This is a genomic window from Bradyrhizobium sp. Leo114, assembly GCF_055229415.2.
Genome location: NZ_JBUYEN020000024.1, coordinates 1 through 57,671, shown reverse-complemented (window position 1 = coordinate 57,671; position 57,671 = coordinate 1). Strand labels below are relative to the sequence as shown.

The 57,671-nt window shown below is 63.4% G+C and carries 50 protein-coding genes (1 of these 50 running past the window's edge); 31 read left to right on the top strand and 19 right to left on the bottom strand.

Annotated elements, in window-relative coordinates:
* Positions 1-378, bottom strand: partial view of a globin gene (locus tag ACZIRK_RS26770; protein WP_463328390.1) — the 5' portion only. It extends 33 nt beyond the left edge of the window; 378 of the gene's 411 nt are visible here — the first part of the coding sequence; it begins with the start codon at positions 376-378; the stop codon falls past the left edge of the window.
* Between the two features lie 451 nt (positions 379-829).
* Between ACZIRK_RS26770 and ACZIRK_RS26765 the strand changes: the two genes are divergently transcribed.
* The 8 genes from ACZIRK_RS26765 (at position 830) to ACZIRK_RS26730 (ending at position 9,559) form a co-directional block, all read left to right on the top strand.
* Positions 830-1,198, top strand: a complete 369-nt coding sequence (locus ACZIRK_RS26765) for a DUF2946 domain-containing protein (protein WP_130226890.1) — start codon at positions 830-832, stop codon at positions 1,196-1,198.
* 87 nt (positions 1,199-1,285) lie between these two features.
* A complete protein-coding gene (locus ACZIRK_RS26760) occupies positions 1,286-3,685 on the top strand; it encodes a TonB-dependent receptor family protein (protein WP_463328389.1) in 2,400 nt (799 codons plus the stop codon).
* Between the two features lie 32 nt (positions 3,686-3,717).
* Entirely contained in the window at positions 3,718-4,908 is a 1,191-nt protein-coding gene (locus ACZIRK_RS26755; protein ID WP_130226901.1) for a sialidase/neuraminidase family protein, read from the top strand.
* On the top strand, positions 4,905-5,408 hold the full coding sequence (locus ACZIRK_RS26750; RefSeq protein WP_028162769.1) for a TlpA family protein disulfide reductase: 504 nt from the start codon (positions 4,905-4,907) through the stop codon (positions 5,406-5,408). Before ACZIRK_RS26755 ends, ACZIRK_RS26750 begins: the two co-directional genes overlap by 4 nt.
* Positions 5,409-5,439: 31 nt before the next feature.
* A complete protein-coding gene (locus ACZIRK_RS26745; protein ID WP_130226892.1) occupies positions 5,440-5,967 on the top strand; it encodes a copper chaperone PCu(A)C in 528 nt (175 codons plus the stop codon).
* Between the two features lie 210 nt (positions 5,968-6,177).
* Positions 6,178-7,497, top strand: coding sequence for a proline--tRNA ligase (proS, locus tag ACZIRK_RS26740; RefSeq protein WP_130226893.1), 1,320 nt, complete (start codon positions 6,178-6,180; stop codon positions 7,495-7,497).
* 74 nt (positions 7,498-7,571) lie between these two features.
* On the top strand, positions 7,572-8,852 hold the full coding sequence (locus tag ACZIRK_RS26735) for a lipoprotein-releasing ABC transporter permease subunit (RefSeq protein ID WP_130226894.1): 1,281 nt from the start codon (positions 7,572-7,574) through the stop codon (positions 8,850-8,852).
* An 8-nt stretch (positions 8,853-8,860) separates the two neighbouring features.
* On the top strand, positions 8,861-9,559 hold the full coding sequence (locus ACZIRK_RS26730) for an ABC transporter ATP-binding protein (RefSeq protein ID WP_028162765.1): 699 nt from the start codon (positions 8,861-8,863) through the stop codon (positions 9,557-9,559).
* Positions 9,560-9,624: 65 nt separating this feature from the next.
* Here ACZIRK_RS26730 and ACZIRK_RS26725 read toward each other — a convergent pair whose 3' ends face one another.
* Positions 9,625-9,918: a DUF3551 domain-containing protein gene (locus ACZIRK_RS26725; protein WP_130226895.1), complete on the bottom strand. Its 294-nt coding sequence runs from the start codon at positions 9,916-9,918 to the stop codon at positions 9,625-9,627.
* A 139-nt stretch (positions 9,919-10,057) separates the two neighbouring features.
* Positions 10,058-10,354, bottom strand: a complete 297-nt coding sequence (locus ACZIRK_RS26720; RefSeq protein ID WP_130226896.1) for a DUF3551 domain-containing protein — start codon at positions 10,352-10,354, stop codon at positions 10,058-10,060.
* Between the two features lie 304 nt (positions 10,355-10,658).
* Here ACZIRK_RS26720 and ACZIRK_RS26715 point away from each other — a divergent pair, with 304 nt between their 5' ends.
* From ACZIRK_RS26715 to ACZIRK_RS26635, 17 genes are all read left to right on the top strand, one after another.
* On the top strand, positions 10,659-11,405 hold the full coding sequence (locus tag ACZIRK_RS26715; protein ID WP_130226897.1) for an outer membrane protein: 747 nt from the start codon (positions 10,659-10,661) through the stop codon (positions 11,403-11,405).
* A gap of 766 nt (positions 11,406-12,171) precedes the next feature.
* A complete protein-coding gene (dnaE, locus tag ACZIRK_RS26710) occupies positions 12,172-15,618 on the top strand; it encodes a DNA polymerase III subunit alpha (protein ID WP_463328388.1) in 3,447 nt (1,148 codons plus the stop codon).
* Positions 15,619-15,951: 333 nt separating this feature from the next.
* Positions 15,952-16,950, top strand: a complete 999-nt coding sequence (locus ACZIRK_RS26705; protein WP_130229724.1) for a 30S ribosomal protein S2 — start codon at positions 15,952-15,954, stop codon at positions 16,948-16,950.
* 126 nt (positions 16,951-17,076) lie between these two features.
* Positions 17,077-18,000 (top strand): translation elongation factor Ts, encoded by a 924-nt coding sequence (gene tsf / locus ACZIRK_RS26700; protein ID WP_130229725.1) that lies wholly within the window; start codon positions 17,077-17,079, stop codon positions 17,998-18,000.
* 66 nt (positions 18,001-18,066) lie between these two features.
* Complete coding sequence (gene pyrH / locus ACZIRK_RS26695; protein WP_028162759.1) at positions 18,067-18,783, top strand: UMP kinase; 717 nt, start codon at positions 18,067-18,069, stop codon at positions 18,781-18,783.
* Between the two features lie 152 nt (positions 18,784-18,935).
* Positions 18,936-19,499 carry a ribosome recycling factor gene (gene frr / locus ACZIRK_RS26690; RefSeq protein WP_130229726.1) on the top strand — a complete coding sequence of 188 codons (564 nt, stop codon included), beginning with the start codon at positions 18,936-18,938 and terminating at the stop codon, positions 19,497-19,499.
* Positions 19,500-19,513: 14 nt separating this feature from the next.
* Positions 19,514-20,272: an isoprenyl transferase gene (locus ACZIRK_RS26685; protein ID WP_130229727.1), complete on the top strand. Its 759-nt coding sequence runs from the start codon at positions 19,514-19,516 to the stop codon at positions 20,270-20,272.
* Complete coding sequence (locus tag ACZIRK_RS26680) at positions 20,269-21,117, top strand: phosphatidate cytidylyltransferase (protein WP_130229728.1); 849 nt, start codon at positions 20,269-20,271, stop codon at positions 21,115-21,117. Before ACZIRK_RS26685 ends, ACZIRK_RS26680 begins: the two co-directional genes overlap by 4 nt.
* 4 nt (positions 21,118-21,121) lie before the next feature.
* Positions 21,122-22,345, top strand: a complete 1,224-nt coding sequence (dxr, locus tag ACZIRK_RS26675) for a 1-deoxy-D-xylulose-5-phosphate reductoisomerase (protein WP_028162755.1) — start codon at positions 21,122-21,124, stop codon at positions 22,343-22,345.
* Positions 22,346-22,387: 42 nt separating this feature from the next.
* Positions 22,388-23,539: an RIP metalloprotease RseP gene (gene rseP / locus ACZIRK_RS26670; RefSeq protein WP_130229730.1), complete on the top strand. Its 1,152-nt coding sequence runs from the start codon at positions 22,388-22,390 to the stop codon at positions 23,537-23,539.
* Positions 23,540-23,714: 175 nt separating this feature from the next.
* Positions 23,715-26,294 (top strand): outer membrane protein assembly factor BamA, encoded by a 2,580-nt coding sequence (gene bamA / locus ACZIRK_RS26665; protein ID WP_130229731.1) that lies wholly within the window; start codon positions 23,715-23,717, stop codon positions 26,292-26,294.
* 32 nt (positions 26,295-26,326) lie between these two features.
* Positions 26,327-27,394: a UDP-3-O-(3-hydroxymyristoyl)glucosamine N-acyltransferase gene (lpxD, locus tag ACZIRK_RS26660; protein WP_028162752.1), complete on the top strand. Its 1,068-nt coding sequence runs from the start codon at positions 26,327-26,329 to the stop codon at positions 27,392-27,394.
* Complete coding sequence (gene fabZ / locus ACZIRK_RS26655; RefSeq protein ID WP_028162751.1) at positions 27,394-27,852, top strand: 3-hydroxyacyl-ACP dehydratase FabZ; 459 nt, start codon at positions 27,394-27,396, stop codon at positions 27,850-27,852. The genes lpxD and fabZ overlap by 1 nt, the downstream gene beginning before the upstream one ends.
* Positions 27,853-28,008: 156 nt before the next feature.
* Positions 28,009-28,806, top strand: a complete 798-nt coding sequence (gene lpxA, locus ACZIRK_RS26650) for an acyl-ACP--UDP-N-acetylglucosamine O-acyltransferase (RefSeq protein WP_130229733.1) — start codon at positions 28,009-28,011, stop codon at positions 28,804-28,806.
* A 19-nt stretch (positions 28,807-28,825) separates the two neighbouring features.
* Complete coding sequence (locus tag ACZIRK_RS26645) at positions 28,826-29,683, top strand: LpxI family protein (RefSeq protein WP_130229734.1); 858 nt, start codon at positions 28,826-28,828, stop codon at positions 29,681-29,683.
* On the top strand, positions 29,683-30,870 hold the full coding sequence (gene lpxB / locus ACZIRK_RS26640) for a lipid-A-disaccharide synthase (RefSeq protein ID WP_165435554.1): 1,188 nt from the start codon (positions 29,683-29,685) through the stop codon (positions 30,868-30,870). Before ACZIRK_RS26645 ends, lpxB begins: the two co-directional genes overlap by 1 nt.
* Before the next feature lie 339 nt (positions 30,871-31,209).
* Entirely contained in the window at positions 31,210-32,544 is a 1,335-nt protein-coding gene (locus tag ACZIRK_RS26635; protein ID WP_245475042.1) for a carbohydrate porin, read from the top strand.
* A gap of 94 nt (positions 32,545-32,638) precedes the next feature.
* On the opposite strand, the gene gltA is transcribed toward ACZIRK_RS26635, so the two are convergent.
* The 3 genes from gltA to ACZIRK_RS26620 form a co-directional block, all read right to left on the bottom strand.
* Positions 32,639-33,943, bottom strand: coding sequence for a citrate synthase (gene gltA / locus ACZIRK_RS26630; protein WP_028162745.1), 1,305 nt, complete (start codon positions 33,941-33,943; stop codon positions 32,639-32,641).
* A gap of 164 nt (positions 33,944-34,107) precedes the next feature.
* Positions 34,108-35,532, bottom strand: coding sequence for a glutamate--tRNA ligase (gltX, locus tag ACZIRK_RS26625; RefSeq protein ID WP_130229554.1), 1,425 nt, complete (start codon positions 35,530-35,532; stop codon positions 34,108-34,110).
* Positions 35,525-35,773 carry a pentapeptide repeat-containing protein gene (locus ACZIRK_RS26620; RefSeq protein ID WP_463328401.1) on the bottom strand — a complete coding sequence of 83 codons (249 nt, stop codon included), beginning with the start codon at positions 35,771-35,773 and terminating at the stop codon, positions 35,525-35,527. Before ACZIRK_RS26620 ends, gltX begins: the two co-directional genes overlap by 8 nt.
* Positions 35,774-35,826: 53 nt before the next feature.
* Here ACZIRK_RS26620 and ACZIRK_RS26615 point away from each other — a divergent pair, with 53 nt between their 5' ends.
* Both ACZIRK_RS26615 and ACZIRK_RS26610 read left to right on the top strand, forming a co-directional pair.
* Positions 35,827-37,524, top strand: a complete 1,698-nt coding sequence (locus ACZIRK_RS26615; protein ID WP_463328387.1) for a glutamine--tRNA ligase/YqeY domain fusion protein — start codon at positions 35,827-35,829, stop codon at positions 37,522-37,524.
* Positions 37,525-37,535: 11 nt separating this feature from the next.
* A complete protein-coding gene (locus ACZIRK_RS26610) occupies positions 37,536-37,928 on the top strand; it encodes a YybH family protein (protein ID WP_130229556.1) in 393 nt (130 codons plus the stop codon).
* A 23-nt stretch (positions 37,929-37,951) separates the two neighbouring features.
* Here ACZIRK_RS26610 and glnA read toward each other — a convergent pair whose 3' ends face one another.
* Together glnA and ACZIRK_RS26600 are read right to left on the bottom strand one after the other, a co-directional pair.
* The gene (gene glnA, locus ACZIRK_RS26605; protein WP_028162741.1) at positions 37,952-39,382 is read right to left on the bottom strand and encodes a type I glutamate--ammonia ligase; all 1,431 of its coding nucleotides are present in this window, start codon (positions 39,380-39,382) and stop codon (positions 37,952-37,954) included.
* A gap of 115 nt (positions 39,383-39,497) precedes the next feature.
* Complete coding sequence (locus tag ACZIRK_RS26600) at positions 39,498-39,680, bottom strand: hypothetical protein (RefSeq protein WP_028162740.1); 183 nt, start codon at positions 39,678-39,680, stop codon at positions 39,498-39,500.
* A 251-nt stretch (positions 39,681-39,931) separates the two neighbouring features.
* Here ACZIRK_RS26600 and ACZIRK_RS26595 point away from each other — a divergent pair, with 251 nt between their 5' ends.
* Entirely contained in the window at positions 39,932-40,294 is a 363-nt protein-coding gene (locus ACZIRK_RS26595) for an SPW repeat domain-containing protein (protein ID WP_063623362.1), read from the top strand.
* Between the two features lie 153 nt (positions 40,295-40,447).
* Here the strand turns inward: ACZIRK_RS26595 and ACZIRK_RS26590 are convergent, their stop codons facing one another.
* Positions 40,448-41,776 carry an MFS transporter gene (locus ACZIRK_RS26590; protein WP_463328386.1) on the bottom strand — a complete coding sequence of 443 codons (1,329 nt, stop codon included), beginning with the start codon at positions 41,774-41,776 and terminating at the stop codon, positions 40,448-40,450.
* 400 nt (positions 41,777-42,176) lie between these two features.
* Here ACZIRK_RS26590 and ACZIRK_RS26585 point away from each other — a divergent pair, with 400 nt between their 5' ends.
* Positions 42,177-44,465, top strand: a complete 2,289-nt coding sequence (locus tag ACZIRK_RS26585) for a ComEC/Rec2 family competence protein (RefSeq protein WP_463328385.1) — start codon at positions 42,177-42,179, stop codon at positions 44,463-44,465.
* Between the two features lie 9 nt (positions 44,466-44,474).
* On the opposite strand, the gene ACZIRK_RS26580 is transcribed toward ACZIRK_RS26585, so the two are convergent.
* The 5 genes from ACZIRK_RS26580 to ACZIRK_RS26560 form a co-directional block, all read right to left on the bottom strand.
* A complete protein-coding gene (locus ACZIRK_RS26580) occupies positions 44,475-44,696 on the bottom strand; it encodes a hypothetical protein (protein ID WP_028162736.1) in 222 nt (73 codons plus the stop codon).
* 137 nt (positions 44,697-44,833) lie between these two features.
* On the bottom strand, positions 44,834-45,259 hold the full coding sequence (locus ACZIRK_RS26575; protein ID WP_130229561.1) for a hypothetical protein: 426 nt from the start codon (positions 45,257-45,259) through the stop codon (positions 44,834-44,836).
* A 292-nt stretch (positions 45,260-45,551) separates the two neighbouring features.
* Positions 45,552-46,253, bottom strand: coding sequence for a transcriptional repressor LexA (lexA, locus tag ACZIRK_RS26570; RefSeq protein ID WP_028162734.1), 702 nt, complete (start codon positions 46,251-46,253; stop codon positions 45,552-45,554).
* Positions 46,254-46,454: 201 nt separating this feature from the next.
* A complete protein-coding gene (locus tag ACZIRK_RS26565; RefSeq protein ID WP_130229562.1) occupies positions 46,455-47,666 on the bottom strand; it encodes a molybdopterin molybdotransferase MoeA in 1,212 nt (403 codons plus the stop codon).
* 9 nt (positions 47,667-47,675) lie between these two features.
* Positions 47,676-48,305 (bottom strand): HAD-IA family hydrolase, encoded by a 630-nt coding sequence (locus ACZIRK_RS26560; RefSeq protein WP_130229563.1) that lies wholly within the window; start codon positions 48,303-48,305, stop codon positions 47,676-47,678.
* A 1,249-nt stretch (positions 48,306-49,554) separates the two neighbouring features.
* On the opposite strand from ACZIRK_RS26560, the gene ACZIRK_RS26555 reads away from it, so the two are divergent.
* Together ACZIRK_RS26555 and ACZIRK_RS26550 are read left to right on the top strand one after the other, a co-directional pair.
* Entirely contained in the window at positions 49,555-50,721 is a 1,167-nt protein-coding gene (locus tag ACZIRK_RS26555) for an NADH:flavin oxidoreductase/NADH oxidase (protein ID WP_463328384.1), read from the top strand.
* Positions 50,722-50,875: 154 nt separating this feature from the next.
* Positions 50,876-52,210: a S41 family peptidase gene (locus ACZIRK_RS26550; protein WP_028167517.1), complete on the top strand. Its 1,335-nt coding sequence runs from the start codon at positions 50,876-50,878 to the stop codon at positions 52,208-52,210.
* Between the two features lie 261 nt (positions 52,211-52,471).
* On the opposite strand, the gene ACZIRK_RS26545 is transcribed toward ACZIRK_RS26550, so the two are convergent.
* From ACZIRK_RS26545 to ACZIRK_RS26525, 5 genes are all read right to left on the bottom strand, one after another.
* The gene (locus tag ACZIRK_RS26545) at positions 52,472-52,732 is read right to left on the bottom strand and encodes a hypothetical protein (protein ID WP_463328383.1); all 261 of its coding nucleotides are present in this window, start codon (positions 52,730-52,732) and stop codon (positions 52,472-52,474) included.
* A 119-nt stretch (positions 52,733-52,851) separates the two neighbouring features.
* Positions 52,852-53,355 carry a cyclic pyranopterin monophosphate synthase MoaC gene (gene moaC / locus ACZIRK_RS26540; protein ID WP_130230862.1) on the bottom strand — a complete coding sequence of 168 codons (504 nt, stop codon included), beginning with the start codon at positions 53,353-53,355 and terminating at the stop codon, positions 52,852-52,854.
* A 4-nt stretch (positions 53,356-53,359) separates the two neighbouring features.
* Complete coding sequence (gene trpC / locus ACZIRK_RS26535) at positions 53,360-54,181, bottom strand: indole-3-glycerol phosphate synthase TrpC (RefSeq protein ID WP_130230864.1); 822 nt, start codon at positions 54,179-54,181, stop codon at positions 53,360-53,362.
* A gap of 68 nt (positions 54,182-54,249) precedes the next feature.
* On the bottom strand, positions 54,250-55,263 hold the full coding sequence (gene trpD, locus ACZIRK_RS26530; protein WP_130230866.1) for an anthranilate phosphoribosyltransferase: 1,014 nt from the start codon (positions 55,261-55,263) through the stop codon (positions 54,250-54,252).
* A 107-nt stretch (positions 55,264-55,370) separates the two neighbouring features.
* A complete protein-coding gene (locus ACZIRK_RS26525) occupies positions 55,371-57,272 on the bottom strand; it encodes a peptidylprolyl isomerase (RefSeq protein WP_463328382.1) in 1,902 nt (633 codons plus the stop codon).
* Between the last annotated feature and the right edge of the window lie 399 nt (positions 57,273-57,671).

Here is a 57,671-nt window from a genome sequence, read left to right as displayed (position 1 = left end):
TTCGATGTCGCGCAGCAGTTTTTGCCACGCAGCATCGATCTCGGCTGTCCACTCCACACCAAGAATTTCCTGGAGCGTGCCCGCGATCACGGCGAAGAACGCGACGAATAAATCTCGGGGCGTGCCGTAAGCATCGTGCGAGGCGACCTCGCATTCGATCATCCGGAAGTTGCCGCGCCGCTCGCCGGCGAAATCGAGAATCGCTTCGATCGTCAGCGCCAGCATCGAGCCTTTGACGAGCTCACTGCCTTCGGTGCGAAACATTGCGACGGTTTCGGGATGCGCTTCGAACAAGCGACGATAGATCAGCGGTGTCAGATCATCGCAGCGCGCCGCCGCAAGTTCGAAGCTGCGCTCGATCGGATTTGCCGATGACATGATCAGCGATCGCGATGGCCCAAAGAAAAAAGAGCAGGGCTCCTAGCCCTGCTCGAGGAATTGTGTCGACCCTATTTCCCCAAAAATTCGGATTTGATCTTGATTGATGGGGTGACGCTGCTTCTGCGCGCCGGGCTCCTCCCGAGACTTGGACCACCAGACCGTCCGCCCTGTGGCTGGCCTGAGCCTGAATTGGTAGACCATCTTTTTTGTTTTGTCATCAATTTCAGCAACGATTGTTCAAAATTCGAGCAATTTGCGAAATGATTGGGATTTCGCCACTATCGGTTGTAAATCCGCGTTTAAGACCCGTCACGGGGTACGAAAGTAGGGGGTAAGAGGGTGCCGATCCGGACCCGATTATTCCTTGTGCCGGGACAAAAAGGCGGCGTTTCGGCTCTCGACTCCGGCCCGGCGCAGTGATTACTTCCGCCATCGGATGGGTTTTGCGATGCGCCGGCGGCTGAAGAATTTTCTGCCCGTTTTCCTGATTGCGCTGATGGTGCAAATCTTTGCGCCGATCGCGGCCTGTTGGGCGGCCGGAATCGCCGCCTCCGATCCGCTGGCCGCCGCCATCATCTGCCATGACAACAGCGCCGCTTCCGGCGAAACCGACCCGGGCGGGCCGCACGTCCGCGACGGCTGCTGCTCGATCTGTAATGTGCTGCAGACCGGCACTCCGGTCGATCCACCCGAGATGACCGCCGGCGTTATCGAGCGGTCGCCCGAACAGGTGGCATGGCTCGATTTCGTCTCCCGTCTGGCGGATGTCCGGGCACGCTCCCACGCGCAGGCGCGCGCCCCACCATCGATTTCCTGACTGCCGTTCGCTGCCGGTTAGGCCTTCGCTGCGCCGGTTGACGTCGTCCATCAAGCCGGCCGCAGAGCCGGTGTCAGGAATTTCTCAATGTTACGCCTCGCTTACCTGAGCGGTGCCGGCACAATGGTGCTCGGTGCCATGCTCGCCACCGATCCATCACCGGCTACGGCGCAAACCGCCTTGCCGCCGGTCAACGTGGAGGCTCCCCGAGAAGCCCGCGCCAAGCCGGCGAAACCGAAGCCGGCGGGACGCACGCTCGCCGCCCGGCCGCGGGTGACGCCGCCAAGGACCACCGCCATCCCGACCGTCGTGGTGCAGCGCGACGTCACGCCCACGGTTCTGCGCGACGGGCTGAACCAGGCTCCCAGTGGCCAAACTCAAACCACCGTCGACCGCAGTCAGTTCGACAATCGGCCGGCGTTTTCGGTCGGAGACGTGCTGCGAGAGAGCCCCGGCATCTCGATCAAGCAGGGCAACGGGCCGCGCGACGTCGGCATTTCGATCCGCGGATCGAATGCCCGCAACGGCTTCGGGATTCGCAACCTCGTCATCTTCGAGGACGGTTTTCCGGTCACCCAGCCGGACGGACTGTCGCGCAGCGACCTGATCGATCCGCACGCCTATGGCGCGATCGACGTGATCCGTGGACCGTCCTCGGCGCTCTACGGCAACTACGCAACCGGCGGCGCGCTGAATTTCCGGACGCGGCCGGGCGGTACGATCGACGGTGTCGAATACGGCGTCGACGGCGGCAGCTTCGGTTACCTGAACAACTATCTGGCTGCGGGCAAGAAGGTCGGCAATTTCGAGGGCTCGCTGTTTGCGAGCGATGCGCGCGGCGACGGTTACATCACCAATAGCTGGTTCAACACCCAGACGGTGAATTTCCTCGGCACGCTGCAGGCCACGCCCGATGACCGCTTCACCGTCAAGTTCATCAACAACGACTTGAGCGCGCGGCTGCCGATCCGGCTGTCGTTGAATCAATATGACCAAAACCCGTTCCAGCGGGGCTGCGTCACCGGAGCCACGGCCGCGCTTGGCTGCGCAACGGTGCCGCTGTTCAACAATGGCTTCAACGCAGCGGGAGGAATCGACAGGGAGACTGCGCTGCAGGCAGGCCTCGGTCGCAACGATCGCCGCACCATCGTCGGCGGCCGCTGGGAGCACGATTTCGACAACCAGACCACCTGGCGCAACCAGTTCGTGTTCGACGACCGCAACATCAACCAGCCCACCGGGGCGACCAGCGCGATCGGCGACTTCCCGTCCTACAATTATATGAGCGACGTCACGCGGCGCGGCGAGATCCTTGGCATGGAATCGACCACCTATTTCGGGGGTTGGTACAACACGCTCGTCGCCTCCAGCGACACGCGCAATGTCGCGCCGGGCGGCAATGCCACGCTCGGCGCGCTATCCAGCAATCTCTATAGCGATACATCCAACTACGGCGTTCGCGCGCGCCAGGAACTCAAGCTCAACCCGCAGCTCACGGCGATTGCGGGCATTGGCTGGGAAACGACCAACCTCAAGGGAAGGAACACGGCGTACACTTATACGGGGCCGATACCGATCACGACGACGATGGTGACGACCGCCGATCGGCAATTCCAGAACACCGCGCCGGAGCTTGCGCTTCTCTACCGGCTGAACAGCGAGTGGCAATTCCGCGGCAGGGTGGCGACCGGCTACGGGACGCCGCAGGTCAGCAATCTCTTCGTGCTGCCGAACGGCCAGAACGGCAACAATACAGGGCTGCAGGCCCAGAAAAATCTCGGCTATGATCTGGGCTTCGACTGGACACCGAACAGCGCGCTCAGGCTGAGCGCCACCGGTTTCTACGAGTTCTTCAAGGACGAACTGGTGACGCAGGCAACGCCGGTCGGAGCACCCAATGCGAGCTATACGTTCAATGCACCGCGATCCGAGCATCGCGGCGTGGAGCTTGCCGTCGACTGGCGTTTCTATTCGGGCTGGCGGCTGACGGCGGCCTACACCTATCTCGATGAGATCTACACGGAGTACATCGAGAACATCACCAATGGTGCGGTGTTCGGCTTCAACCGCGCGGGCAACAAGATCCCGGGCATCTCGCCGAACGAGTTGACCGCACGGCTTTCCTACGACCAGTTGTCTGGGCCGCTGCGAGGGCTCGGCGCGTTCGTGGAAGTGCAGTGGAAGGACTCCTTCTACATGGACAACGCCAACCTCCTGAAGGCGCCCGGCTATGAGCTGGTCAACCTCAATGTCCACTATGGCACCGACCTGGTCTCGGACTACTTCAAGGCGGTCAACTTCTACCTCGAGGTGCGGAACGTCTTTGACCGCACATATGTGGCTTCCGCCAACAACATTGGTGACACGGTAACGGCGGCGGGCATTCAAAACCCCGCGAGCGTGCTGGCCAACACCACCGGCTCGATCTATGCCGGAGCGCCAAGAACGTTTGTGGCCGGCATGAAACTAGCGTTCGCGTTGTCATGAGGGATCTCAGAGCTATCCTTGGCGCTGCTGCCATGGCGGCGGTCTCCACGCTTTGGCACGGCGGTGCATTCGCGCAGATGAACCATCAGCACGCATCGGAAGCCGCGTGCGAGGAAACGCTCCTGCGCTGTGCAAGCAAGGTCACGCCCGCGTTCGGTGCCGACGGCACGCTTTGGCTGGTGTGGATGGCCGGCGGCCAGATCTCCGTTGCAAGTTCGAAGGACGACGGAAAGACCTTCTCCTCGCCGGTACAGGTCACGCGCGAGAGCTTAAATCTGGATTGGGGACCGGACGCCCGTCCGAAGATCGCCATCGATGGCAAGGGACGGATTGTGCTGGCGTTCTCGATCTTCAGGGACAAGGCCTTCAACGGTCAGGTGCTCGCGACGCAATCGACCGATGGCGGCAAGAGCTTTGCTCCGTTGCGCCCGATCACCGCTGATAACGAGAGCCAGCGCTTCGAGGCCATTGCCTTGGAGCCTGATGGCACCGCGTTCGCGGCCTGGCTCGACAAGCGCAACCGCGTGCCGGCGCGGCAGAACGGCAAGCCCTATGATGGCGCGGGCCTGTTCTTCGCGACATCGAAGGACGGCGGTTCGACTTACTCCGACGCGCAGCTCGTCGCCGACAACACCTGCGAATGTTGTCGCCTCGGCCTGGCCCTGGATGGTAGCGGCCGCCCGGTCATCGTATTCAGGAACATCTTTGAAGGCGGTGTCCGCGATCATGCTGTCGTCACCTTCGCAGATCCGGTATCGCCGGGAGAGGTCCATCGCGTCAGCCGGGATGACTGGCAGATCGCGGCCTGTCCGCACCACGGACCGAGCCTGTCAATCTCGCCGAATGGAACCTATCATGTCGCCTGGTACACGAACGGCAAGGCGCGCAAGGGGCTCTTCTATGCGCGCTCGACCGACGGCGGAAAAACCTTCTCGAATCCGCTGCCGATCGGCGAGCCCAGCCGAAGCCCGTCGCGGCCGCAGGTCATCGCCGGACCGGAAGGGCTTGTGATGGTCTGGAAGGAGTTCGACGGCGAGAAGACCGAGGTGAAGCTGATGACGTCACAAGATGATGGAGCGACCTGGTCGACATCCAGGGTGATCGCCAGCACGACCGACAATTCCGACCATCCGCTGCTCGTCTCGGACAGCCGGAGAGTCTATCTCTCCTGGATGACGAAGGCCGATGGATATCGTTTCCAACCAATCGAGAGACAGCCATGAAACGCGAACTGCTTGCCGCAGCATTTCTGTTGGGGACGCTTTCCGCCGCAGCAACCGCGGATGACGCCGAGCTCAAGTCATTCGAACGCGGAAGCTGGCAGCAAATTCTGCGTTCACACGCCGGTCGTCCGACCCTGGTTCATTTCTGGGGCGTGACCTGTGGTCCGTGCAAGGTCGAGTTGCCCCAGCTCGGCAAGTTCATGAAGGACCATCCTGGAATCGATGTGGTCACGATCAGTGCGGACCTGGTGCCCAACCTCCCGGAGGCGACGCAATCGATGCTGCAGAAAGCCGGGCTCTCCGCGGCCGAGAACTGGATGTTCAGCGATGGCTTTGCCGATCGGCTGCGATTTGAAATCGATCCGGCCTGGCAGGGCGATATTCCGCGCACGATGCTGATCGCGCGCGGCGGCGCAGTCACCACCATCGAGGGAGCGGCCGAGATGCCGGAGCTCGACAAATGGGCACAAGGACAGGCCGCGACGACGGGATCAAGATAACAAGTCAATCTGAAATACGGGATAGAACAACATGAAGAAACTCTCTTCCATCATTGCGCTCGCTCCTCTGCTGGCCGTCTTGTTCGGTGCCCCGGCGCAGGCCGAAGACATCAAGGCCGGCGATCTCGTCATCAGCCAGGCCTGGAGCCGGGCGACGCCGAGCGGCGCGAAGGTCGCTGGCGGCTATCTCACGATCGAGAACAAGGGCTCGTCACCGGACCGGCTGGTGGGGGCCTCCGGCGACATCGCCGGCAAGCTCGAGGTGCACGAGATGGCGACGGAGAACGGCGTGATGAAGATGCGGCCGCTGGACAAGGGCCTCGCGATCGAGCCCGGCAAGACCGTGAAGCTCGCGCCCGGCGGCTATCATCTGATGATGTTCGACCTGAAGCAGCCGCTGAAGCAGGGCGACAAGGTGCCGGTCACGCTCGAATTCGAGAAGGCGGGCAAGGTGACGCTGTCGCTCGATGTGCAGGCCGTCGGCGCACAGGCGCCGGGCGGCGATCAGGGCGGCCACATGGAAATGAAGAAGTCGCACGATCATTCCGGCAGCAAGTGAGGCAATGGAGCCGTGGGGTGGGCCAGATTTAGTGTGAACGGCTGGTAAGGTTCGCTTTACCCACCCCCGGCGATCTCATTACAAATCGGCGCAACGCCCGCAAATCGGCTTATTTGGCGGCTTTTTCGCAATTGCCGGCCTTGTGTTTTCGCACCCGATCCGGTTTCACTGCGTTTCTCTTGCCTCCTCAACTGATTCCTGAGTGCGCCCATGCGATTGTCGCGGTTTTTCCTGCCTATCCTGAAAGAAAACCCGAAAGAGGCGGAGATCGTCTCGCATCGCCTGATGCTGCGCGCCGGCATGATCCGGCAGGAGGCCGCGGGCATCTATGCCTGGCTGCCGCTCGGCTTCAAGGTCCTGCAGAAGATCGAGCAGATCGTGCGCGAGGAGCAGGACCGCGCCGGCGCGCTGGAACTGATGATGCCGACCCTGCAACTCGCCGACCTCTGGCGCGAGAGCGGCCGGTACGATGCCTACGGTCCGGAAATGCTGCGCATCACCGACCGCCACAAGCGCGAGCTGCTTTACGGGCCGACCAACGAGGAAATGATCACGGAAATCTTCCGTGCCTATGTGAAGTCGTACAAGAGCCTGCCGCTCAATCTCTACCACATCCAGTGGAAGTTCCGTGACGAGCAGCGCCCGCGCTTCGGGGTGATGCGCGGCCGCGAGTTCCTGATGAAGGACGCCTATTCCTTCGATCTCGACGAGGCCGGCGCGCGGCGCGCCTACAACAAGATGTTCGTGGCTTACCTGCGCACGTTCGCGCGGATGGGGCTGAAGGCGATCCCGATGCGCGCCGAAACCGGGCCGATCGGCGGCGACTTGAGCCATGAATTCATCGTGCTGGCGGAGACCGGCGAGTCCGGCGTGTTCTGCAACAGCGACGTGCTCGATTTGCCGATTCCACCCGATGACGTCGACTACGACGGCGACCTCACCCCGATCATCAAGCAGTGGACCTCAGTCTATGCCGCGACCGAGGACGTCCATGACGCTGCGCGCTTCGAAAGTGAGGTGCCGGCGGAGAAGCGGGTCAACACCCGTGGCATCGAGGTCGGCCAGATCTTCTATTTCGGCACCAAATATTCCGACACCATGAAGGCGCTGGTCGCGGGTCCCGATGGCGCGGAAGTGCCGATCCATGGCGGCTCCTATGGCGTCGGGGTCTCGCGGCTGGTCGGCGCCATCATCGAGGCTTGCCACGATGATGCCGGCATCAAATGGCCGGAGGCGGTTGCGCCGTTCAAGGCGGCGATCCTGAACCTGAAGCAGGGCGATGCCGCCGTTGATGCGGCCTGCGAAAAGCTCTACGCGGATTTGAAGGCCAAGGGCGTCGACGTGCTCTATGACGATACTGATCAGCGCGCCGGCGCGAAATTCGCCGCCGCCGACCTGATCGGCATCCCCTGGCAGGTCCTGGTCGGCCCGAAAGGCCTCGCCGAAGGCAAGGTTGAGATCAAACGGCGCAGCGACGGCACGCGCGAAAACCTCACGCTCGACGACGCGCTTGTGAAGATCGCGGGGTAGCGTTTATCCACCGCAACCGCGTGCGGTTGGCCAGTCCGGCCACATTTGGCCCCGAATCATGGGATTATCGACACATGGATGAGGCCATGACCGAAAAAGTCCGCACCCCGCCTTTCGCGCCCTTCGAGTGGCTGCTGTCCGGACGTTACCTGCGGGCGCGTCGCAGGGAGGGTTTCATTTCCGTCATTGCCGGCTTTTCCTTTCTCGGCATCATGCTCGGCGTCGCCACGCTGATCGTGGTGATGGCCGTGATGAACGGCTTCCGCAAGGAATTGCTCGACAAGATCCTCGGCCTCAATGGCCATCTCCTGGTCCAGCCGCTGGAATCGCCACTCACCGACTGGAAGGATGTCGCCGAGCGCATCAGCCAGGTGCAGGGCGTCCGGCTTGCGGCGCCGGTGGTGGACGGCCAGGCGCTGGCGTCCTCCGCCTTCAATGCCTCCGGCGTGCTCGTGCGCGGCATGCGGGCGGAAGATCTGAACAACCTGTTCTCGATCGCGAAGAACATCAAGCAGGGCAGCCTCGAGAATTTCGACGAAGCGCAGGGGGTCGCGATCGGCCGCCGCCTGGCCGATCAACTATCGCTGCATGCTGGCGACAGCATCACCCTGGTGGCCCCGCGCGGTGCGGTGACGCCGATGGGGACGACGCCGCGCATCAAGCCTTACAAGATCGCGGCGGTGTTCGAGATCGGCATGTCCGAATATGACTCGGGTTTCGTGTTCATGCCGCTTGCGGAATCGCAGGCCTATTTCAACCGCAACAACGACGTCACCGCGATCGAGATATTCACCACCAATCCCGATCGCATCGACACATTTCGCAAGACCGTGACGGAAGCCGCGGGACGGCCAGTGTTCCTGGTCGACTGGCGGCAGCGCAACTCGACCTTCTTCAACGCGCTGCAGGTCGAGCGCAACGTGATGTTCCTGATCCTGACCATGATCGTATTGGTCGCGGCGCTCAACATCGTCTCCGGCCTGATCATGCTGGTAAAGGACAAGGGACAGGACATTGCGATCCTGCGCACGATGGGCGCCTCGCAAGGATCGATCATGCGCATCTTCCTGATCACGGGCGCCTCGATCGGTGTCGTGGGCACCATCGTCGGCTTCCTCGTGGGCATGCTGATCTGCATGAACATCGAATCGATCCGGCAATTCCTGTCCTGGCTCACCAGCACCGAATTGTTCGACCCGACGCTCTACTTCCTGTCGAAGCTGCCGGCCGAGATCGATTTCGGCGAAACCACGGCCGTCGTCATCATGGCGCTGACGCTGTCGTTCCTGGCGACGCTTTATCCGTCGTGGCGGGCCGCGCGGCTCGATCCCGTCGAAGCGCTGCGCTACGAATGAGGGCTGAGATGGCGGAGGGGGCGCAAGATGTGCCGGTCATCTATCTCCACGACATCAAGCGCCAGTACCGGCAGGGTGAGGCGACGCTGACGATTCTCGACGGCGCCAAGCTCGCGCTGTGGCCGGGACAGTCCGTGGCGCTGGTGGCCCCGTCCGGCTCGGGCAAATCGACGCTCCTGCACATCGCGGGTCTGCTCGAGACCCCCGACGACGGCGAAGTCTACGTCGGAGGCACGCCGACGTCGCAAATGTCGGATATCGACCGCACCCAGATTCGCCGCACCGATATCGGCTTCGTCTACCAGTCGCACCGGCTATTGCCGGAATTCTCCGCGCTGGAGAACGTGATGCTGCCGCAGATGATCCGCGGCCTCAAACGCTCCGAGACCGTGAAACGCTCGACCGAGATATTGTCCTATCTTGGTCTCGGAGACCGTATCAAGCATCGGCCGGCCGAGCTTTCCGGCGGTGAGCAGCAGCGGGTCGCCATTGCGCGGGCAGTTGCGAACGCGCCACGGGCGCTGCTGGCCGACGAGCCGACCGGCAACCTTGATCCGCAGACTGCTGACCACGTCTTCAACGCGCTGATGCAACTGGTGAAGGCGACGCGGGTTGCGATGCTGATCGCGACCCACAACATGGACCTTGCCGCCCGGATGGACCGCCGCGTGTCGCTGGCGAACGGGCAGGTGGTCGAGCTTGATTAGAGCACGTTTCTCCTCGCGACGAACGCGAAGCGTTTCCGCGGAGATCATGCTTAAACAAAGGTCTCTCAGTAGACCCGGCGATATCGTTTGTGACGCCGCGGTGACGAGTTGACATACGCGTTGGCCGCGTAAGGATGAGGGTAGGCGTTGGCCGCGTAAGGATTGATCACGCACTGGGCCGCCCGGCCCGACGCGGACATCGCGCATTGGGGCAGCGAGGTGTAGCTGCAGTCGTAATAGGTGACGGGGCCGTAGACATGCAGGCAGACCGGATAATTCGGGTCATAAGTCTGCGCGCGGGCGGATGACGCCGCCGCGACCGCGCCAAGCGTCAGGATCGCCAACATCGGAATGCGCATCGGTTCCTCCCGCGTCAGGACGACTATTCCGTCCTCCCATCGCTAACCCCGCTCGGAACAGAGTATTCGCGGGCGGGACCGTCAAGTCACGTTCCCGCGCCGATCATATGGTCTTCGCGGAGCGGACGTGCACCCCGACTCAATCGTTGAAAGGCTCGAAGAAGGGGATTGCGGGCGGGGGCGGCGGCAGAGGCCGGCGCGAAGCCCGCGGACCGTTGCCGCCGCCGGCATAGAAGGGATTGGGTACGCACCACAGGAAGCGCCCGGACGCCGTTGCCTGGCACTGCTCATAGCTGGTGAAGGTGCAGTTGCTGAGCCCGGGCTGTTCGTTCCCCTGGATACAGAATGGATAGCGCGTGCCGACCGCTGCGGCCGGCGCGGTTCCAAGGGCGCCGATCGCGGCGGCCGCGGACAAAACCAGGATTACGTTGCGCATCTCTTCTCCTTGATCGCAGCTCGTCGCTCGTTCGCTCGTCACCCGATCCAAGCCGTACAACCGAGAGGACGTCAAACAAATATGCAACACAAGGAGTGTGGCGAAGGCCGAACTGTGAATTTTTTGTGGCAGGGGGACGGTACGATCTTCGGAGGCTAAGTGTAAGTAATACAACATTAACTCACGTTTTCGTCAGAATCGTTTCGCCGTATCTGTTGCAGCCAAGTTACAGCAATTTTGAGGAACCCTGTTTATTGAGGCGCGTGAAGGCCGTGGGGTCGTCACATCTGGAACGGGAAATAAAATGAAAAAGGTTTTGCTTGTAACGGCGAGCTTGGTCGCCCTTGGCGCCGCTGCGCCCGCGGTCGCTGCGGATCTGGCTGCGCGTCCTTATACGAAGGCTCCGCCGGTGGTTGCCGCCATCTATGACTGGAGCGGCTTCTACATCGGCGTCAACGGCGGCTGGGGCTCGAGCCACAACACCTGGACCAACGTGTCGGACTTCGGTTTCCCCGTCGGCGAGGGTTCCCATGATTCGACCGGCGGCACGGTCGGTGGTCAGGTCGGCTATCGCTGGCAGACTGGCAACTGGGTGTTCGGCGTGGAAGCGCAGGGCAACTGGGCCGACTTCAGCGGCTCCAACGCCAGCAATGCCCTGTTGGTCACCAACCGCACCAAGATCGACGCCTTCGGCCTGTTCACCGGCCAGGTCGGTTACGCCTGGAACAACGTCCTGCTCTACGTGAAGGGCGGTGGAGCGGTCGTCAACAGCAAGCATGAGGGCTTGTTCCTCGGTGTGGTCGGCGACAGCGTGGAAAAGACCCGTTGGGGTGGCAGCATTGGTGCAGGCCTCGAATTCGCGTTCGCTCCGGGCTGGTCGGCTGGCGTCGAGTACAACCACTTGTTCCTCGACACCGAGCGCAACACCTTCGTCAACCCGGGCTTCGGCGTCACGCGTATCGACGACATCAAGCAGGACGCCGACCTCGTCACCGTCCGCCTGAACTACAAGTTCGGCTTCGGTGGCGCTCCGCTCATCGGCAAGTACTGATCCTCGCGAAACCAACGCGGCACAATCAGCCCCGGGCGATCTGCCCGGGGCTTTTTTCTTGGTTTGCCTGCGATCGGCTCCTGATCATTCTCGCCGCGCGGCGCGAAAATGCCGCGATCGCGGCGCATCCCCAACGCCCCGCTGAAATCCGACGTGCAATGTCCGAGATGCGAAGCCGGTTACCGCCGCATCGAGGTCGATTCGCTTCCCGGTCAGCCGGGGGAATTCCGTTGCCTCGTCTGCAATGAAATCCTCGAGCGCTACAGCGAGGAGCCCTACGTCGCTCACAGGCTGACGGTCCAACCGGAAAAAGTGTTCGGATGACCTTGCCGGTTGCGGCCGCGCATTAACCACCCGCTTCATTCGCGTTCGATTCTCCGCGGCAGCCCGACGGCTCGGCCTTGACTCCATGAACAAATAAGGAACAATGTTCCTCGTATGTTCTCATCAAGGAGACGACCGATGTTGAAGATTTTCGTCGAAGAGGCGGCGGCGCTGGCATCGATCACGCTGTTCATTGGAATGATCGCGGTCTGGGCGCAGTTGATTCCGCAGTTCTGAGTGGGAGGAGGGCGCATCGATTTCGTCGGCCGCCATCGGTTGCCATCCCTTGGGGAAAAGCGGGACGCCGCATCACGATGGCGCGTTCGGCGTGGACTCCGGGGATCGGACGCATCACCATTGAATGGCGAGTCGGGATCGGCGGCCATGTGCCCAGGCCCGGCGGTTGCGTTCCTCCATCAAACCAAGGCCGTTCGAATCACCCATGCCCAGTGCCGGATTCGTCCATCTTCACGTTCATTCGGCCTATTCGCTGCTGAAGGGTTCGATCAAGATCGCCAAGCTCGGCGAGCTCGCCAAGGCGGACCGCCAGCCGGCGCTGGCGCTGACCGACACCGACAACATGTTCGGGGCGCTGGAATTCTCCGACAAGATGGCCGGCTATGGCATCCAGCCTATTGTCGGCTGTGAGCTCGCGATCGATTTCGGCGACGTCGATCCGAATTCGCGCAGTGTGCTGGCCGGCGCTCCGGCCCGAATCGTGCTGCTCGCCGCGCGCGAACGCGGCTATCGCAGCCTGATGCGGCTGAACTCGCGGGCGTTCCTGGAGACGCCCGTCCACCAGTTGCCGCATATCAAGTTCGACTGGCTGACGGACGATGCCGAGGACCTGATCGCGCTGACCGGCGGTCCGGACGGGCCGATCACGCTTGCGTTCGCGGCCGATCAAGCGAGCCTTGCCGCCACGCGTTGCGACCGGCTGGCAAGCCTGTTCGGCGACCGCCTCTATATCGAGCTGCAGCGCCACGGCATCGACAAAGAGCGCCGCACCGAGGCCGGCCTGATCGATCTTGCCTATACGAAGGGGCTGCCGCTGGTTGCGACCAACGAGCCCTATTTCGCGAGCACCGACGACTACGAGGCCCACGATGCGCTGCTGTGCATTGCCGGCGGCCGGCTGATCGCAGAGACCGATCGCGAGCAGCTCACGCCCGACCACCGCTTCAAGACGCGCGCCGAGATGGCGGTGCTGTTTGCGGATATTCCGGAAGCCCTGGCGTCGACGGTCGAGATCGCCGAGCGCTGCTCGTTTCGGCCGAGGACACGCAAGCCGATCTTGCCGCGCTTCACGGTCGGCGCCGGATCGGCCTCCGATGCGGCAAGCGAGGAGGCGGCGGAGCTGATGCGCCAGGCCGAGGAGGGGCTCGCGAGGCGTCTGCGGATCCACGGCTTGTCGCCGGGCATCACGGAAGAGGACTATCAGAAGCGTCTCGCCTTCGAGATCGACGTCATCAACCGCATGAACTATGCGGGCTACTTCCTGATCGTCTCCGACTTCATCAAATGGGCCAAGGCCCACGACATCCCGGTCGGGCCGGGCCGTGGCTCCGGCGCAGGCTCGCTGGTTGCCTGGGCGCTGACGATCACCGATCTTGATCCGATCCGATTCGGGCTGCTGTTCGAGCGCTTCCTCAATCCCGAACGCGTGTCGATGCCGGACTTCGACATCGACTTCTGCCAGGATCGTCGCGGCGAGGTGATCTCCTATGTGCAGGAGCGCTACGGCCGCGACCAGGTGGCGCAGATCATCACCTTCGGTACGCTGCAGGCGCGCGGCGTGCTGCGCGACGTCGGCCGTGTGCTGCAGATGCCCTATGGCCAGGTCGACAAGCTAACCAAGCTGGTGCCGCAAAATCCCGCCGCGCCCGTGACGCTGGCGCAGGCGATCGAGGGCGAACCCAAGCTGCAGGCTTTCCGCGACGAGGATCCGGTGGTCGCGCGCGCCTTCGACATCGCGCAGCGCCTGGAAGGTCTGACGCGGCACGCGTCGACCCACGCCGCCGGTATCGTGATCGGCGACCGCCCCTTGAGCGAGCTCGTGCCGCTCTACCGCGATCCCAAATCCGACATGCCGGTGACCCAGTTCAACATGAAATGGGTCGAGCCGGCGGGGCTTGTGAAGTTCGACTTCCTCGGCCTGAAGACGCTGACGGTGCTTGATGTTGCCGTGAGGCTGCTCAAGCAGCGCGATGTGCATGTCGATCTGGCGACGCTGCCGATCGACGATGCCGAAAGTTACCAGATGCTGGCGCGGGGCGATGTGGTCGGCGTGTTCCAGGTTGAAAGCCAGGGCATGCGGCGCGCGCTGATCGACATGCGGCCGGACCGTTTCGAGGACATCATCGCGCTGGTGGCGCTGTATCGCCCCGGCCCGATGGCCAACATCCCGACCTATTGCGCGCGCAAGCACGGCGACGAAGAGCCGGAATATCTGCATCCGATCCTGGAGCCGATCCTGAAAGAGACGTTCGGCGTCATCATCTACCAGGAGCAGGTGATGCAGATCGCGCAGCAGATGGCGGGCTACACGCTCGGCCAAGCCGACCTGTTGCGCCGCGCCATGGGCAAGAAGATTCGCGCCGAGATGGAGAAGCAGCGCGAGATCTTCGTCGCCGGCGCGGTCAAGAATGGCGTGCCGAAAGGGCAGGCGGAGACGATCTTCGAACTGCTCGCCAAGTTCGCCGACTACGGCTTCAACAAGAGCCACGCCGCGGCCTATGCGCTGGTCTCCTATCAGACCGCCTATATGAAGGCGCATTATCCCGTGGAGTTCCTGGCAGCGTCGATGACGCTCGAACTCAACAATACGGACAAGCTCTCCGAATTCCGTGCCGAGGCACAGCGGCTGGGGATCAAGGTCGAGCCGCCCGACGTCAATCGTTCCGGCGCAACGTTCGATGTCGGCGACAAGACGATCTACTACGCATTGGCCGCGCTGAAAGGCGTCGGTCTGCAGGCGGTCGAGCAGATCGTGGAGGAGCGGCGCAAGGGGGCCTTCACATCGCTGGCCGATTTCGCGGCGCGCGTGAGCCCGCGCGCAATCAATAAGCGCATCATCGAAAGCCTCGCCGCCGCCGGCGCCTTCGATTCGCTCGACCCGAACCGGGCCCGCGTCTTCGCCGGCGCCGATGCGATCCTCGCCGCCTGCCAGCGGAGCCATGAGGCCGCGACATCGGGCCAGAACGATATGTTTGGCGGGCTTTCGGACGCGCCGAGCATCGTGCTGCCGCAGGTCGAGCCGTGGCTGCCGGCGGATCGGCTGCGACGCGAATACGACGCCATCGGATTCTTCCTCTCGGGTCACCCGCTCGATGACTACGCCACAGCTTTGAAGCGATTGCGCGTGCAATCCTGGGCCGAGTTCTCGCGCGCGGTCAAAACCGGTGCGACCGCCGGCAAGGTCGCGGCAACGGTGGTGTCGCGCATGGAGCGGCGCACCAAGACCGGCAACAAGATGGGCATCATGGGCCTGTCTGATCCCACCGGCCATTTCGAGGCGGTGCTGTTTTCCGAAGGATTGGCGCAATACCGCGACGTGCTGGAGCCGGGCGCAGCCGTGCTGCTGCAGCTCGGCGCCGAGCTGCAGGGCGAGGACGTCCGCGCCCGCGTGCTGCATGCCGAGCCGCTCGATGCCGCAGCCGCCAAGACGCAAAAGGGCCTGCGCATCTTCCTGCGCGACACCAAGCCGCTGGACTCGATCGCCAAGCGGCTTCAGCCGGGCAACGGCACCGGTGGCGATGTCGCGCTGGTGCTGCGGCTCGATCTGGAGACCGAGGTCGAATTCAAGCTCGAAGGCCGCTTCCAGGTATCCCCGCAGATCGCCGGCGCAATCAAGGCGGTGACCGGCGTCGAGATGGTCGAAACGCTGTGAGCGCCGGATTGCGGATCCAACGCCACCGACGGCGCGGCGGATTGCATTCTTCACAGATTCGGTTGTTGAACCGAGATAAGTGATTGCTGCCATTGGGAAATGGTGTCGCCGCCGAGATGTCGAGGAAATGGGCGTGCGAATCGTCGCCAATCGCCTAAAGCCGCCAGGCGCCCCCAAATCCGCCCATATTTCCTTGCTTCTGGCGGAAATCGCGCTATACAGCGCGCCATCTCACACGGAAACATGGCTCTAGAAGGCCGTCCGGTGGCAGCCGGGCCGACAAGGCTCGCTTGCTCACACGTTTCCGGAGGAACCAACCGGAGAATCAAAACGATGTCGGTACCCGATTTCACCATGCGTCAGCTTTTGGAAGCTGGCGTGCACTTTGGCCACCAGGCCCACCGCTGGAACCCGAAAATGGCGGAGTACATTTTCGGCGCCCGCAACAACATCCATATCATCGATCTCGCCCAGACCGTGCCGATGCTGCACCGTGCGTTGCAGGCGGTCAGCGATACCGTCGCCAAGGGCGGCCGTATCCTGTTCGTCGGCACCAAGCGGCAGGCGCAGGACGGGGTCGCGGATGCGGCCAAGCGCTCGGCGCAGTATTTCGTCAATTCGCGCTGGCTCGGCGGCACGCTGACCAACTGGAAGACGATCTCGGCCTCGATCAAGCGGCTGCGCCATCTGGACGAGGTGCTCTCGTCCGGCGAAGCCAATTCCTACACCAAGAAGGAACGGCTGACGCTGCAGCGCGAGCGCGACAAGCTTGACCGTTCGCTCGGCGGCATCAAGGACATGGGCGGCCTGCCCGACATGATCTTTGTGATCGACACCAACAAGGAAGACATCGCGATCCAGGAAGCGCAGCGGCTCAACATCCCTGTCGCCGCGATCGTCGACACCAATTCGGACCCGAAGGGCATCACCTATGTGGTGCCGGGCAATGACGACGCCGGCCGGGCGATTTCGCTCTATTGCGACCTGGTCGCGCGGGCCGCGATCGACGGCATCTCGCGCGCGCAGGGCGATGCCGGCATCGATATCGGCGCCTCCGTCCAGCCGGAACAGGAAGAACTCCCGGCGCCGTCGGCGACGACCGGCTTCCAGGGTCTGCCGGGGCCGCGTGGCACTGCCGACAACCTCAAGAAGCTCACCGGTGTGTCGGGCACCATCGAGAAGAAGCTCAATGACCTCGGCGTCTTCCACTACTGGCAGCTCGCCGAGCTCGATCACGACACCGCCCACAAGATCGGCGAACAGGTCGGTCTGCCGAGCCGTGCCGACGCTTGGGTCGCCCAGGCCAAGGCGCTTACCGCGGAAGCGGAATAACCTGAACGGCCGCGTGGCCGGACCTTTCCGGCCAGCGCTTCAATTCCCAGATCAAGGCATTCCCTGTCGCTGACGGCGGCGCCCTAAGGGCGCCGCCGCGCTTCACAGGCAAGAAGGAATTCAATGATGGCAACGATCACAGCAGCGATGGTCAAGGACCTGCGCGAGTCGACCGGCGCGGGAATGATGGATTGCAAGGCGGCGCTGACCGAGGCCGCCGGCGACATGCAGGCCGCGCAGGACTGGCTGCGCAAGAAGGGCCTGTCGAAGGCCGCCAAGAAGGCCGGTCGCGTTGCCGCCGAGGGCCTGATCGGCGCCCTGACCCAGGGCACCAAGGGCGTCGTCGTCGAGGTCAATTCCGAGACCGACTTCGTCGCGCGCAACGATCAATTCCAGGGCCTGGTCAAGATGGTCGCCCAGGTCGCGCTCGAGGTCGGCGCCGACGTCGAGAAGATCAAGGCGGCCAAGGTCGGCGACGTCACTGTTGAGGCTGCGATCAACGATGCGATTGCGACCATCGGCGAGAACATGACGCTGCGCCGCGCGGCTTCGCTCGAGGTCGGCAAGGGCGTGGTGTCGAGCTACGTCCACAACGCAGTCATCGAGGGCGCCGGCAAGATGGGCGTGATCGTGGCGCTGGAATCGGCCGGCAAGACCGATGAGCTTGCCCTGCTCGGCCGCCAGCTCGCCATGCATGTCGCCGCGGCCAACCCGCAGGCGATCGATCCCGCCGGGCTCGATCCTGACGTCGTCCGGCGCGAGAAAGATGTGCTGGCCGACAAGTACCGTCAGCAGGGCAAGCCCGAGAACGTGATCGAGAAGATCGTCGAGTCCGGCCTGAAGACCTTCTACAAGGAAGTCTGCCTGCTGGAGCAGGCTTTCATCCACGATAGCGGAAAGTCCGTGGCGCAGGCGGTCAAGGAAGCTGAGGGCAAGGTCGGCGGTCCGGTGAAGATTGCCGGTTTTGTGCGCTATGCTCTTGGTGAGGGAATCGAGAAGCAGGAATCCGATTTCGCAGCCGAAGTCGCGGCGGCCAGCGGCAAGAAGTAACCGCGTGGGTCGAACGGTTCCGGCGCCATCGTGCCGGAACCTGCTTGCGCGGGATGAGGGAGCATCATGGCTGAGCCGGTCTATCGTCGCGTGGTGATCAAGCTTTCAGGCGAATACCTCGCCGGCAGCCAATCCTTCGGCATCGACCAGCCCACCATCGACCGCATCGCCGACGACCTGATCGCGGCGCGCCATCTCGGCACTGAGATTGCGGTCGTGGTCGGCGGCGGCAATATGGTACGCGGCGTGCAGGTGTCGTCCCATGGCGTGTCCCGCACCACCGGCGACACCATGGGCATGCTGGCGACCGTCATGAACTGCCTCGCGCTGGAATCGGCGGTCGAGCGCAAGGGCACGCCGGCGCGCACCCTGTCAGCCTTCGTGATGCCGGAAATCTCCGAATTGTTCACCCGCAGTGCGGCGCACAAATACCTCGCCGAGGGCAAGATCATCCTGCTCGGTGGTGGAACCGGCAATCCGTTCTTCACCACCGATACCACCGCGGTCCTGCGCGCGGCCGAGATCGGCGCGGACGCGGTCTTGAAGGCCACCAATGTCGACGGCGTCTACAGCGCCGATCCCAAGAAGGACCCGTCGGCCAAACGTTTCGATCGCCTGACGCATTCGCAGGCGATTGCCGGCGGTTACAAGGTCATGGACGCGACCGCATTCGCGCTTGCCCGCGAGACGTCGCTGCCTATCATTGTGTTTTCGATCGCCGAGCCTGGTTCGATCGGCGCCATCCTGCGCGGCACGGGCCACGGTACGGTCGTCGCCGGCTGACGCTTGGGCGTTGCGGCAAGGCGGTTGGTTTCTCGAGCATGATCCGGAAAAGTGGAAACCGGTTTTCCGCAGAGATCATGCTCAAACGAAGTGATTAGATCGTGATCCGATCCGACCTGATCGGACGCTGATGCAGAGGAAGGGAGAGCGTCATGCCCACGCCTGGTTTTGACATCAACGAAGTAAAGCGCCGTATGCAAGGTGCGACCCAGTCCCTCAAGCACGAATTGGGCGGCCTGCGTACCGGCCGTGCCGCGGCGTCGATGCTGGAGCCGGTCCAGGTCGAGGCCTATGGCTCGCATATGCCGCTCAACCAGCTCGCTACCGTCAGCGTGCCCGAGCCGCGGCTGCTCTCGGTGCAGGTCTGGGACAAGACGATGGTCAAGGCGGTGGAGAAGGCGATCGTCGATTCGAATCTCGGCCTCTCGCCCGCGACCGAAGGCCAGGTGTTGCGGCTGCGTATTCCCGAACTCAACGCCGAGCGTCGCAAGGAACTCGTCAAGGTCGCGCATAAATATGCGGAAGCGGCCAAGGTGGCGGTCCGCCATGTCCGCCGCGACGGGCTCGATGTCGTCAAGAAGCTCGAGAAGAATCACGAGATCTCCGAGGACGATCAGGAGCGGCTCGCCGCCGAGGTGCAGAAGGCGACCGACGGCGTGATCGCCGAGATCGATCAGTTGCTGGCGGCCAAGGAAAAGGAAATCCTGACCGTTTGATTTGGACAGCGCCAATGTCGAACGCCCCCGCACCTGCAACTGCCGGACCGGATCGAACCGGCAGTCCGTTGCATGTGGCGATCATCATGGACGGCAACGGGCGCTGGGCGGCGGCACGCGGCCTGCCGCGCGCGGAGGGACATCGGCGCGGCGTGGAGGCGTTGCGCCGGGTGGTGCGGGCCTCGCACGAACTCGGCATCCTCTATCTCACCATCTTCTCGTTCTCGTCGGAGAACTGGTCGCGTCCGACGACCGAGATCGGCGATCTCTTCGGCCTGTTGCGCCGCTTCATCCGCAACGATCTGGCGACGTTGCACCGGGACGGGGTGAGGGTGCGCGTCATCGGCGAGCGCGAGGGACTCGATCCGGATATCTGCGCGCTGCTCAACGAAGCAGAAGAGCTGACCAGGGCAAACACCAAGCTCAATCTCGTCGTCGCCTTCAATTATGGCTCGCGCCAGGAGATCGCCGGCGCCGCGCGGCGGCTGGCGCGGGAGGTGGCGGAAGGAAGGCGCGATCCCGCATCGATCGATGCCGACACACTCGGGCAATATCTCGGCACGCCCGACATTCCCGACCCCGATCTGATCATCCGCACCAGCGGCGAACAGCGGCTGTCGAATTTCCTGATGTGGCAGGCGGCCTATAGCGAGCTCGTGTTTGTGCCGATCCATTGGCCGGACTTCGACAAGGCGGCGCTGGAAAGTGCGATCGCCGAATACGCCAGACGCGAGCGCCGCTTCGGCGGTCTGGCTGCGAAAACCGCATCGTGACCCAAGATAAAGCCGCACCCGCGGCAAGGAGCGAGCCGTCCTCGCGCAATCTCTTGATGCGCATCATCGCGGCGCTGGTCTTGGCGCCGGTTGCGATTGCAATCGCCTATGCGGGCGGTGTTCTCTGGACGCTTCTGGTCACGCTCGCCGCGATCGGCCTCTATGTCGAATGGCTGATGGTCATTGGCGCCGGACACACGCTGCGCATGACCATGGCCGGTGCGCTTGCGCTGGCGGGCGCTGGGCTCTGTCTCGGGGCAGGGCGGCTTGACGCCGCGGTATCGGTGCTGGCGATCGGGCTGATCGTGATCGCTGTGATTTCATCCGAGCAACGTCGGTGGACGATCGCTGGATTTTGTTACGCCGCCGTCGCGGAAGTCGCCTCGGTCCTGCTGCGGCAGGATCCGGAAGAAGGCTTTGTGGCGCTGCTGTTCGTGTTGTTGGTCGTCTGGGCGACCGACATCGGCGGCTATTTCGCCGGTCGCAGCATTGGGGGCCCAAAACTCTGGCCACGGGTCAGCCCGAAGAAGACCTGGGCGGGCGCGGTCGGCAGCTTCGTCGGTAGTCTCGTCGTCGCGGCGGGTTTTGCGGTGTTCGGCCTCGGCGCGGTTGTGCCGCTGCTGGTCTTGGGCGCGGTGCTCTCGGTGGTTTCCCAGTTCGGCGATCTCTTCGAGTCCGCAGTGAAGCGGCGGTTCGGCGTGAAGGATTCCAGCCATCTCATTCCCGGCCATGGCGGGCTGATGGACCGGCTGGACGGCTTCGTCGCCGCGGTTGCCGTTGCCGCAATTTTTGGCTTCTTGCGGGGCGGCGCGGATGGCGTCGGCCGCGGTCTTATGGTTTGGTGAGAAAATGAGTGCTGTCCCATTGCGAAACAACAAGGCTGCGGCCTCCGCGGTCCGCACGGTGACCGTGCTGGGCGCCACCGGCTCGATCGGCGACAGCACCATGGACTTGCTGCGCGGTGCGCGCGACCGTTTCCGCGTCGAGGCGCTGACCGCCAACGGCAATGCGCAGGCCCTGGCCAAGCTCGCCCGGGAATTCAACGTGCGTTTTGCGGCCGTGGCCGATCCGAGCAAGTTGTCCGAATTGAAGGATGCGCTGGCGGGCACCCGTATCGAATGCGGCGCCGGCGACAGCGCGATCATCGAGGCGGCCGCACGGCCGGCGGATTGGGTGATGGCGGCGGTCAGTGGCGCAGCGGGCCTGAAGCCCGCGCTCGCGGCGGTCGATCGCGGAGCGACGGTCGCGCTCGCCAACAAGGAATGCCTGGTCTGCGCCGGCGATTTTTTCATGCAGCGCGCGCTGAAGGCGGGCGCCTGCATCCTGCCGGCCGATTCCGAGCATAACGCGCTGTTTCAGGCGCTGAGCTCCGGCAATCGCGAGGAGCTGGTGCGGGTGATCATCACCGCTTCCGGCGGTCCGTTTCGCACCTGGGCTCCCGCCGACATCGAGCAAGCCACCCTCGAGCAGGCGCTGAAGCATCCGAACTGGAGCATGGGCCAGAAGATCACGATCGACTCGGCCTCGATGATGAACAAGGGGCTCGAGGTGATCGAGGCCTCCTATCTGTTCGCGCTGACACCGGATCAGATCGACGTGCTCGTGCATCCGCAGTCGATCATCCATGGCATGGTGGAGTTCTCGGACCGTTCGGTGGTCGCCCAGCTCGGGACGCCCGACATGCGGATTCCGATCGCGCATTGCCTCGGTTGGCCCGATCGCATAGTCGGGCCGTCAGCCAAGCTCGACCTGGCCAAGATCGGCCAGTTGACCTTCGAGGCGCCGGATTTCGAGCGGTTCCCGGGGCTACGGCTGGCTTACGAATCGTTAAGGACCGGTCGGGGCGCGACCACGGTATATAATGCAGCCAATGAGGTGGCGGTTGCCGCCTTCATTGCCGGCAAGATCAAGTTCGGCGCGATCGCGCGGCTGGTGGAGGCGACCCTGGACGACTGGATCAGGTCCGGCAATCTGGCGCCTCTGACATCGGCAGATGATGCGATTTCCGTTGACCATAACGCGAGAAATAGGGCTGCCTCCCTATTGCCTCAAATTGCCTTAAAGGCATCTTAGAGGGTTGGAACCGGGCCTGTTGCCCTGGTTGAGGGGAACTGAATGACCGAGTTTTTCGTACATGGTTTCAACACGTTGAGCCACGGGCTCGTCGGTTATGTGGTTCCCTTCCTATTTGTCCTGACCATCGTCGTCTTCTTTCACGAGCTCGGCCATTTCCTGGTCGCCCGCTGGGTCGGCGTCAGGGTGTTGACCTTCTCGCTCGGCTTCGGGCCGGAGCTGTTCGGCTTCAACGACCGGCATGGCACGCGCTGGAAGCTCTCCGCGATTCCGCTCGGCGGCTATGTCAAATTCTTCGGCGATGACAGTGAAGCTTCCACGCCCTCGACCGAGACCCTCTCGGGCATGACGGCGGAGGAGCGGAAGGGCAGCTTCCATCACAAAAAGGTCGCGCCGCGCGCGGCGATCGTCGCCGCCGGCCCGATTGCCAATTTCATCCTGGCGATCGTGATCTTCACCTGCCTGTTCACCTTCTTCGGCAAGCCGAGCACCACGGCGCAGGTCGATAAGGTCGAGCCGGGAAGTGCCGCGGCGGTCGCCGGTTTCCAGGTCGGTGACGTCATCACCGCGATCGACGGTACTACGATCGGCAGCTTCTCGGACATGCAGCGGGTCGTCAGCATCCACGGCGGCGATCAGCTGACTTTCACCGTCAAACGCAGCGGTTCCACGATCCAGTTGCAGGCGACGCCTGAGCTTCGCGACATCAAGGATCCCTTCGGGAACACCCACCGACAGGGCATCCTGGGAATCACCCGCGCCACCGCTCCGGGCGAGCAAGTGACCGAGCGGGTCGATCCCGCCACCGCGCTCTGGCTCGGGGTGAAGGAGACCTGGTTCGTGGTCGATCGGACACTGTCCTATATCGGCGGTGTGTTCACCGGGCGCGAGGCGGCAAACCAGGTCGGCGGGCCGCTTGGGATCGCGCGAATCTCGGGCCAGGTCGCCAGCATCGGCATTGCCGCTCTGATTCACCTTGCCGCCGTGCTCTCGATCTCGATCGGGCTTCTCAACCTGTTCCCGGTACCGCTGCTCGATGGCGGTCACCTTCTGTTCTATGCGGTCGAGGCGATCCGCGGCCGGCCGTTGTCTGAACGCGCTCAGGAAATGGGGTTCCGAATCGGCCTCGCTCTGGTGCTAATGCTGATGGTGTTCGCGACCTACAACGACATTCTCCATCTCGCGGCATCGTGAAACGGCTTTTTTGTGGCGTTGCCTAACGGCAACGTCTTGGAATGAAAATGGAATTGCACAGCCGTCAGTCGGTTGCCGACGTAACAAAATTGGCTACAAGCTGTGCAGCAAGGTTGGGAATCTGCCGGTCCGTTGGGGAACGGGCCGGCCGTGGAATGATAAGGGCGCGGTGCGCATGATTGTTGGAATGCGAGTGCGGGGGGGCTTGCTTGCCGCTCTGATCATGTTCGCTGTGCCGGTAGCTGCCTCGCTGGCGGCAATGTTTGTGTCTGCGCCTGCCGTTGCGCAGACGGTGGAATCGATCACGGTGGAGGGGAACCGCCGTGTCGAGGTCGAGACCATCCGCTCCTACTTCAAGCCGGGTCCGGGCGGGCGCCTGAGCCAGGCTGACATCGACGATGGCCTGAAGGCGCTGATCGAGACCGGCCTGTTCCAGGACGTTCGAATCACGCCCGCCGGCGGCCGGATCGTCGTCACCGTGGTCGAAAACCCCGTGATCGGCCGCATCGCCTTTGAGGGCAACAAGAAGATCAAGGACGACCAGCTTTCGGCTGAAATCCAGTCGAAGCCGCGCGGTACCTTCTCGCGCCCGATGGTGCAGTCCGATGCCCAGCGTATCGTCGAAATCTACCGCCGTTCTGGCCGCTATGACGTGCGCGTCAACCCGGAGATCATCGAGCAGCCGAACAACCGCGTCGACCTGATCTTCACCATCACCGAAGGCCAGAAGACCGGTGTCCGGTCGATCGAGTTCATCGGCAACAATTACTATTCCTCTTATCGCCTGCGCGACGTCATCAAGACCCGCGAATCAAACCTGCTGAGCTTCCTCGGCGGCGCCGACACCTACGATCCCGATCGGGTCGAGGCCGACCGCGACCTGATTCGCCGTTTCTACCTCAAGCACGGCTTCGCCGACGTGCAGGTGGTGGCCGCGCTGACCGAATACGATCCCGAAAAGAAGGGCTTCCTCGTCACCTTCAAGATCGAGGAGGGACAGCAGTATCGGGTGGCGTCCGTCAGCTACCAGTCTTCGATCGCGACGCTGGATCCGAACTCGCTGAGCTCGTTCTCGCGTGTTTCCGTCGGCTCTCTATACAACGCCGAGGCGCTGGAGAAATCGGTTGAGGAAATGCAGATCGAAGCCTCGCGGCGCGGCTACGCCTTCGCCGTCGTGCGGCCGCGCGGCGATCGCAATTTCGAGAATCACACGGTCTCGATCGTGTTCGCCGTGGACGAGGGCCCGCGGACCTATATCGAGCGTATCAATATTCGCGGCAATACCCGCACCCGCGACTACGTGATCCGCCGCGAGTTCGATCTCTCCGAGGGTGACGCCTACAACCGCGCCCTGGTCGACCGCGCCGAGCGGCGGCTGAAGAACCTCGACTTCTTCAAGAGCGTGAAGATCACCACCGAGCCGGGCTCGTCCAGCGACCGCGTCGTCCTGGTCGTCGATCTCGAGGAGAAGTCGACCGGCGACTTCTCGGTCTCGGGCGGCTATTCGACCACGGACGGTGCGCTCGCCGAAGTCAGTATCTCGGAACGCAACTTCCTGGGACGAGGCCTGTTTGCGAAGGCGTCGGTGACCTACGGACAATATGCGCGCGGCTACTCGCTGTCGTTCGTCGAGCCGTATTTGCTCGACTATCGCGTCGCGCTCGGTCTCGACCTGTACCAGCGCCAGCAACTCGCAAACAGCTACATTTCGTACGGTACCGAAACGCTCGGCTTCAGCCCGCGGCTAGGCTTCAGCCTGCGTGAAGACCTCGCGTTGCAGCTCCGCTACTCGATCTATCAGCAGAAGATCAGCCTGCCGTACCAGCTCGCGAACTGTAACAACAATCCCAACAACGGCCTGCTTGCCTTCAACCCGTCGCCGGCCTTCGCGCAATTGAACGGAATTCCTGCGGGAGGCACTGCTACGGCTGGGGGCCAGAGCGCCACCGACAGCTCCGGACTCGGCCTGTGGTGCTACAGCGACGGCGAAGCTTCGCTGCCGGTCCGCAAGGAGTTGCAGGGCGGCAAGACGCTCACGTCGGCGCTCGGCTACTCGCTCAACTACAACACGCTCGACAACAACAAGAACCCGACGGACGGCCTGCTGGTCGACTTCAAGCAGGACTTCGCCGGCGTCGGTGGCGACGTCAGCTACATCAAGTCCGCGATCGACGTGAAGTACTACACCCCGCTGGTCGCCGATATCGTCGGCCTGATCCATGCCCAGGGTGGTATTCTCAACCAGGTCGGCAACGATCAGATCCGGATGCTCGACCACTTCCAGATGGGTCCGAACCTGGTCCGCGGTTTTGCTCCGAACGGCATTGGTCCGCGCGACATCAACCCGTTCGGCACGATGGACGCGCTCGGCGGCACCAAGTACTGGGGCGTGTCGGCGGAATTGCAGATGCCGTTCTGGTTCCTGCCGAAGGAAGTCGGGCTCAAGGGGTCGATCTATGCTGACGCCGGTGGTCTCTATGACTACAAGGGACCGACGTCGTGGGCGCAGACGGGCGAGGTCAACGTGCCGGGCTGCATTCCGCCAACTGTCGGCAATGGGGTGGTCCCGTCCAATCCTGGAACCTGCCTCGGACTGCAGTACGATAATGGTAACGTCGTCCGCACCTCGGTCGGTGTCGGCCTGATCTGGCAATCGCCGTTCGGTCCGCTGCGGTTCGACTACGCGGTCCCACTTACCAAGGGTCAGTTCGATCGCGTGCAGCAATTCAAGTTTGGCGGCGGAACATCGTTCTAACCGCGATCGTCGGCCGCACTGCGACGGATGGAATGGCGCTGCCGATCTTCTTCAAGAGTCCCCCTTCGTCGACGCTGGCTGACATCGCCGCGTTGACGAAGGCGCATTTGGTCGATCCCGCCAGGGGCGATCATGTGATCAAGGGGCTTGCCTCGCTCGACGAGGCTGGCCCGATGCATCTGACGTTTTTCGACAATCTCAAATATGTCGACCAGCTCGCCGCAACCAAGGCCGGCGCTTGTCTGGTCAGCCCGCGCTTCGAGGCGGACGTGCCTGCCCATGTGGCCGTGTTGCGGGCCGCAAAGCCGTTCCACGCCTTCGTGCAACTGGCCCGGCAATGGCACAGCGACGCGCTCAGGCCGGGCTCGTGGTTCGGTGTCGAAGGCATCGCGCCGTCGGCGATCATCGACCCCACGGCGCATCTGGAGGACGGCGTGATCGTCGACCCGTTGGCCGTGATCGGGGCCAGGGTCGAGATCGGTTCGGGGACTGTCGTCGGGGCGGGCGCCGTGATCGGGGCCGATGTCAAGATCGGACGCGACTGCAATGTCGGCGCCAAGACGACGATCCAGAACACGCTGATCGGCAACAACGTGCTGATCCATCCCGGCTGCAACATCGGCCAGGACGGCTACGGCTTCATCTTCTTCGGGCCCGACGGCCATCTGAAGGTGCCGCAGACCGGTCGGGTCCTGATCCAGAACAATGTCGAGATCGGCGCCGGTTCCACCATCGACCGCGGTAGCCTGCGTGACACCGTGATCGGCGAGGGTACTAAAGTCGACAACCAGGTCCAGATCGGCCACAATGTGACCATCGGCAGGCACTGCTTGTTGGCGGCCCAGATCGGGCTCGCGGGCAGCCTGACCATTGGCGACAATGTCGCGCTGGGCGCCAAGGTGGGCATCAACAACCATCTGAAGATCGGCGACGGCGCCCAGGTCACCGCGATGAGTGCCGTGAAGGACGACATTCCAGCCAACGGCCGCTGGGGCGGTCACTTTGCCAAACCGACCAAACAGTGGTTTAGGGAGATCCTTGCGGTGGAGCGCCTGGTGCGTGACGGTGCGCCGAATTCGAAAGGCGAGGAAAGGGAGTGATGGAGGAGTCACCGGTCAGGTTCGAGCTTGTGGACATCAACGACATCCTCAAGACGCTGCCGCACCGCTATCCGATGTTGTTGATCGACCGGGTCATCAACATCCGCGCCGACTATAGCGGCATCGGGGTCAAGAACGTCACGTACAACGAACCATCGTTCCTCGGGCATTTTCCCGAACGTCCCGTCTATCCCGGCGTGATGATGATCGAGGCCATGGCGCAGACTGCCGGCGTGATCGGCATCAAGTCGGTGGAGGGCACCGAGAAGCCGCGCGCGGTCTACTTCCTCACCATCGACAAGTGCAAATTCCGTAAGCCCGTGATGCCCGGCGACACCATCGAGTACCACATGCGCTCGATCGGCCGCCGCAAGACCATGTGGTGGTTTCACGGCGACGCCAAGGTCAACGGTCAGATCGTCGCCGAAGCCGATGTCGGCGCGATGCTGACGGATTGATCGGCTCGGCGCGCCTTCAATCTTCGTCCCGTGTACCGCGCGCTGCAATATGCAGTCATCATACGTCACTGGACATGCCGGGCAATGTCGCGCTAACAGCCGGAAAATTCGATTGTTTAGCGCGCTTGCGCATCAACCAGTAGCGGGCCTGTCGTAATGAGCATGATCGATCCCACCGCGCGGATTGCGGATGGCGCCGTGATCGGCGAGAGCACCTCGATCGGCCCCTATTGCATCATCGGCCCCAACGTCGCGATCGGCGCGAACTGCAAGCTTGATGCGCATGTGACCGTCTCCGGCCATACGTCGATCGGCGCGGAATGCGTGATCTCGCCGTTTGCGGTGCTGGGCGGACCGCCGCAGGATCTGAGCTACCGCGGAGAGCCGACGCGGCTTGAGATCGGCACCGGCTGCACCATCCGCGAAGGTGTGACGATGAACATCGGCACGGTGAAAGGCGGCGGGCTGACGCGCGTCGGCGACCGCGGCTATTTCATGAACAACAGCCATGTCGGTCATGACTGCATGGTCGGCAATGATGTGATCTTTGCGACATCAGCCACGCTTGGCGGTCACTGCGAGATCGGGGACTTCGTCTATATCGGCGGGCTTTCGGCCGTGCACCAGTTCACCCGGATCGGGCGACAGGTGATGGTCGGTGGCGTCTGCGGCGTGCGCGACGACATCATCCCGTTCGGCCTCGCCAACGGCCAGTATGCCGTGCTCGAAGGTCTCAACATCATCGGCATGAAGCGCCGCAAGTTCACCAGGGAGCGGCTGGTGACCGTCCGCGCCTTCTACCAGAAGCTATTCCATGGCGAGGGCGTCTTCGCCGAGCGATTGGCCGCGGTGCAGCCGCTGGCCGCCGAGGATCCGGCGATCGCCGAAATCCTCGCCTTCATCGGCAAAGGCAAGCGGCCGCTCTGTCTTCCGGCTGTCGACGGCAAGCACTGATGCGAGGGGCGCCCGAGCCATGACGTCAGCGGCTCCAGCGATTTCCTCTCCAGTTGGCGTCATCGCAGGCGGCGGCACCATGCCGTTTGCGGTTGCGGAGTCGCTTGCCAAACGCGGTATCGCGCCGGTGCTGTTCGCATTGCGCGGTGCGTGCGATCCGGTCCGTGTCGAGGGTTTCCGCCACCGCTGGATTTCGGTCGGCCAGCTCGGGCGGGCGACCAGATTGTTTCGCGAGGAGGGCTGCCGCGACCTGATCTTCATCGGCACCTTGATGCGGCCGGCGCTGTCGGAAATCCGGCTGGATCTGAAGACGCTCCGTGTTCTCGCAAACGTCATCCGCGCGTTTCGAGGCGGTGACGATCATCTGCTATCGGGGGTGGGCCGCATTCTCGAGCAGGATGGATTTCGCATGGTCGGGATCAAGGATGTCGCCCCGGATCTGCTGATGCCCGCAGGTTGCATCACGCGCACGACGCCGGCTGGCAACGCCAGCGCCGACATTGCAAGGGGGCGCGAGGTGCTTGCCGCGCTCGGTCCGTTCGACATCGGCCAGGCTGCGGTTGTGATCGACGGGCATGTGGTCGCGGTCGAGGACATCGAGGGCACCGACGGGCTTCTGGCGCGTGTGGCGCGGCTGCGTGCCGACGGCCGCATCCGTGCCCCGAGCGGTCGCGGCGTGCTGGTGAAGGCGCCCAAGAGCAGCCAGGATCTGCGCTACGATCTGCCGACAGTCGGGCCGCGCACGGTCGAGGGCGCCGCGAAAGCGGGCCTTGCCGGGATTGCCGTCATTGCCGGCAATACGCTTGCCGCCGAACCGCAGGCGATGATCGAGGCTGCGGACGCAAGACGGCTGTTCGTCGTCGGTGTGCCAAGCTGATGCACGGCCGCGCCCCAGACATCACGCGCAAGATCTTCCTGATCGCGACGGAGGAATCCGGCGATCGCCTCGGGGCGGCGCTGATGAAGGTGCTGCGCCAGCGGCTCGGCGATGCCGTGCAGTTTGCCGGCGTCGGCGGCCGCATGATGGCGCGCGAGGGCCTCACGTCGCTGTTTCCGATCGAAGAACTTTCGATTGTCGGCCTTGCCGCTGTTGTGCAGCAGTTGCCGAAAATCCTGCGATTGATCCGACACGCTACGGATGCCGTGATCGATGCGGCGCCGGACGTGCTGGTCATCATCGACAGCCCCGACTTCACCCATCGCGTCGCCCGTCGCGTCCGGGCGCGCAATCCTACCATTCCGATCGTCGACTATGTGTCGCCGTCGGTCTGGGCCTGGCGACCGGGCAGGGCGCGCGCGATGCTCGGCTATGTCGATCACGTGCTGGCGCTGTTGCCGTTCGAGCCGGAAGAATATCGCAAGCTGCGCGGGCCGCCCTGCAGCTATGTCGGCCATCCCCTGACCGAGCAGTTTGCCTCGCTGCGGCCGAACGACGAGGAAGCAAAGCGGCGCGATGCGCAGCCGCCGGTCCTGCTGGTGCTGCCCGGGAGCCGGCGCAGCGAGATCAGGCATCACCTCGCGCTGTTCGGCGAAACGCTGGCGCAATTGCGCGCAAGCGGCGTTGTGTTCGAGCCGGTCCTTCCGACCATGCCGCATCTGGAAGCTGTGATCCGCGAGGGTGTGCAGGGCTGGCAGGTCAAGCCGCAGATCGTGGTCGGCGAGAGCGAGAAGCGCGCCGCGTTCAGGATCGCACATGCCGCGTTCGCCAAATCCGGCACCGTGACGCTGGAGCTGGCGCTGTCAGGCGTTCCGATGGTGACGGCCTACCGCGTCGGCGCCATCGAGGCCTTCATCCTGCGCCGCGCGATCCGCGTGCCATCGGTGATCCTGGCCAATCTCGTGATCGGCCGGGAGGTGATCCCGGAATTCCTGCAGGAGAACGCGACGCCCGAAAAGCTGTCGCAGGCGCTCGGCGAGGTGCTCGCGGATTCCGCGCTGCGCCGCAGCCAGATCGAGGCCTTCGCCACGATGGACGCGATCATGTCGACCGGCGACCAGCCGCCAAGCGTTCGCGCCGCCGACATCGTGCTGGCGACAATGCGGAACGGCCGGCAGACGAACTAAATTAGCCCGTCGTTCAAGACACCCGGCCAGCACGCCGGCATCTGGTTCGTCTTCATCCATCCCTATGAGCCTTACGGTCGGTCGCGCTCGAGCCGTGCTTGGCCCCAAGCAAGGCTCCGCAGCTTATTGCAGTTGCGACTTAGTTGCATGAAGCTTGCCTAGCGGAACCGCTTATGTCAATCCTGATTGCGAGTAGCTCGCAACTGGGGTGGGGCGACTGTGGGAGTGCGGCGTAAGATCGACGATTTAAGAGTGGTCCGCAATGAAATTGCAAATGCATCGCAATTGCATCTCCCTGGTTCCAGTCGACGATCCCAGGTGTCAGTGGTGGTGGGCTTGGTGGCTGCGTTTCTGGTTTCCGCGCCTGCCGCCGCTGACGACGCCGCTTCGCTGAACGGCATTCCCCCGTCGTCGATGGCGACCAGCCTGCCGGACGAGGGCGATCCCACCGGCGTGCGCAAATGGCTCGCGGAACGCGGGATCAGTTATGGGCTGATCTACACCGGCGAAGCGTTGCGCAATCTGTCCGGAGGCGTGCGGCGCGGTGGGCTCTATGAGGGCAAGCTCGAGGCCTTCGTCGCGGCCGACCTGGAGAAGCTCGCGGGGTGGTCAGGGCTGGGTTTCTTCGCCAACGCCTTCCAGATTCATCATACGGCGGGGCTGCGCGACCAGCATTTCGAGAGCCTGATCACGATCAGCAACATCGAGGCTGTTCCGTCGACACGGTTGTCCGAGCTATGGCTGGAGCAGAAATTGTTCGACGATCGCTTCAGCATCCGCCTCGGCCAGCTTGCGGCGGACACCGAGTTCTTCGTCAGCGACTACAGCAAGACGCTCATCAGCAGCGATTGGCCGACAATCGCCGGCGGCAATTTGCCGAGTGGCGGTCCCGCTTATCCTCTCGCAACGCCCGGCATCCGGCTGAAATTCGATCCCAGCCCGAGCTGGACGACCCTGGTCGGATTGTTCAACGGCGATCCAGGCGGGCAGGCGACCGTCAATCGCGCCGGCACCAATTTCCGCGTGAACGATCCGCCCTTGCTGATGGGGGAATTGCAGTATCGCTACAATCAGGACAAGGATTCGCGCGGGCTGGCCGGCACGCTGCGGCTTGGCGGATGGCACCATTTCGGGATGTTCGCGGACATGAGGTTCGACGATGCCGGCCTTTCGCAGGCGAGCCCGTTCAGCAGCGGGAACGCTCGTCTGTTTCGCGGGTCGAGCGGCATCTACGGCATCATTGATCAGCAGATCTGGCGCCCCGAGGGCGGGGATGCCGCAAGCGGCATCGCCGTGTTCAGCCGGATCTCGGGCACTCCATCGGATCGCAACCTGATCGACTTCTTCGTCGACACCGGAATCGTGTTCTCAGGACTGCTGCCCGGCAGACCTGACGACAAGTTCGGAGCGTCGTTCATCTGCGCGCATATATCCGATCGGGCGCGCGCGCTCGATCGCGACATCATCGACCTGACTGGAGTCCATCAGCCGCTTAGAGATTTCGAGCTCACGATTGAGCTCTCCTACCAGGCTCAGATCAAGCCAGGCTGGACGCTTCAGCCTGTCTTTGAATACATCGTCCATCCCGGTGGACACGTTCCCGATCCGATCTTGCCGAATTCGCCGGTGAAGAGCGGGGCACTGATCGGCGTACGCAGCACGATCGCGTATTAGCGAGCCGTCGGCGGCGGAGATCGCAGCCCGCGGCAAACAAAACGGCGCCATCAGAACGATGGCGCCGCCTCGAATTTCGCAGAAAGCTTGAAGCTTACTTCCGCTTGTCGATCGGGACGTATTCGCGGCGGGCGACGCCGGTGTAGAGCTGGCGCGGACGGCCGATCTTCTGCTGCGGATCTTCGATCATCTCGCTCCACTGGCTGATCCAGCCGACGGTGCGGGCGACCGCGAACAGCACGGTGAACATGTCGACCGGGAAACCCATCGCCTTCAGCGTGATGCCCGAATAGAAGTCCACGTTCGGATAGAGCTTGCGGTCGATGAAGTACTGGTCGCTGAGCGCGATCTTCTCCAGCTCCATCGCCACCTTCAGCATCGGATCGTCGCCGTGACCGGTCTCCTTCAGCACGGCATGACACATCTTCTGCATGATCTTGGCGCGTGGATCGTAGTTCTTGTAGACGCGGTGGCCAAAGCCCATCAGGCGGACTTCGCTGTTCTTGTCCTTCACCTTGGCGATGAAGTCCGGAATGTTCTCGACCTTACCGATGCCGTACAGCATGTTCAGCGCGGCTTCGTTGGCGCCGCCATGCGCCGGGCCCCACAGGCAGGCGATGCCGGCCGCGATGCAGGCGAACGGGTTGGCGCCCGAAGAGCCGGCGATGCGCACCGTGGAGGTCGACGCATTCTGCTCGTGGTCGGCGTGCAGGATGAAGATCTTCTCCAGCGCGTCGGCGAGCACCGGGTTGATCTTGTATTCCTCGCAAGGCACGCCGAAGCACATATTGAGGAAGTTCTCGGCGAACTTCAGCGAGTTCTTCGGATACATGAAGGGCTGGCCGATGGTGTATTTGTAGGCCATCGCCGCCAGCGTCGGGATCTTCGCGATCATGCGCATGGAAGCGATCATGCGCTGCTGCGGATCATTGATGTCGGTGGAGTCGTGGTAGAACGCGGCGAGTGCGCCGACGGCAGCGACCATGATCGCCATCGGATGGGCGTCGCGGCGGAAGCCCTGGAAGAAGCGCGCCATCTGTTCGTGCACCATCGTATGATGGGTGACGCGGTAGTCGAAATCCTTCTTTTGCGCCGGAGTCGGAAGCTCCCCGTAGAGCAGGAGATAGCAGGTCTCCAGGAAGTCGCCGTGCTCGGCGAGTTGCTCGATCGGATAGCCGCGGTATTCGAGGATACCGGCGTCGCCGTCGATGTAGGTGATCTTGGACTGGCAGCTCCCCGTCGAGGTGAAGCCCGGGTCGTAGGTGAACACGCCGGCCTGGTTGTACAGCTTGCCGATGTCGATGACATCAGGGCCGACGGTGCCACTCAGGATCGGGAAATCGTAGGTCTTGTTGCCGATCGTGAGGGTAGCTGTTTTGCTGCTGGATTGTGCGTCCATCGTGTAGTCCCCGATGAATTTGTTGCGAAAATCGAGCCTGCCCGAGTTGCCGTTTCTACGGCGGATGTCGGGACAAGCCGGATTGTCTAGAAGGCCTCGCGGAATGCGTAGCTTATTGCCCTGTGCGCTGCAAGGTGGACCCTCGGAGGGGCATGGCAGGGGGCTTACGCAGCCGACTGATCGCCCAGCCGGGCAAGACTTTCCTCCCGCCCCAATACCGCCAGGACATCGAAAATACCCGGCGAGGTGGTGCGTCCCGTCAATGCCACCCGGAGCGGCTGGGCGACGGCGCCGAGCTTGAGATTGTTCTGCTCCGCGAAATTCCGCATGGCGGCTTCCGTGGTCTCCAGCCGCCAGTCGGTGACCGTCTCCAGCGCCGCGCGAAGCTTGCCGATCAGCGCGCGCGTTTCCGGCGTCAGCAGCGCGGCGGCCTTTGGCTCGATCTGGATCGGCCGGTCGGCGAAGATGAAAGAGGCGCCCGCGATCAATTCGAGCAGCGTCTTGGCGCGCTCCTTCAGGCTCGGCATCGCCCGCAGCAATTGCGCGCGCGTCTCCTCGTTGAGCTTGGCCTTGATGGCGGCGCCGTCGGGAACGTAGTCCAGCACGTTCTCGAACTGCGTCACGAGAGATTGATCGTCGCTGTGCCGGATATAGTGGCCGTTGAGGTTCTCCAGCTTGGCGAAGTCGAACCGCGCCGCTGAACGGCCGATCGACGGCAGGTCGAACGCCTCGATCATCTCCTGCGTGGAGAATATCTCCTGGTCGCCATGGCTCCAGCCGAGCCGGACCAGGTAGTTGCGCAGCGCCGCCGGCAGGTAGCCCATCGCCCGGTAGGCATCGACGCCGAGCGCGCCGTGGCGCTTGGAGAGCTTTGAGCCGTCGGGGCCATGGATCAGCGGGATATGGGACATGCTCGGGATGTTCCATTCCAGTGCGTCGTAGATCTGCTTCTGGCGCGCGGCGTTGATCAGGTGATCGTCGCCGCGGATGACATGTGTCACGCCCATGTCGTGGTCGTCGACCACCACCGCGAGCATGTAGGTCGGCGTGCCGTCGCCGCGCAGCAGGACGAGGTCGTCGAGGTTCTCGTTCTGCCAGACCACGCGGCCCTGGACCTGATCCTCGATCACGGTCTCGCCGGTCAGGGGCGCCTTCAGCCGGATCGTGGGTTTCATCCCGGCCGGCGCGTCGGCCGGATCACGGTCGCGCCACATTCCGTCGTAGAGGCGGGTGCGGCCCTCGGCGCGCGCTTTCTCGCGCATGGCGGCAAGTTCCTCTGCCGTGGCGTAGCAGCGATAGGCGCGCCCGGCGGCGAGCAACTGCTCGGCGACCTCGCGGTGGCGGGCGGCGCGGCTGAACTGGTAGATGACCTCGCCGTCCCAATTCAGCTCGAGCCAGGTCAGGCCATCCAGGATGGCCTCGATCGCCTCCTTGGTGGAGCGCTCGCGGTCGGTGTCCTCGATCCGGAGCAGCATCTTGCCGCCGTGCTTCCTGGCATAGAGCCAGTTGAACAGCGCGGTGCGGGCACCCCCGATATGGAGGAAGCCGGTCGGCGAGGGGGCGAAGCGTGTGACGACGGAATCAGACATGACCGGATGCGAACTCGGGCTTGAACGGCGCTGGTGTATAGCAGGAACAACGCATAACTAAAGCCTTGGCCTTACCAAAGCCTTGGCTGTCCACTTGGGCTGTCCCAAGGCAGCCTCGAAAGCGGCAGCCTCGAAAGCGGCAGCCTCGAAAGCGGCAGCCTCGAAAGCGGCGGCCTCGAAAGCGGGCTTGGCGGGCCGGGGCGAATTTGGCAGAAGGGCGGCTGATCCCTTTTTTGAGCATGATCTTTCGGGAAAGCGGCTTCCGGTTTTCTGGACCATGCATAGGAACCCTCGATGACGACAGAACCAGTGGCGGCAGAAGCGGTGGCGGCGGAGACCGGACGCGATTTCATTCGCGACATCGTCCAGGCTGACCTCGCGTCAAAGACGCACAGCCACGTCGTGACGCGCTTCCCGCCGGAGCCGAACGGCTACCTGCACATCGGCCACGCCAAGTCGATCGCACTTAACTTCGGCATCGCGCAGGAGTTTCCCGGCCACTGCAACCTGCGCTTCGACGACACCAATCCGACCAAGGAGGAGCAGGAATATATCGACTCGATCCAGGCCGACGTGCGCTGGCTCGGCTACGACTGGGGCGATAACCTCTATTTCGCCTCCGACTATTTCGAGCGCCTCTACGAATGGGCCGAGGAACTGATCAAGCAGGGCGATGCCTATGTCGACGACCAGAGCCAGGAGGAGATTCGCCTCGCGCGCGGCACGCTGACCGAGCCCGGCAAGAACTCGCCCTATCGCGACCGCTCGGTAGAGGAGAACCTCGACCTGTTCCGCCGCATGAAGGCCGGCGAGTTCCCGAACGGCGCGCGCGTGCTGCGGGCCAAGATCGACATGGCCTCGGGCAACATCAACATGCGCGACCCGGTGCTGTACCGGATTCTGCACGCACACCATCCGCGCACCGGCGACACATGGTCGATCTATCCGAGCTATGACTATGCCCACGGGCAGTCGGACGCGATCGAGGGCGTCACGCACTCGATCTGCACGCTCGAATTCGAGGATCATCGCCCGCTCTATGAATGGCTGCTCGACAAGCTGCCGGTGCCGTCCAAGCCCAGGCAGTACGAATTTGCGCGCCTGAACCTGACCTATACGCTGCTCTCCAAGCGCGTGCTGACCCAACTCGTGCGCGAGGGACATGTCGCCGGCTGGGACGATCCCCGCATGCCCACGATTGCAGGCTTGAAGCGGCGCGGCGTGCCGCCAGCGGCGATCCGCGAGTTCATCAAGCGGATCGGCGTGGCCAAGTCCAACAGCGTCGTCGACGTCGGCATGCTGGAGTTCTGCATCCGCGAGGAGCTGAACCGCACCGCGCTCCGGCGCATGGCGGTGCTGCGGCCGCTCAAGGTGGTGATCGAGAACTATCCGGAAGGGCAGGTTGAGGAGATCGAGGCGATCAACCACCCCGACGATCCCACGGCCGGCACCCGCAAGATCGCCTTCGGCCGCGAGCTCTATATCGAGCGCGACGACTTCATGGAGAACCCGCCGAAGAAATTCTTCCGCCTCTCGCCGGGCACCGAAGTGCGGCTACGCTATGCCTATTTCATCAAGTGCACCGGCGTCATCAAGAACGACGCCGGTGAGATCGTCGAGCTGCGCTGCACCTATGATCCCGCGACCAAGGGCGGCAACGCCCCCGACGGCCGCAAGGTGAAGGCGACCATGCACTGGCTGCCGGCGGCGCAGTCGAAACCGGCCGAGATCCGCATCTACAACCAGCTCTTCGCGACGCCCAGTCCGGACGCCGGCAACTTCGCCGCCGACCTTAATCCGCAGTCGCTGGAAGTGCTGACGGACGCGCGCATCGAGCCGGCGATCGCCGAGAGCAATTCGAACGAGGTAATGCAGTTCGAGCGCCAGGGCTATTTCGTGCGCGATGCCGACTCGACGTCGGACAAGATGGTGTTCAACCGCACCATTGGACTCCGCGATACCTTCGCCAAGGAAGTCGGCGGCAAGAGCTAGGGGCGGGCGAGATGCAGGGCGAAGCCGAGGAGATCGTCTCCGCCATCATGGCAAAATGGTCCGCCGGCTTCAGCAGGCTGGATGCCGCAGCACTCGCTTCGCTCTATTCGGAGCGCGCGTTCTTCTTCGGCTCCAATCCGACGCTCTATCGCGGCAGGGAAGGGGTTGAGGCCTACTTCAACGGCCTGCCGCGATGGCGCTCGCCGACCGTTCAGTTCTCTGACGTGCGCGCGGCGCAGGTCAGCCCTGATCTCATCAACATGGCTGGCACCGCGTCGTTCTTTCTGGGTGAGAGTGATCCGACGCTCTCAGTCAAGATCACCTGGGTCATCGTTCGTGAAGACGGCGACTGGAAAATCGCCAGCCATCACGTTTCATCGAAGACGCCGCTGATTGACCAATAGGCCGGTCACCCGGGCGGTCGTCGCTAGATGTCGTAATAGAGGTGGAACTCGTACGGATGCGGGCGTAGCCGGATTGGATCGACCTCTTTCTTCCGCTTGTAGTCGAGCCAGGTTTCGATCACGTCGGCGGTGAAGACGTCGCCACGGAGCAGGAAGGCGTGATCGCGCTCGAGCGCGTCGAGTGCCTGGTCCAGCGATCCGGGCGTCGACTTCACATCCTTCGCCTCGGCGGGCGGCAGGTCGTAAAGATTCTTGTCGATCGGGCTGCCCGGGTCGATCCGGTTGTTGATGCCGTCGAGGCCGGCCATCAGCATCGCGGAGAAAGCCAGATAGGGATTGCACGAAGGATCCGGCGAGCGGAACTCGACGCGCTTGGCCTTCGGGTTCGGCGAATACATCGGAATGCGGCAGCAGGCCGAGCGGTTGCGCTGGGAGTAGACCAGGTTGATCGGGGCCTCATAGCCCGGCACCAGGCGCCGATAGGAGTTCGTGGTGGGCGCGCAAAGCCCGCACAGCGCCCAGGCGTGGGTCAGGAGACCGCCGATATAGTAGCGGGCAAGCTGGCTCAGCTCGGCATAGTCGCCCCTGTCGTAGAACAGATTGGTCTCGCCCTTCCATAGCGACTGGTGAACGTGCATCCCTGAAGCGTTGTCCTCGAACAGCGGTTTGGGCATGAACGTCGCGGTCATGCCATGCTGCTTCGCGGTGTTCTTCACCACGTATTTGTAGATCATCAGATTGTCCGCCATGCGCGTGAGCGTGGTGAAGCGCATGTCGATCTCGTTCTGGCCGCCGGTCGCGACTTCATGGTGATGGGCTTCGATCTGGATGCCGAGTTCTTCCATCGTCAGCACCATTTCGGCGCGGAGATCCTGCATGCTGTCGGTGGGGGGAACGGGAAAGTATCCTTCTTTCGGGCGCGGCTTGTGGCCCAGATTCGGCACTTCCTCCTTGCCCGTGTTCCAACTGCCTTCACCGGAATCGATTTCGTGGAAGGCGTAATTGATGCCCTGTCCGTAGCGGACGTCGTCGAACACGAAGAATTCCGCCTCCGGACCGAAGTAGCTCGTATCGGCGCGCCCGGTGCCTTTCAGATGGGTTTCGGCCTTCTGGGCGATGTAGCGAGCATCGCGGCTATAGGATTGACCGGTCACGGGATCGCGGATGTTACAAATCAGGACCAGGGTCGATGCCAGCGAATACGGGTCGAGGAAAGCCGTGGTCGGATCCGCGACGACAAGCATGTCGCTTTCCTGGATTTCCTGAAAGCCGCGGATCGATGAGCCGTCGAAGCCAATGCCCTCGCTGAGAGCATCGATACTCGCCGCGCTCGGCGGGACGGAAAAATGCTGCCACACCCCCGGCAGGTCGGTGAAGCGCAGGTCGATCATCTGCACCTTCTCATCGGTGATCGCCTTCACGAGATCTTCGGCTGTCGTACATCTGGGAAACATGGCTTCGCTCCTGTCATGGAGAGCCGGTCACTAGAGGTCATGTTGTCGCTCCGCCGCGCGTTAAAGCGGCTTGCGACGAATCCTGCGCCACGTTCGCGGTTGCCGCACCGGAGCGTCAGCTTTGGTGCGGCCCGCGCATCAGCTTCATGGCGTCTTCGATATGCCGCCAGGTCTTGGCGAGTTCGACCTCGCCCTTTGCCTCGAGCTCAATGGCATTCTGCGCAGCTTCCGCAATGGCCTTGGCGCCATGTGCTTCCAAGAGCTGCCGCGCATAATCGTGGATTTCGATTTCTCGCATGGCGTCATGCTCCTCTCGTTCTGGACGCAACCTTGAATTCCGGTCGGGCCGAGAGCCGTAGACGTTGACACCTGATTGAGCGCAGCAGTTTGCATCCTGCTGCGGCGCACTTGCAAGCGTGCTTTCCGGGTGGTGGGCGGCGGGAAGCGGCTCCGGAACACGGAGAGCCGCAACACAACGCAGGTCAGGCGGGATGTCTTTCCGGCGCCGCGCCGCGTGACCATATGCATGGGAGAGGGGAGGTGAGCGTCATGCGCATTCAACACTGGCAGGACGTTGCCAGCTTGTTGGTGGGTGTGTGGCTAGTCGGGTCGCCGTTTGCCCTGGGCTTCGGCGGAGCGGCCGTCTGGATCACCATCGCGCTTGGGTTGGCTGTCATCCTGTTTGCCGTCGAGGCATTTGTCATTCCGTCCTATCTGGAGGAATGGGGAGAGATGCTGCTCGGACTGGCTCTGCTCTTGGCACCGTGGACGGTCGGCTACGAGCAGGTCTCGGCGACGGTAAGCAGCGTGCTGTCGGGCATGCTGGTGATCCTCTTGGCCGGCTGGGAGCTGCTGACGGATCGTGATTTCACCGCCTGGTGGCACGATCGCTGGCATCACCGCGCCGGCTGAGAAGGCGGGTTTGTCCGAGCCATCGGTCCGACCGCTACGCGGTAGCGGCCGGCGCGAGGGGATTGTTGCGGCAGAGGTGTCGACCCGCTCCTGCCGGATGTTGGATTCCCCCGCCACAGGGCTTGGTAGCCCCGCGGCAAGGGCTATTGGGCGTCACGATGCGGTTCTCGGTTCGACCTGCTCCCAGATGCTGGTCTTGTTCGTTTCCGGCATCAGGAAAACGGCGAGCACGAAGCAGATCGCAGGAACTAGGACCGGATAGATCAGCGCGTAGCCGACGCTGCCAGTGGCGGCGAAAGCCGCCGAGGTGATGAACGGCACCAAGCCGCCGCCCCAGCCATTGCCGATGTGATACGGCACCGACACCGACGTGTACCGGATTCTGCTGGGGAAGAACTCCGCAAGGAACGCGCCGACCGGCCCGTACACCATCCCGACGTAACAGACGAGGATGAAGATGATGAAGATTGCGATCGGATAGTTGATGTTTCCGGGGTGCGTGACCGTTCCGAGCCACAGATACAGCGGATAATAGGTGATCGCGGCAAGCAGCATGCCTCCCAGGATCACCGGTTTGCGGCCGATCAGGTCCGACAGCCAGCCAAAGAAGATCAGGCTCGGCGTCGCAAGTAGCAGCGCAGCCCCGACGATGTACGACGAGGTCAGCGCGTCCACCTTGGAGACCTGCTGCAGGAAGTACAGCGCCCAGAACTGACCGCTGTACCACACCACGCCCTGTCCGATCAGGACGATGATGGCGATTCCGATGTATTTGATGTTCGAGCTAAGGAACGCCTCCTTCCAGGGATTCCTGGTCATCTGCCCGCGGGCCTTGATCTCCTGGAAGATCGGCGTCTCCTGGAGCTGGAGGCGGATGTAGATGGCGATGGCCACCAGCAGGAATGACAGCAGGAACGGAACGCGCCATCCCCATTCGTTGAAGGCCTGATCGCCAAAATAGATCCGGGTCAGAATGATCACGGCCAGCGACACCACGATCCCGAGCGTCGGCGAGGTCTGGAGCCAGCCTGTGTAGTAGCCGCGTCTGTCGTCGGGCACATGCTCGGCAACATAGGTGATGGCGCCGCCATATTCGCCACCGAGGCACAGGCCCTGGATCATGCGCAGCCCGAACAGCACGAACGCTGCGGTGAGACCGATCGATTGATAGGTCGGGATCAGGCCGATCGCGCCCGTTCCCAGTCCCATTCCGGTGAGCGTGATGAGGAACGTGTACTTGCGGCCGACCCGGTCGCCCATCCATCCGAAGAGGAATGCTCCGAGCGGACGGATCAGGAATCCTGCAGTGAACAGGGCGATCGTGCTCAGCAGGGCTGCGACGGGGTGGGATTGTTCGAAGAACTTGACCGACAGAACGGCGGCCAGGCTGCCAAAGATATAGAAGTCATACCATTCGATGATGTTTCCGACCGACGCGGCAACGATCACCCGGCGAAAATCGCTCGGTACTTGAATTGCCATGTGCTGCTCCTTTGGTTCAAAGGCTTCTCCTCGCGTTTTTCAGCGCTCTGTTCGCTCGCGGAGTGCGCGTGATGCGTGACGCTACAGGCCTGATTTGCGAGTTGCGTCCGCAACGCCGGTCTCAGGGAAGCCTTGAACCACCTGAGAAGGGCTCCAGCGGTCTTCGAACCGCGAGCCACCACTGCCTCTTTCCCATCTGTCCGGGTTGAGGCGTGACGGTACTCTAATCCTCAATGGGACTGTGGCCTTATGAGACTTTCGGCTCAATCGGGCTTGGAGCGCTAACATCGGATACGCGCCGGCAGGGCGTCCTTTCCTCCGTATTCCGCATCTGTTCCGCTATCCCGCGGATACCCGGTTCCGGTAGCTTTGTTGAAGCAGGAATACTCCAGGGCGCAGGATGTCGGACGAGGGCAGGACGCCGGGCGGCAGGCGCGGCTATGCCGGCACCTGGCCGCCCCGCGAGGCGGTGGCGCCGGCGGGTGGTTATGCCCCGATCGGCGTCGGCGCCTGGCCGCCAATCGTCGAGACGTTGCGCCAGTGGGTCCGGGCGGAAGCGGGCGCCGGACGGCTTCTGCCCTGGGTGCCGGTCGCGTTCGGCTGCGGCATCGCGCTTTACTTCGCCGCCGACCATGAGCCAGTGCTGTCGGTCGCGGTCATCGTGGCTATCGCGCTATGCGCTGTCGCGTTCCTGCTCAGGCGGCGGCAGGCGTTCGCTGCCGCCGTCATCATTGCCGCCGTTGCGACGGGTTTTGCGGTTGCCACCTGGCGCACCGCGCGGGTCGCACATGGCGTGCTGGCGCGGCCGATGTTTTCGGTGTCGCTCACCGGATTTGTCGAGACACGTGACATCCGCGAGCGTACCGACCGTTTCGTGCTGCGCGTCGCGAGCATCGAAAGCCAGCGCGGCGCGCCGAAGCTCGAGCGTGTCAGGCTGTCGGTGAAGAAGGGCACTGCCCCTGACGTCGGCAGCTTCGTCGAATTGAAGGCACGGCTGCAGCCGCCGCTCGCTCCCTTACGGCCCGGCAGCTACGATTTCAGCCGCGATCTCTATTTCCAGGGCATCGGCGCCTCCGGTTTCGTACTCGGCGCGATCAAGACGACGGCGTCGCCGGAAGGCCGCGGATTTGCGCTGCGCTATGCGGCGTTCATGCAAGGCATGCGCGATGCGATCGATGCGCGGATCCGCAACGTGCTCGAAGGCGACAATCGCGCGATCGCGACCGCACTCCTGACCGGCCGGCGCGATGCGATCTCCGAGCCGGTGAATGATGCGATGTTCATCTCGGGGCTCGGCCACGTACTCTCGATCTCGGGCTATCACATGGCGGTGGTCGCGGGCGTGGTCTTCTTCGCAGTCCGCGCCTTGCTCGCACTGTTCCCGGTGCTCACTGTGGGCTTTCCGATCAAGAAATGGTCCGCCGCGGCGGCGCTGGTCGCTGCCGCCTTCTATCTGCTGCTGTCGGGAGCGGAGGTCGCGACGCAGCGCTCGTTCTTCATGACTGCGGTGGTGCTGATCGCCGTCATGGTGGACCGCCGCGCGGTGACGTTCCGGACGCTCGCAGTCGCGGCCATGATCGTGCTCGCGATCGCACCGGAAGCGCTGGTTCATCCGAGCTTTCAAATGTCGTTTGCGGCCACCCTCGGGTTGGTGGCGCTGGTGCAGATTGGCATGCCGCATCTGTTTGCCGCGCCCGATCATTCCGCGACCGCGCGGATCGCGCTGTGGGGCGGGCGCGAGATTGCGATGCTGCTGCTGGCCTCGCTGGTAGCGGGGCTGGCGACCACGCCCTATGCCGCCTTTCACTTCCATCGGGTGGCGCCCTTCGGCGTGCTTGCCAATCTGGCGGCGATGCCGGTGGTGTCGGCGCTGGTGATGCCGGCTGGGCTGCTTGGCCTGCTGGCGATGCCGTTCGGCTTCGATGGCGTGTTCTGGGCGATCATGGGCAGCGGCATCGACTGGATGATCGTGGTTGCGCAATGGGTCGCCGCGCTGCCGGGCGCAGTCGGCCACGTCAGTGCGTTCGGGATCGGCCCGCTGATCGCCGCGAGCCTGGGCGTCATCCTGCTCGGGCTGTTGCGCACGCCGCTGCGCTTCGCCGGCGCGGCGGTGCTTCTCATTGCGGTGGTCTGGGCGGTGAGGGCGCCGCAACCCGACATCCTGATTTCCGGCGACGGCCGCAATGTCGCCGTTCGCGGCGGTGACGGGCGGTTGCACCTGATGCGGACCGCGAAGGACGCGTTTCTCGCCAAGGAGTGGCTTGCCGCGGATGCCGATGCCCGCAGCGCGAGCGATCCTTCGCTCACGGAGGGCGTGTCCTGCGATGAGAGCGGCTGCGTGACCTCTGTGGCCGGTGGCGCGTTCATCGCGCTCACGCAGCGATCCGAGGCGCTCGCGGACGATTGCGAACGGGCGGTGCTGATCGTGACCGCACGGCCGGTGCCACAAGGCTGTGCGGCGGCGGTCATCGATGCCGAGCGCCTGCGGCGGCAGGGCGGGCTGGCGCTGCGGCGGAACCGGAACGGCTTCGTCATCGATGCGGTCAAGCCCGCCGGCCTCGACCGGCCGTGGTCGCCTGCGGTGTCAGGCGAAGGCGAACCCGAGACCACGATCCGGATCCAAGGGGCACCCGCGCCGCGCGCCATCGATGCGACCCCGTCCGAGTCCGACCTGCAGCCGGAAGACTGAGCGCTCCCGTCAATCTCCACCGGCGTTGGCCGGCAGCTCGAAGGCGCCGAGCCGAAATTCGTCGGGACCGCCCGAATGCGACGGCACTTGCACGAGCGTGAAGCTCGCATCCGGAAATCGCTCCCAGATCGCGAGATCTTCCGCTGCGACGGTGAGCCAGCCGAACCTGAACATGTATCGGCCGGGCTGGGCCACCCGTCCGGCTTTTTGCCATGTGATCTTGGTGACCACCGATCATGCCCCTTGCGAATAGTTCAACAAAACCACATCTGCCCCGGGATGGCCTCCGGGGCCGCTCGAATACTTTGCTTTTCACCCGCGGCAACGTCCCGCCGGCCGAGACCGGCGGCGCACGCTGCCCGAAGCTCTCAGCCGATGAACAGCGGGTTCGGCGCGGGGCGCTGGTCGACCGCCTTCGGTGCCGGCTCTGCAACATGATGCGTCACGGGCAATTGCAGCACGGTCGCCCGCTGCCCTTCGCAGAGCTGGGTCACCAGCACATGGCTGCCATCGGGGAAGTCGATCGCGTCGTGATGACGATCCCGAATATGCGCATCGATCTGGTTGAACTTGCCGACACGGAAGCCGGTCGTCTTGGTCCAGATCCAGCGATTGTCGTAGCGGACGTTATCGGCGAACGCGAGTTCGGTCCCGGGAAGCATGCAGACTGCGACCGTCGGATCGCTTTCCGAAGCGAAGCCGCGGGTCGAGGTACCGCGGAAGGTGGTGGTGATAAGCGTCTCTCCAACCTGGGCGGGACGCGTCGCCACGGCATGCAGGCTATAGTCACACATCGGATTGCTCCTCATTCGAGATAGCCGACCCGGCCTGGGAAGAGGCGCAGGCCTCTATCAGAGTGGACGATAACTTATAAGCCTCTGCTCCGTTCTTGGCATTTGTACGGCCCGCGCCCTCTAGCCGTTCACAAACACGATAGGAGGCGCTGCCGCACATCTCCTTGCACCGAGAGTGCCCCGGCGAACTTACCGGGGCTCTTATTCTAATCACTCTAAATCGTTCTTGTCAGTGTCCTTGAGGGCAGATCACCCACCAAAGTACCAGACGAGCTGCTGCGTCCTCGTCGGCTCAGTACTTGCGATAAAGCCCGATCAGCTTGCCCTGGATCCGCACCCGGTTCGGCGGCAGGATGCGGACTTCGTAGGCCGCATTGGCAGGCTCAAGCGCGATTGACGCGCCGCGGCGCCGGAAGCGCTTCAGCGTCGCTTCCTCCTCATCGATCAGCGCCACCACGATGTCGCCGGTGTTGGCGGTGTCGTTACGCTGGATCAGCGCCATGTCGCCGTCGAGGATGCCGGCCTCGACCATGGAATCGCCGCGCACCTCGAGCGCATAATGCTCGCCGGAGCCGAGCATGTCGGGCGGCACGCTGATGGTGTGGCTGCGGGTCTGCAGCGCCTCGATCGGCGTACCCGCCGCGATCCGGCCCATCACGGGAACGGCGACGGGACGGTTGCCATCGTCTTCGGCCACGGCCGCGCTGGTCGTGCGCTTGCCGAGCGTGCCCTCGATGACGCTCGGCGTGAAGCCGCGGCGGCCGTTGCCGGCGGCGGAGAGCTCAGGCAGTTTGATCACCTCGATCGCGCGGGCGCGGTTCGGCAGGCGGCGGATGAAGCCCCGTTCCTCCAGCGCCGTGATCAGGCGGTGGATGCCGGACTTCGAGCGCAGGTCGAGCGCGTCCTTCATCTCGTCGAAGGAAGGAGGCACGCCGGCCTCTTTCAGCCGTTCGTTGATGAAACGCAGAAGTTCATACTGTTTGCGCGTAAGCATCGCGAGCATTCCCCCGGTTGGTAGCGTCGTTCGATCCGAGACTTGAGAAGAGCTGATCTCGGGAGTCACGCACTCCCATTCGTAGACAGCGAGTTTCGAAACAAATCATGAACGGACACTATATGTTCGATATGTGTTCCGCAACCACTTAATTTCTGGTGAACGCGACCAGAGATGCTCCGGCAGGTGTTGGTCGCAGCGTCATTCAGGCAATCGGAGGATGTCGCAAGGCGCGCCTTTTGCTGCGGCCGGCGCGAATGGCGGACGGATCACAAGTGCCTGCGCCGCAGTGAGATTCCCAAGCAGCGAACTGTCCTGCTTGGTGACCGGCGTTGCGATCAGCGTGCCGTCGTCGCGCTCTTCGAGTAGCGCACGAAGATAATCTTCGCGCTGATCGTTGGCGGCGAGATCGCGGCCGAGCAGGGCGCTTTCCGTCACGTGATGAATCGCCGAGCGGCCGAGCAGGGCCCGAATCAACGGCACCAGGAACAGATAGGCGCAGACATAGGACGACACCGGATTGCCGGGCAGGCCGATCACTCGCATCGCGCCGAGCCGGCCATGCATCATCGGCTTGCCCGGCCGCATCGCGATCTTCCAGAACGCCATGGTCACGCCCTCGGCCTCAAGCGACGGCTTCACGAGGTCATGGTCGCCGACCGAGGCGCCGCCGGTGGTGATGAGGATGTCGGCGCCCGCGGCATGCGCGCGGCGTATGCCGTGGGTGGTGGCGGCAACCGTGTCGGCGGCGACCCCCAGATCGATCGCTTCAGCGCCTTCTGCACGCGCCATCGCCCGCAGCGCATAGCCGTTGGAATAGACGATCTGGCCTGGACCCGGAGAGGTGCCCGGCATCACGAGTTCGTCGCCGGTCGCGAGCACGGCGACCTTGGGTCGGCGCCGCACGGGGAGTTCCGGATAGTTCATCGACGCCGCCAGCGACAGCGCGCGGTCGGTCAGCCGGCTTCCGCGCCTCAGCAGCACGTCACCCTCGCGGAAATCGACGCCGGCGGGCCGGATATGCCGCCCGGCGACAGCGGCCTCGGTGATGGTGATGTGATCGCCATCGACCCGGGTGTCCTCCTGGATCACGACCGCATCGGCGCCGGCGGGAATGACGCCTCCGGTGAAGATCCGTGCCGCTTCCCGCGGACCAAGTTCCCGATCGAACGGCCGGCCCGCGGCGACTTCGCCGATCACCTTCAGCCGCGCGCTCAAGTCGGCGGCATCGGCGGATCGCACCGCATAGCCATCCATCGCCGACATCGCCAGTGGCGGCTGAGTACGCTTTGCCGCGACGTCACGGGCAAGCGTGCGGTGATAGGCGGCATCGAGTGCGACCATCTCTTCCGGCAAAGGTTCCGCGCCGGCGAGAACCGCGGCAAGCGCATCGGCGACCGGCATCAAGGCCACGGGCAACTCCTAAATTCCGAGGGCGAGAAGCGCGTTCGTCACATCATCCGGTGATGTGACGTGAATGGCTGCGAGGCCCATCGCCCGTGCGCCGCGGATGTTCTCGGCGGAATCGTCGAAGAACACGATGCGCGAAGCCGGCACGCCGATCGCCTTTATCACGTAATCATAGGCGTCCGCGTCAGGTTTCCGTAGCCCGATCGTGGAGGAGAAGAAGATCTGACGGAAGTGGCCGAGCACGTCCGAATAGGCTGTCGAGAAATGCTCGATATGAGGCGGATTGGTATTCGAGAACGCATAGAGCGGCAGACGCGTCTTGGCGCGCGCCAGGTGCTCGGCGATTCCCGGCATCTCGCCGGCGAAGATCGCGTTCCAGCCTTCCAGGAACTGGGCGTCGGAGATGCTGATGCCGAGCGACTGCCGCAGGCCTGCGAAGAAGGCGGCGTCATCGATCTTGCCAACCTCGTGATGTCTGTAACTCTCGTCCATGACAAAGCGGGTGGCGAGCTCGCCGGGCTCGCAGCCGGCATGGCCGGCCCAGGTGGTCATCACCTTGCCGAAATCGATATCGAGCACGACGCGGCCGAGGTCGAACAACAGGACATCGGCGGAGCCGGGGGAAAGGGACGGTTGGGTCATGGCGACGGTTGTGTACGAAAATCCCAAGGGGGCGGCAATGTCTTCGTTCGCGGGCCTGCAGGATGGGTAGAGCGAAGCGAAACCCATCGCGATGGAGCAAGCGGTGCGAATGATGGGTTTCGCTTCGCTCTACCCATCCTACGACCGTAGTCCTGGGGAAACGCTCTCTCCACCGTCATTGCGAGCGCAGCGAAGCAATCCATTTCTCCGCAAGTGGCGCGATGGATTGCTTCGCTGCGCTCGCAATGACGGGGATGGGTTCTGATTCAACTTTCAAACAGCATGAGGATGTGAGTCCGCATTCTCGCGGCGTTGTTCGCCCGAGCTTTGCGTTACTCTCGGCCCTCTCATCGAACAGAGGGCGCAGGGAAAGCCGGGTGCCGGTTGCACCCATGGGTCCCGTGCAACAAAAAGCACGGGAGTAGGACCACAGGTTCAACCGAAGCATTCCGGCTTTCCCTGCGCGATGGTGTTACGGCTTACTTCGTACTCTCCCCGGTGACCGAGCTTTCTTGCCACCGTCGTCTAGTGCGAATGTGTTCGCACGAAACTTAGCGCCAGCGTCGGGGCGCCAGGACCACACGACTTCGCCGTCCGTGCTGTGTGTGCTCGTCAGTCACACCCATCACGTCCACCGCATCTCACCGCAACGTTCGTGACGATCGCGAGCCGCCCCTCTCTTGGGTGAGACGCGCGGAGTTAAATCACTGATTTGCCCGACGGCGAAAGCGAAATGTTTTTCGCTGATAGTCTGGACACGTTTCTGCTGATTTGCCCGTCGGGTTGATATGTCGCACCCAAAGCAACCACAACATCATTGCGAGCCAACGGATAAGCGCGAAGCGCCGTCCGATGACAGGCTCCGCGAAGCAATCCATAGCGCAGCGAACGGAGGCATGGATTGCTTCGCTCCGCTCGCAATGACGGAGGCTGTCATTCCGGGGCGTCCGAAGGACGAGCCCGGAATCCATTTCGCAGCTTGCGCCAGCGGATGAATGGATTCTCTGATGTGCAATTGCACATCATAGCTCGCGCTGCGCCCGCCCCGGAATGACCGCGGGAGTTGGCAACGGGTGAAGCATAAGTGCGACGGACGAGCGCGAGACTCGTGCTTCGGCAATCGCCGATTGGGCATGGAAGCCTCCCGCATTTCGGCTTTGCCGTCATTGACGGCACATATATCGTTCGCGGCAGGAAACCGACCCCGGTGAAATAGCGGGTAACGATGTCCAGTGATGCGAGGAAAACCATGTCCGATACGCTCCTGTTCTCATCAATGACGATCCGCGGGATCACGCTGAAGAACCGGATCGTGGTGCCGCCGATGCATCAATATTCGGCCGTGAAGGGATTTTCGACCGATTGGCATTTGATGAATGCGGGCAAGTTCGCCGCCGGCGGCGCGGGGCTCGTCATTGTCGAGTCGACCAAGGTCGAGCGGCGCGGCTGCGGCACGGTCGGTGATCTCGGCATCTGGGACGACAAGTTCATCGCGCCGCTCAACCGGCTCGTCACCTTCATCAAGCAACAGAACGCGCTTGCCGGCATCCAGCTCGGCCATTCCGGACGCAAGGCGCGCGCAACGCGGCCGTGGGAAGGCGACGGACCGCTGCAGCGGTCGCCCGAGATCGAGGACTGGGACGATTGGACCCCGGTGGCGCCGAGCGCGATCGCGCATAGTGCGCGCTGGCCGGTACCGCGGGCGCTGGAGCGCAGCGAGGTGAAGGACCTCGTGCAGGCCTGGGGCCAAGCCGCGCGCCGCGCCAATGAGGCTGGCTTCGACGTGCTCGAATTGCACGGCGCCCACGGCTATCTCGTGCATGAGTTCTTGTCGGAGCGCGGAAACCAGCGCACCGACGAGTATGGCGGCTCGGAAGAGAACCGCATGCGCTTCATCATCGAAGTGACGGAGGCGGTGCGCAGCTATTGGCCCGACCACAAGCCGCTGTTCGTGCGGCTGTCGGTGGAGGACAATGCCGGTTGGGGCCCGGAGCAGAGCGTACGGCTCGCCCGCATCCTGAAGGCGAAAGGCGTCGATGTCATCGATTGCTCGTCCGGCGGCATCACCGACATGGCGCCGATCCTCGGCAAGGAAATCAAGTACAACTACCAGGTGCCCCTATCGGAATACGTCCGCCGTCACGCCGACATCCTCACCATGGCCGTCGGCCTCATCATTCATGGTGACCAGGCGGAACAGATCCTGCGCGAAAAACAGGCAGATCTGATCGCGATTGGGCGCGAAATCCTCAACAACCCGAACTGGCCGATGGACGCCGCGCTGAAGCTTGGCGTGGACGGGCCATTCCGTAATGTTCCGCCGCAGTTCGGCTATTGGCTGGGCACGCGCGCCAAACGCGGCTTTGGAACCAATCCGTCGACCTGGCAGAGCGGCCTCCAGGAGGGACGTCCATAGCGGCGCACGAGCAACGCACGATGTCGTGAGCGACGGTATTTCTCCGGTACAATTGGCCTTGATCCGACCAAAAAGGCATTGTGTGTTTGTCCACGTCGGGTGAGAACGACGATTCATCACAGTCGTGGCGGCTACAGCGGGAAGGATCGCACGCATGCGCAGGAATTTTGGCTTTCTCCTCGGCACGGTGACCGGTGCTGGCCTTACCCTTCTCGTCACCGCCCCGCAGGGCGCCAATCTGGTTGCGGTCGCCAAGGCCGCGGTCCGCTCCGATACCTATTCCCAGCTCAATCTGTTCGGCGACGTGTTCGAGCGCGTCCGGACCGACTATGTCGAAAAGCCCGACGACTCCAAGCTGATGGAGGGCGCGATCAACGGCATGATCTCCTCGCTCGATCCGCATTCTCGTTACATGAACGAGAAGGGCTGGACCGACATGCAGGAGACCACCCACGGCGAGTTCGGCGGCCTCGGCATCGAAGTCACGATGGAGGATGGTTTCATCAAGGTCGTCGCGCCGATCGACGACACGCCGGCTTCGCGTGCCGGCATCATGTCGGGCGACATCATCACCCAGATCGATGACGAACAGATCCAGGGCATGACGCTGGATCAGGCCGTCAACAAGATGAAGGGCCCGCCCAACAGCCAGACCAAGCTGAAGATCATCCGCAAGGATGCCGACAAGCCGATCGACGTCGCCATCACCCGCGAGATCATCCGCGTGCGCCCGGTGCGCTTCCACACCGATGGCGGCAATATCGGCTATATCAGGATCAACTCGTTCAATGAGCAGACCACCGAGGGCCTGCACAAGGCGATCGCCGATATCTCCAAGGAGATCCCGCAGGACAAGCTTGCCGGTTATGTGATCGACCTGCGCAACAATCCCGGCGGCTTGCTCGACCAGGCGGTGTCGGTGGTGAGCTCGCTGATGGCGCGCGGCGAGGTGGTCTCGACCCGCGGCCGGTTGCCGGAGGAAACTCAGCGCTTCACCGCTCGCGGCGGCGACATGACCAAGGGCAAGCCGCTTGTGGTCCTGATCAACGGCGGCTCGGCCTCTGCCTCCGAGATCGTGGCCGGTGCGCTGCACGACCACAAGCGCGCGACGCTGATCGGCACCCGCACCTTCGGCAAGGGCTCAGTGCAAACCATCATTCCGCTCGGGGCTGGCAATGGCGCGCTGGCGCTGACCACCGCGCGATATTTCACGCCGTCGGGCCGATCGATCCAGGCGCAGGGCATCGCGCCCGATATCGAGATCCTGCAGGATGTGCCGGACGAATTGAAGACGCGTGCCGAGATCAAGGGCGAGGCCTCGATGCGCGGGCATCTGGCGGCCGAAGGCACCGAGCAGACCGGCTCGCAATCCTTCGTCCCGCCTGACGAGAAGAACGACAAGGCGCTGAACGCTGCCTACAACCTGTTGCGTGGCGTCACCGTCAACGCCGACGCCAAGGGCGCGCCGAAGCGGACGATCCCGAACTGAACATCACGTTGACGTGGGAAGGCGGTATCGAGACGCATCAGAGTTCGTCATGCCCGGACTTGTCCCGGGCATCCACGTCTCTGCTGCTGTGCAAGCCTCTTCGTGGATGGCCGGGACGAGCCCGGCCATGACGGGCCTCATGCCGGAATCGTAGGTGGGCAAAGCCAACGGGTCGCGCGAACGCGCGCCCGATGACAGGCTCCGCGTGCCCACCGTCCACGGACGGTGCAAGAAAGGTGGGCACGCTTCGCTTTGGCCACCCTACTGTCGAGCGGACCGGTGGGTCCGCGAGCGCTTGCCGACCGACGGGATCGGTGGATCCTGAGCCCACATCCCGTAACCCTGGTCGATGTAGCGCTGATAGCCGCCTGTATAGGGGTTGCCCGGACCTTTGTTCTGGCAATTGGCGTTGGGGTAGAATTGCGCGCAATAGCCGGGCTCTGAAATCACCTGCTGTGCCATTGCCGGCGCGCTGACCACGCTGAGCGCTGCAGCCGCACCAAGAAGCTTGAAGGCCCACATTGCGTTGCTCCTTCAAAAGGCTACGTCAAATGTAACACCGCAAGCGGTAACGCACTCCGGGCCACCCGGTCACAGCCGCGTGACAGAGCCGTCGTGGCGTAAGGCCGTTTGAATGGGTGTCAGCGATAGACGGCGCGATAGTGGCCGGACTTGCCGCCCTGCTTCTCGACGAGGTGGATCCCTTCGATGCGGACGCCGCGTTCCACCGCCTTGATCATGTCGTAAATGGTGAGGCAGGCGACCGAGACCGCGGTTAGCGCCTCCATCTCGACGCCAGTCGGGCCGGTGACCTTGACGGTCGCCTGCACGATGCAACCCGGCAGTTTCTCGTCCGGCTCGATATCGACCGTGACCTTCGACAGCGCGAGCGGATGGCAGAGCGGGATCAGTTCCGAGGTCCGTTTCGCCGCCATGATGCCGGCAATGCGCGCGGTGCCGAGCACGTCGCCCTTCTTGGCATTGCCTGAGACGATCAGCTCGAGCGTTGCCTTGCTCATGACGACGCGGCCTTCGGCAACGGCTGTGCGTTCGGTCGCGGGCTTGGCGGAGACGTCGACCATGCGTGCCTCACCGCTGGCATCGATATGGGTGAGGGCGGGACCGCCCTTTGACTTCTCCGCCATCGCTCTAACGGGTCCCGGTGGTGCGTGGCGCGCTTTTGCGTGCGAGCAGCGCGCGGGTTGCCGCTGTTACATCGGCCTGACGCATCAGGCTCTCGCCGACCAGGAAGGTCGACATGCCCACGCGTTCCAGCCTGGACAGATCGTCCGGCGTGAAGATGCCGCTTTCGCCGACCATCAGCCGCTCCTTCGGGATCAGCGGTGCCAAGGCCTCGCTGGTCGCGAGCGTGGTCTCGAAGGTGCGGAGATTGCGGTTGTTGACGCCGATCATCGGCGAGCGGAGCTTCAGCGCGCGGTCGAGCTCGCCGCGGTCGTGGATTTCGATCAGCACGTCCATCTGCAGCGCGAGCGCGGCGTCCTCGATATCCTTGGCCGCTGCGTCATCGAGCGCGGCCATGATGATTAGGATGCAGTCGGCGCCGTGGGCGCGGGCCTCGAGCACCTGATAGGTGTCGAACATGAAATCCTTGCGCAGCACCGGCAGATTGGTTGCCGCGCGCGCCGCGACCATGAAGTCGAGATGGCCCTGGAACGAGGGCGTATCCGTCAGCACCGAAAGGCAGGCCGCGCCGCCGGCCTCATAGGCCTTGGCCAGGACAGGCGGATCGAAATCGACGCGGATCAGGCCCTTCGATGGCGAGGCCTTCTTGATCTCGGCAATCAGCGCGTAATCGCCGCGCGCGTGCTTTTCGCGGATAGCGCGCACGAACCCGCGCGGCGGCGACGCGGCCTTGGCGCGCGCCTCGATCTCGGGCAGCGGATGCGCGCGTTTGGCTGCGGCGATCTCCTCGCGCTTATAGGCTTCGATCTTCTTCAGGATGTCGGACATCGCGGACCCTATGTCTCTATGAGCATGATCTTTTCGGAAAACCGGTTCCCACTTTTCCGGATCATGCTCTAGCTGTTGGAAACCGCGATCAAATGTTTGAGCTTCGCGGCGGCGGCACCGCTATCCAACGAATTGGTCCCGAGCGCGACGCCTTCGTTCAAATCTTTGGCACGGCCGGCGACGATCAGCGCCGCGGCGGCGTTGAGCAGCGCGACGTCCCGATAGGCGCTCGGCTCGCCATTGAGCACGCTGAGCAGCGCCACCGCGTTGGCATCGGCATCGCCGCCCTTCAGCGCCTCGCTGCCGACGCGGCCAAAGCCGGCATCGTCAGGGGAAACTTCGAAGGTTCTGATCTCGCCGCGCTCCAGCGCCGCGACGAAGGTCGGGCCGGTGAGGGTGATTTCGTCGAGCCCGTCGGAGCCGTGCACCACCCAGGCCGCTTCCGAGCCGAGGTTCTTCAGGACCTGCGCCAAGGGCTGCACCCATTGCCGCGAGAACACCCCGACCATCTGCCTCTTGACGCCGGCGGGATTGGAGAGCGGGCCGAGCAGGTTGAAGATGGTACGGGTCGCAAGCTCGACCCGGGTCGGGCCGACATTCTTCATGGCCGGGTGATGGGCGGGGGCGAACATGAAGCCGATCCCGGCTTCCTGGACGCATTGGCCGACCTGGGCCGGGGTAAGATCGATCTTGACGCCGAGCGAGGCCAGCACGTCGGCGGCGCCCGAGCGCGACGACAGCGCGCGGTTGCCGTGTTTTGCGACCGGCACGCCCGTGCCGGCCACGATGAACGAGGCGCAGGTCGACACGTTCACGGAGCCGGAGCCGTCGCCGCCGGTGCCGACCACATCGACCGCATCAGGCGGCGCGGTCACCCGCAGCATCTTGCTGCGCATTGCCGACACCGCGCCGGTGATCTCGTCAACGGTCTCGCCGCGCACGCGCAGGGCCATCAGGAGGCCGCCCATCTGCGAGGGCGTGGCTTCGCCCGACATCATGCTGTCGAAGGCGCTTGCGGCTTCGTCGCGCGACAAGGTTGCGCCGGTGGCGACTTTCGCAATTATCGATTTCAGGTCGTCCATCGCCCGCCCGTGAAGATTTTAGAGCATGATCCGGAAAAGTGGAAACCGGTTTTCCGATAAGATCATGCTCAAACAAAAGATGAGAGCATGATCTAATCGGATCATGCTCAGTTGTTATTCGCGCCCGTCACCTGTGCGAAGGCGGCCTGATTGATTGTGGTTCCGATGTCTTTTTCGATCTTGTTGACGTATTGCGCGACCTGCTCGTCGGTCAATCCGCGCTGCAGCGCCTCTTTCAACTTCTTCACCTCCTCGGAGGAAAGATCGACCGGCGGCACGATGATGTCGGTGACGCGGAAGACGACGCGCTCGCCACCGGTACCCGTGGCCTGACCGACGCCATCCTTGGCGGTGCGGAACGCAGCCGCGACCACGCTCTCAGGCACGGCCGGTAGCGAGGCATCGCGGCGGAATTTATCCGCAGTCTCGACCTTCACGCCGAGTGCGGAGGCTTCGTCGGCGAGCTTGCCGCCGGCCTCGACCTTCTTGACGATCTCGGTTGCCTTTTCGCGCAGCCTGGTCGCGATCTGGTCCTCGCGCCATTTCGCCTCGACCTGGGCGCGCACCTCGTCGAGGCTGCGCTCGCGCGACGGCGTCACGCCGAGCACGTCGTACCAGACATAGCCGCCGCGGAACTGGATCGGCTCGTTGTCGACGCCGACATCGCTGCCGAAGGCCTGCGAGACCACATCGAGACCGGTCGGAATGTTCGCCACGGGCTGGCCGTTCGGCATGCGGCCGGAGCGGTCGACGGCGTCGATGGTGACGGCGGTCAGCCCAAGCTTCTGCGCCGCCTCGGCGAGATTGGCGCCGCCGCCGCGCTCGTCTTCCATCTTGTTGTGGAGATCGGCGACCTTCTCGCGGGCGCGCTCGGCTGCGATCTGCTTCTTGATCTCGCCGGCCATGCTCTCATAGGTCGGCGTCGTGCCCGGCTCGATCTTGCCGACCTTGACCAGCGCCACGCCAAAGCGGCCCTGCACCGGCTGGCTGACTTCGCCCGAGGGCAGGGAGAACGCCGCATCCGCAACCGCCGGATCGAGGATCGCCGACTTCGCGACCATGCCGAGATCGACGTCGGTCAGGTTGAGGTTGCGTTCCTTGGCGAGGTCGTCGAACGAGGTGGTCGAGGTCAGCCGCGCACGTGCGGCAGTGGCTTCTTCCACGTTCGGAAACACGATCTGCGATACCTCGCGCTTCTCCGGCGTGCCGAGCTGGTTGCGGCGCTGCTCGAATATCTTCTTGGCATCCTCGTCGGAGACCTCGGTCCACTTGCCGATCTCCTCGGGCGTCACGACGACGAACGCGATCTTGCGGAATTCGGGCGCGCGGAACTGGGCCTTGTGATCCTCGAAATAGGCGGCGAGCGCCTCGGGCGAGGGCGGGTCGATGGTGCCGGCCTGCGCCGCGTCGAGCTTGATGTACTCGATCGAGCGCTGCTCGTTCTGATAACGGACCAGGGCCTCGATCAAGGTCTTTGGCGGCTCGATGCCGGCGCCGATCGTGCCGGCGATCTGGCGGCGGAGGCCGACGCGGCGCTGCTCGGCGAGATAGCGCTGCTCGGTGTAGCCGAACTGGCGGATCACGGACTGGAAGCGCTGCGGCTCGAACTGGCCGTTCAGCCCCTTGAAGTTCGGATCGTTGTAGATCGAGCGCATCGTCTCTTCCTGCGACTGGCCGAGCCGAAGCCGCCTGGCCTCCTCGTCGAGGGCCGCTTCCGCGATCGTCTGCTGCAGCACCTGGCGGTCAAAGCCGAAGGCGCGCGCCTGGTCAGGCGTCAACGGACGGCCGAACTGGCGGCCGACCTGCTGCAGCCGGTCGGTGTAGATCTGGCGGAATTGCTCGGTCGAGATTTCGGTGCTGCCAACCTTGGCGAGCGTCGACTGGCCGAACCCCTTGAAGATGTCGGCGATGCCCCAGATTCCGAAACTGACAATCAAAACGCCCATCACCACGGCCATGACGATCTTGCCGAGCCAGTTTGATGAGGCTGTCCGAATTCCTCGAAGCATGGGTCCAACTTGTTTGAAAGGAGGGGAACCGGGTCGCGCCTGGGGATGATCCGATAAGCGGATTCCTTAAAGCGCGTCACCGAGTTGGGAACGCATCATAAAGTGGCAACTGCGCCGTCGCAACCTAGAGCATGATCCGGAAAAGTGGACCCCGGTTTTCCGGAAAGATCATGCTCAAACAAGAAGCTAACGCGGGACGGCGGATGCCGTCCCGCTATGGCGGCGATTTGTAGCGGTGGACCGCCGGGTCTGGAAGTGACGGCCGGGCTCTGCTAGGTCGTGTGGACTCTTGGGATTCTCAAATCAGATTGAACGTGATTCAAGGCTTTCTTTTAGGAGGAAGCCTTGGGTGTCATGGATCGGCTGGTTCTGAGCGATGTGCAATGGGATCGAATATCC

Excerpts from the sequence above, each read along its gene's own strand:
- pyrH (WP_028162759.1), top strand. The coding sequence starts at position 18,067 with ATGGCTGAGCCGGTCTATCGTCGCGTGGTGATCAAGCTTTCAGGCGAA.
- trpC (WP_130230864.1), bottom strand. The coding sequence starts at position 54,181 with ATGTCCGACATCCTGAAGAAGATCGAAGCCTATAAGCGCGAGGAGATC.
- ACZIRK_RS26560 (WP_130229563.1), bottom strand. The coding sequence starts at position 48,305 with ATGACCCAACCGTCCCTTTCCCCCGGCTCCGCCGATGTCCTGTTGTTC.
- ACZIRK_RS26685 (WP_130229727.1), top strand. The coding sequence starts at position 19,514 with ATGTCGAACGCCCCCGCACCTGCAACTGCCGGACCGGATCGAACCGGC.
- ACZIRK_RS26765 (WP_130226890.1), top strand. The coding sequence starts at position 830 with ATGCGCCGGCGGCTGAAGAATTTTCTGCCCGTTTTCCTGATTGCGCTG.
- rseP (WP_130229730.1), top strand. The coding sequence starts at position 22,388 with ATGACCGAGTTTTTCGTACATGGTTTCAACACGTTGAGCCACGGGCTC.
- proS (WP_130226893.1), top strand. The coding sequence starts at position 6,178 with ATGCGATTGTCGCGGTTTTTCCTGCCTATCCTGAAAGAAAACCCGAAA.
- lpxA (WP_130229733.1), top strand. The coding sequence starts at position 28,009 with ATGAGCATGATCGATCCCACCGCGCGGATTGCGGATGGCGCCGTGATC.
- ACZIRK_RS26595 (WP_063623362.1), top strand. The coding sequence starts at position 39,932 with ATGCGCATTCAACACTGGCAGGACGTTGCCAGCTTGTTGGTGGGTGTG.
- dnaE (WP_463328388.1), top strand. The coding sequence starts at position 12,172 with ATGCCCAGTGCCGGATTCGTCCATCTTCACGTTCATTCGGCCTATTCG.
- lpxB (WP_165435554.1), top strand. The coding sequence starts at position 29,683 with ATGCACGGCCGCGCCCCAGACATCACGCGCAAGATCTTCCTGATCGCG.
- dxr (WP_028162755.1), top strand. The coding sequence starts at position 21,122 with ATGAGTGCTGTCCCATTGCGAAACAACAAGGCTGCGGCCTCCGCGGTC.
- gltX (WP_130229554.1), bottom strand. The coding sequence starts at position 35,532 with ATGTCTGATTCCGTCGTCACACGCTTCGCCCCCTCGCCGACCGGCTTC.
- ACZIRK_RS26705 (WP_130229724.1), top strand. The coding sequence starts at position 15,952 with ATGTCGGTACCCGATTTCACCATGCGTCAGCTTTTGGAAGCTGGCGTG.
- ACZIRK_RS26725 (WP_130226895.1), bottom strand. The coding sequence starts at position 9,918 with ATGCGCATTCCGATGTTGGCGATCCTGACGCTTGGCGCGGTCGCGGCG.
- ACZIRK_RS26715 (WP_130226897.1), top strand. The coding sequence starts at position 10,659 with ATGAAAAAGGTTTTGCTTGTAACGGCGAGCTTGGTCGCCCTTGGCGCC.
- trpD (WP_130230866.1), bottom strand. The coding sequence starts at position 55,263 with ATGGACGACCTGAAATCGATAATTGCGAAAGTCGCCACCGGCGCAACC.
- lpxD (WP_028162752.1), top strand. The coding sequence starts at position 26,327 with ATGGCGCTGCCGATCTTCTTCAAGAGTCCCCCTTCGTCGACGCTGGCT.
- ACZIRK_RS26590 (WP_463328386.1), bottom strand. The coding sequence starts at position 41,776 with ATGGCAATTCAAGTACCGAGCGATTTTCGCCGGGTGATCGTTGCCGCG.
- gltA (WP_028162745.1), bottom strand. The coding sequence starts at position 33,943 with ATGGACGCACAATCCAGCAGCAAAACAGCTACCCTCACGATCGGCAAC.
- ACZIRK_RS26760 (WP_463328389.1), top strand. The coding sequence starts at position 1,286 with ATGTTACGCCTCGCTTACCTGAGCGGTGCCGGCACAATGGTGCTCGGT.
- tsf (WP_130229725.1), top strand. The coding sequence starts at position 17,077 with ATGGCAACGATCACAGCAGCGATGGTCAAGGACCTGCGCGAGTCGACC.
- bamA (WP_130229731.1), top strand. The coding sequence starts at position 23,715 with ATGATTGTTGGAATGCGAGTGCGGGGGGGCTTGCTTGCCGCTCTGATC.
- ACZIRK_RS26585 (WP_463328385.1), top strand. The coding sequence starts at position 42,177 with ATGTCGGACGAGGGCAGGACGCCGGGCGGCAGGCGCGGCTATGCCGGC.
- ACZIRK_RS26545 (WP_463328383.1), bottom strand. The coding sequence starts at position 52,732 with ATGTGGGCCTTCAAGCTTCTTGGTGCGGCTGCAGCGCTCAGCGTGGTC.
- frr (WP_130229726.1), top strand. The coding sequence starts at position 18,936 with ATGCCCACGCCTGGTTTTGACATCAACGAAGTAAAGCGCCGTATGCAA.
- ACZIRK_RS26730 (WP_028162765.1), top strand. The coding sequence starts at position 8,861 with ATGGCGGAGGGGGCGCAAGATGTGCCGGTCATCTATCTCCACGACATC.
- lexA (WP_028162734.1), bottom strand. The coding sequence starts at position 46,253 with ATGCTTACGCGCAAACAGTATGAACTTCTGCGTTTCATCAACGAACGG.
- ACZIRK_RS26600 (WP_028162740.1), bottom strand. The coding sequence starts at position 39,680 with ATGCGAGAAATCGAAATCCACGATTATGCGCGGCAGCTCTTGGAAGCA.
- ACZIRK_RS26575 (WP_130229561.1), bottom strand. The coding sequence starts at position 45,259 with ATGTGTGACTATAGCCTGCATGCCGTGGCGACGCGTCCCGCCCAGGTT.
- ACZIRK_RS26720 (WP_130226896.1), bottom strand. The coding sequence starts at position 10,354 with ATGCGCAACGTAATCCTGGTTTTGTCCGCGGCCGCCGCGATCGGCGCC.
- glnA (WP_028162741.1), bottom strand. The coding sequence starts at position 39,382 with ATGTTTCCCAGATGTACGACAGCCGAAGATCTCGTGAAGGCGATCACC.
- fabZ (WP_028162751.1), top strand. The coding sequence starts at position 27,394 with ATGGAGGAGTCACCGGTCAGGTTCGAGCTTGTGGACATCAACGACATC.
- ACZIRK_RS26550 (WP_028167517.1), top strand. The coding sequence starts at position 50,876 with ATGCGCAGGAATTTTGGCTTTCTCCTCGGCACGGTGACCGGTGCTGGC.
- ACZIRK_RS26750 (WP_028162769.1), top strand. The coding sequence starts at position 4,905 with ATGAAACGCGAACTGCTTGCCGCAGCATTTCTGTTGGGGACGCTTTCC.
- ACZIRK_RS26620 (WP_463328401.1), bottom strand. The coding sequence starts at position 35,773 with ATGCTCAAAAAAGGGATCAGCCGCCCTTCTGCCAAATTCGCCCCGGCC.
- ACZIRK_RS26745 (WP_130226892.1), top strand. The coding sequence starts at position 5,440 with ATGAAGAAACTCTCTTCCATCATTGCGCTCGCTCCTCTGCTGGCCGTC.
- ACZIRK_RS26615 (WP_463328387.1), top strand. The coding sequence starts at position 35,827 with ATGACGACAGAACCAGTGGCGGCAGAAGCGGTGGCGGCGGAGACCGGA.
- moaC (WP_130230862.1), bottom strand. The coding sequence starts at position 53,355 with ATGGCGGAGAAGTCAAAGGGCGGTCCCGCCCTCACCCATATCGATGCC.
- ACZIRK_RS26645 (WP_130229734.1), top strand. The coding sequence starts at position 28,826 with ATGACGTCAGCGGCTCCAGCGATTTCCTCTCCAGTTGGCGTCATCGCA.
- ACZIRK_RS26735 (WP_130226894.1), top strand. The coding sequence starts at position 7,572 with ATGGATGAGGCCATGACCGAAAAAGTCCGCACCCCGCCTTTCGCGCCC.
- ACZIRK_RS26555 (WP_463328384.1), top strand. The coding sequence starts at position 49,555 with ATGTCCGATACGCTCCTGTTCTCATCAATGACGATCCGCGGGATCACG.
- ACZIRK_RS26755 (WP_130226901.1), top strand. The coding sequence starts at position 3,718 with ATGGCGGCGGTCTCCACGCTTTGGCACGGCGGTGCATTCGCGCAGATG.
- ACZIRK_RS26610 (WP_130229556.1), top strand. The coding sequence starts at position 37,536 with ATGCAGGGCGAAGCCGAGGAGATCGTCTCCGCCATCATGGCAAAATGG.
- ACZIRK_RS26525 (WP_463328382.1), bottom strand. The coding sequence starts at position 57,272 with ATGCTTCGAGGAATTCGGACAGCCTCATCAAACTGGCTCGGCAAGATC.